The sequence below is a fragment of the Pseudomonas sp. IT-P2 genome (assembly GCF_949767575.1).
Lineage (GTDB): Bacteria > Pseudomonadota > Gammaproteobacteria > Pseudomonadales > Pseudomonadaceae > Aquipseudomonas > Aquipseudomonas pharyngis.
Window position 1 is genome coordinate 109,878 of record NZ_CATKQA010000047.1, and the last position, 56,044, is coordinate 165,921.

Annotated in this window: 54 protein-coding genes (2 of these 54 only partly in view); 31 read left to right on the forward strand and 23 right to left on the reverse strand. The window is 62.0% G+C overall.

The features are described 5' to 3' along the window. A protein-coding gene (locus ACM6JM_RS26325) for a DNA-3-methyladenine glycosylase (RefSeq protein WP_074691587.1) crosses the window boundary here: on the reverse strand, positions 1–457 show its 5' portion. The gene continues 239 nt to the left of window position 1, outside the view; only the first 457 of its 696 coding nucleotides appear in the window; it begins with the start codon at positions 455–457; its stop codon lies beyond the left edge, outside the window. A 177-nt stretch (positions 458–634) separates the two neighbouring features. On the opposite strand from ACM6JM_RS26325, the gene ACM6JM_RS26330 reads away from it, so the two are divergent. The 13 genes from ACM6JM_RS26330 to ACM6JM_RS26390 all read left to right on the forward strand — a co-directional run bounded on the left by ACM6JM_RS26330 (position 635) and on the right by ACM6JM_RS26390 (position 13,352). After that, the gene (locus ACM6JM_RS26330) at positions 635–1,906 is read left to right on the forward strand and encodes a glutamate-5-semialdehyde dehydrogenase (protein ID WP_414882759.1); all 1,272 of its coding nucleotides are present in this window, start codon (positions 635–637) and stop codon (positions 1,904–1,906) included. Further along, entirely contained in the window at positions 1,875–2,597 is a 723-nt protein-coding gene (gene nadD, locus ACM6JM_RS26335; protein ID WP_007958652.1) for a nicotinate-nucleotide adenylyltransferase, read from the forward strand. The genes ACM6JM_RS26330 and nadD overlap by 32 nt, the downstream gene beginning before the upstream one ends. A gap of 72 nt (positions 2,598–2,669) precedes the next feature. Then, positions 2,670–3,164: a ribosome silencing factor gene (rsfS, locus tag ACM6JM_RS26340; RefSeq protein ID WP_064382180.1), complete on the forward strand. Its 495-nt coding sequence runs from the start codon at positions 2,670–2,672 to the stop codon at positions 3,162–3,164. Between the two features lie 9 nt (positions 3,165–3,173). After that, on the forward strand, positions 3,174–3,641 hold the full coding sequence (gene rlmH / locus ACM6JM_RS26345) for a 23S rRNA (pseudouridine(1915)-N(3))-methyltransferase RlmH (protein WP_009051038.1): 468 nt from the start codon (positions 3,174–3,176) through the stop codon (positions 3,639–3,641). A 9-nt stretch (positions 3,642–3,650) separates the two neighbouring features. Continuing rightward, positions 3,651–5,546: a penicillin-binding protein 2 gene (gene mrdA, locus ACM6JM_RS26350; RefSeq protein WP_039771860.1), complete on the forward strand. Its 1,896-nt coding sequence runs from the start codon at positions 3,651–3,653 to the stop codon at positions 5,544–5,546. Positions 5,547–5,577: 31 nt separating this feature from the next. Next, positions 5,578–6,681, forward strand: coding sequence for a rod shape-determining protein RodA (gene rodA / locus ACM6JM_RS26355; protein ID WP_050761190.1), 1,104 nt, complete (start codon positions 5,578–5,580; stop codon positions 6,679–6,681). A 17-nt stretch (positions 6,682–6,698) separates the two neighbouring features. Next, positions 6,699–7,709, forward strand: a complete 1,011-nt coding sequence (gene mltB / locus ACM6JM_RS26360) for a lytic murein transglycosylase B (RefSeq protein ID WP_007958658.1) — start codon at positions 6,699–6,701, stop codon at positions 7,707–7,709. Next, positions 7,709–8,716 (forward strand): septal ring lytic transglycosylase RlpA family protein, encoded by a 1,008-nt coding sequence (locus ACM6JM_RS26365; protein ID WP_011336096.1) that lies wholly within the window; start codon positions 7,709–7,711, stop codon positions 8,714–8,716. Before mltB ends, ACM6JM_RS26365 begins: the two co-directional genes overlap by 1 nt. Before the next feature lie 325 nt (positions 8,717–9,041). After that, a complete protein-coding gene (locus tag ACM6JM_RS26370) occupies positions 9,042–10,199 on the forward strand; it encodes a D-alanyl-D-alanine carboxypeptidase family protein (RefSeq protein WP_011336095.1) in 1,158 nt (385 codons plus the stop codon). Between the two features lie 84 nt (positions 10,200–10,283). Further along, positions 10,284–10,559, forward strand: a complete 276-nt coding sequence (locus ACM6JM_RS26375; protein ID WP_011336094.1) for a DUF493 domain-containing protein — start codon at positions 10,284–10,286, stop codon at positions 10,557–10,559. Next, the gene (gene lipB / locus ACM6JM_RS26380; protein ID WP_039771855.1) at positions 10,559–11,206 is read left to right on the forward strand and encodes a lipoyl(octanoyl) transferase LipB; all 648 of its coding nucleotides are present in this window, start codon (positions 10,559–10,561) and stop codon (positions 11,204–11,206) included. The genes ACM6JM_RS26375 and lipB overlap by 1 nt, the downstream gene beginning before the upstream one ends. Positions 11,207–11,231: 25 nt before the next feature. Continuing rightward, positions 11,232–12,230 (forward strand): lipoyl synthase, encoded by a 999-nt coding sequence (lipA, locus tag ACM6JM_RS26385; protein WP_162130488.1) that lies wholly within the window; start codon positions 11,232–11,234, stop codon positions 12,228–12,230. Positions 12,231–12,404: 174 nt separating this feature from the next. After that, positions 12,405–13,352, forward strand: a complete 948-nt coding sequence (locus tag ACM6JM_RS26390) for a S66 peptidase family protein (protein WP_074691579.1) — start codon at positions 12,405–12,407, stop codon at positions 13,350–13,352. 51 nt (positions 13,353–13,403) lie between these two features. On the opposite strand, the gene ACM6JM_RS26395 is transcribed toward ACM6JM_RS26390, so the two are convergent. From ACM6JM_RS26395 to leuS, 5 genes are all read right to left on the reverse strand, one after another. Further along, positions 13,404–14,726 (reverse strand): lytic murein transglycosylase, encoded by a 1,323-nt coding sequence (locus tag ACM6JM_RS26395; RefSeq protein ID WP_039771851.1) that lies wholly within the window; start codon positions 14,724–14,726, stop codon positions 13,404–13,406. Positions 14,727–14,787: 61 nt separating this feature from the next. After that, entirely contained in the window at positions 14,788–14,952 is a 165-nt protein-coding gene (gene arfA, locus ACM6JM_RS26400) for an alternative ribosome rescue factor ArfA (RefSeq protein WP_007958672.1), read from the reverse strand. Between the two features lie 141 nt (positions 14,953–15,093). Beyond that, positions 15,094–16,131, reverse strand: a complete 1,038-nt coding sequence (holA, locus tag ACM6JM_RS26405) for a DNA polymerase III subunit delta (protein WP_039771848.1) — start codon at positions 16,129–16,131, stop codon at positions 15,094–15,096. Positions 16,132–16,170: 39 nt separating this feature from the next. After that, positions 16,171–16,776, reverse strand: coding sequence for an LPS assembly lipoprotein LptE (lptE, locus tag ACM6JM_RS26410; protein ID WP_039771846.1), 606 nt, complete (start codon positions 16,774–16,776; stop codon positions 16,171–16,173). 87 nt (positions 16,777–16,863) lie between these two features. Next, entirely contained in the window at positions 16,864–19,470 is a 2,607-nt protein-coding gene (gene leuS / locus ACM6JM_RS26415) for a leucine--tRNA ligase (RefSeq protein ID WP_085668078.1), read from the reverse strand. A gap of 254 nt (positions 19,471–19,724) precedes the next feature. Here leuS and ACM6JM_RS26420 point away from each other — a divergent pair, with 254 nt between their 5' ends. Continuing rightward, entirely contained in the window at positions 19,725–20,048 is a 324-nt protein-coding gene (locus ACM6JM_RS26420) for a hypothetical protein (RefSeq protein ID WP_039771843.1), read from the forward strand. Positions 20,049–20,153: 105 nt separating this feature from the next. Continuing rightward, complete coding sequence (locus ACM6JM_RS26425; protein ID WP_414882760.1) at positions 20,154–20,933, forward strand: YdcF family protein; 780 nt, start codon at positions 20,154–20,156, stop codon at positions 20,931–20,933. A 35-nt stretch (positions 20,934–20,968) separates the two neighbouring features. On the opposite strand, the gene lnt is transcribed toward ACM6JM_RS26425, so the two are convergent. From lnt to miaB, 5 genes are all read right to left on the reverse strand, one after another. Beyond that, positions 20,969–22,492 carry an apolipoprotein N-acyltransferase gene (lnt, locus tag ACM6JM_RS26430; protein WP_414882761.1) on the reverse strand — a complete coding sequence of 508 codons (1,524 nt, stop codon included), beginning with the start codon at positions 22,490–22,492 and terminating at the stop codon, positions 20,969–20,971. Between the two features lie 14 nt (positions 22,493–22,506). Then, positions 22,507–23,346 carry an HlyC/CorC family transporter gene (locus ACM6JM_RS26435; RefSeq protein ID WP_007909641.1) on the reverse strand — a complete coding sequence of 280 codons (840 nt, stop codon included), beginning with the start codon at positions 23,344–23,346 and terminating at the stop codon, positions 22,507–22,509. A gap of 5 nt (positions 23,347–23,351) precedes the next feature. Beyond that, positions 23,352–23,846, reverse strand: coding sequence for an rRNA maturation RNase YbeY (gene ybeY / locus ACM6JM_RS26440; protein ID WP_207864654.1), 495 nt, complete (start codon positions 23,844–23,846; stop codon positions 23,352–23,354). Beyond that, positions 23,839–24,843, reverse strand: a complete 1,005-nt coding sequence (locus ACM6JM_RS26445; protein WP_064382170.1) for a PhoH family protein — start codon at positions 24,841–24,843, stop codon at positions 23,839–23,841. The genes ybeY and ACM6JM_RS26445 overlap by 8 nt, the downstream gene beginning before the upstream one ends. A 123-nt stretch (positions 24,844–24,966) precedes the next feature. Further along, a complete protein-coding gene (miaB, locus tag ACM6JM_RS26450) occupies positions 24,967–26,295 on the reverse strand; it encodes a tRNA (N6-isopentenyl adenosine(37)-C2)-methylthiotransferase MiaB (protein WP_011336083.1) in 1,329 nt (442 codons plus the stop codon). A gap of 132 nt (positions 26,296–26,427) precedes the next feature. Here miaB and ACM6JM_RS26455 point away from each other — a divergent pair, with 132 nt between their 5' ends. After that, positions 26,428–26,757, forward strand: a complete 330-nt coding sequence (locus ACM6JM_RS26455; protein ID WP_027617776.1) for a DUF1820 family protein — start codon at positions 26,428–26,430, stop codon at positions 26,755–26,757. Positions 26,758–26,855: 98 nt separating this feature from the next. Here the strand turns inward: ACM6JM_RS26455 and ACM6JM_RS26460 are convergent, their stop codons facing one another. The 4 genes from ACM6JM_RS26460 to ACM6JM_RS26475 form a co-directional block, all read right to left on the reverse strand. Further along, a complete protein-coding gene (locus ACM6JM_RS26460) occupies positions 26,856–27,410 on the reverse strand; it encodes a tetratricopeptide repeat protein (RefSeq protein WP_039771834.1) in 555 nt (184 codons plus the stop codon). A 226-nt stretch (positions 27,411–27,636) separates the two neighbouring features. Continuing rightward, a complete protein-coding gene (gene hemL / locus ACM6JM_RS26465; protein ID WP_007958695.1) occupies positions 27,637–28,920 on the reverse strand; it encodes a glutamate-1-semialdehyde 2,1-aminomutase in 1,284 nt (427 codons plus the stop codon). A 10-nt stretch (positions 28,921–28,930) separates the two neighbouring features. Then, positions 28,931–29,554 carry a thiamine phosphate synthase gene (thiE, locus tag ACM6JM_RS26470; RefSeq protein ID WP_103385486.1) on the reverse strand — a complete coding sequence of 208 codons (624 nt, stop codon included), beginning with the start codon at positions 29,552–29,554 and terminating at the stop codon, positions 28,931–28,933. Positions 29,555–29,578: 24 nt separating this feature from the next. Continuing rightward, positions 29,579–30,376, reverse strand: coding sequence for a hydroxymethylpyrimidine/phosphomethylpyrimidine kinase (locus ACM6JM_RS26475; protein ID WP_039771996.1), 798 nt, complete (start codon positions 30,374–30,376; stop codon positions 29,579–29,581). 304 nt (positions 30,377–30,680) lie between these two features. Here ACM6JM_RS26475 and ACM6JM_RS26480 point away from each other — a divergent pair, with 304 nt between their 5' ends. The 4 genes from ACM6JM_RS26480 (at position 30,681) to ACM6JM_RS26495 (ending at position 37,041) form a co-directional block, all read left to right on the forward strand. Then, positions 30,681–33,029, forward strand: a complete 2,349-nt coding sequence (locus ACM6JM_RS26480; protein WP_414882762.1) for a 7TM diverse intracellular signaling domain-containing protein — start codon at positions 30,681–30,683, stop codon at positions 33,027–33,029. A 95-nt stretch (positions 33,030–33,124) separates the two neighbouring features. After that, the gene (locus ACM6JM_RS26485) at positions 33,125–34,774 is read left to right on the forward strand and encodes an acyl-CoA dehydrogenase family protein (protein WP_414882763.1); all 1,650 of its coding nucleotides are present in this window, start codon (positions 33,125–33,127) and stop codon (positions 34,772–34,774) included. A gap of 59 nt (positions 34,775–34,833) precedes the next feature. Next, on the forward strand, positions 34,834–36,333 hold the full coding sequence (gene amn / locus ACM6JM_RS26490; protein WP_011336076.1) for an AMP nucleosidase: 1,500 nt from the start codon (positions 34,834–34,836) through the stop codon (positions 36,331–36,333). Positions 36,334–36,405: 72 nt separating this feature from the next. Then, on the forward strand, positions 36,406–37,041 hold the full coding sequence (locus ACM6JM_RS26495; RefSeq protein WP_039771829.1) for a pseudouridine synthase: 636 nt from the start codon (positions 36,406–36,408) through the stop codon (positions 37,039–37,041). Here the strand turns inward: ACM6JM_RS26495 and ACM6JM_RS26500 are convergent. Beyond that, positions 37,036–37,245 (reverse strand): DUF2788 domain-containing protein, encoded by a 210-nt coding sequence (locus tag ACM6JM_RS26500; RefSeq protein WP_003228500.1) that lies wholly within the window; start codon positions 37,243–37,245, stop codon positions 37,036–37,038. The genes ACM6JM_RS26495 and ACM6JM_RS26500 overlap by 6 nt on opposite strands. A gap of 106 nt (positions 37,246–37,351) precedes the next feature. Beyond that, positions 37,352–37,831, reverse strand: a complete 480-nt coding sequence (locus ACM6JM_RS26505; RefSeq protein ID WP_007909658.1) for an Lrp/AsnC family transcriptional regulator — start codon at positions 37,829–37,831, stop codon at positions 37,352–37,354. A gap of 455 nt (positions 37,832–38,286) precedes the next feature. On the opposite strand from ACM6JM_RS26505, the gene ACM6JM_RS26510 reads away from it, so the two are divergent. Then, complete coding sequence (locus ACM6JM_RS26510) at positions 38,287–39,321, forward strand: DUF6515 family protein (RefSeq protein ID WP_085668075.1); 1,035 nt, start codon at positions 38,287–38,289, stop codon at positions 39,319–39,321. Here the strand turns inward: ACM6JM_RS26510 and ACM6JM_RS26515 are convergent. Both ACM6JM_RS26515 and ACM6JM_RS26520 read right to left on the reverse strand, forming a co-directional pair. Beyond that, positions 39,315–40,211, reverse strand: coding sequence for a cation diffusion facilitator family transporter (locus ACM6JM_RS26515; protein WP_074691557.1), 897 nt, complete (start codon positions 40,209–40,211; stop codon positions 39,315–39,317). The two genes, ACM6JM_RS26510 and ACM6JM_RS26515, sit on opposite strands and share 7 nt — an antisense overlap. A gap of 15 nt (positions 40,212–40,226) precedes the next feature. Beyond that, complete coding sequence (locus tag ACM6JM_RS26520; protein WP_039771823.1) at positions 40,227–40,646, reverse strand: hypothetical protein; 420 nt, start codon at positions 40,644–40,646, stop codon at positions 40,227–40,229. Between the two features lie 108 nt (positions 40,647–40,754). Between ACM6JM_RS26520 and hrpB the strand changes: the two genes are divergently transcribed. Then, positions 40,755–43,274 (forward strand): ATP-dependent helicase HrpB, encoded by a 2,520-nt coding sequence (hrpB, locus tag ACM6JM_RS26525; RefSeq protein WP_210710564.1) that lies wholly within the window; start codon positions 40,755–40,757, stop codon positions 43,272–43,274. 92 nt (positions 43,275–43,366) lie between these two features. Further along, the gene (locus ACM6JM_RS26530) at positions 43,367–44,515 is read left to right on the forward strand and encodes a hypothetical protein (RefSeq protein ID WP_039771819.1); all 1,149 of its coding nucleotides are present in this window, start codon (positions 43,367–43,369) and stop codon (positions 44,513–44,515) included. Positions 44,516–44,605: 90 nt separating this feature from the next. Here the strand turns inward: ACM6JM_RS26530 and ACM6JM_RS26535 are convergent, their stop codons facing one another. Then, complete coding sequence (locus ACM6JM_RS26535) at positions 44,606–45,520, reverse strand: LysR family transcriptional regulator (RefSeq protein ID WP_085668071.1); 915 nt, start codon at positions 45,518–45,520, stop codon at positions 44,606–44,608. A 239-nt stretch (positions 45,521–45,759) separates the two neighbouring features. Here ACM6JM_RS26535 and ACM6JM_RS26540 point away from each other — a divergent pair, with 239 nt between their 5' ends. The 5 genes from ACM6JM_RS26540 to ACM6JM_RS26560 all read left to right on the forward strand — a co-directional run bounded on the left by ACM6JM_RS26540 (position 45,760) and on the right by ACM6JM_RS26560 (position 51,687). After that, entirely contained in the window at positions 45,760–47,253 is a 1,494-nt protein-coding gene (locus ACM6JM_RS26540) for an aldehyde dehydrogenase (RefSeq protein WP_414882764.1), read from the forward strand. 32 nt (positions 47,254–47,285) lie between these two features. Then, a complete protein-coding gene (locus ACM6JM_RS26545) occupies positions 47,286–48,656 on the forward strand; it encodes an aspartate aminotransferase family protein (protein WP_039771816.1) in 1,371 nt (456 codons plus the stop codon). A gap of 415 nt (positions 48,657–49,071) precedes the next feature. After that, positions 49,072–50,049: an ABC transporter substrate-binding protein gene (locus ACM6JM_RS26550; RefSeq protein ID WP_085668069.1), complete on the forward strand. Its 978-nt coding sequence runs from the start codon at positions 49,072–49,074 to the stop codon at positions 50,047–50,049. A gap of 10 nt (positions 50,050–50,059) precedes the next feature. Further along, positions 50,060–50,863: an ABC transporter permease gene (locus tag ACM6JM_RS26555; RefSeq protein WP_085648700.1), complete on the forward strand. Its 804-nt coding sequence runs from the start codon at positions 50,060–50,062 to the stop codon at positions 50,861–50,863. After that, entirely contained in the window at positions 50,851–51,687 is an 837-nt protein-coding gene (locus ACM6JM_RS26560; protein ID WP_074691545.1) for an ABC transporter ATP-binding protein, read from the forward strand. Before ACM6JM_RS26555 ends, ACM6JM_RS26560 begins: the two co-directional genes overlap by 13 nt. A gap of 2 nt (positions 51,688–51,689) precedes the next feature. Here the strand turns inward: ACM6JM_RS26560 and ACM6JM_RS26565 are convergent, their stop codons facing one another. Beyond that, positions 51,690–52,766: an endonuclease/exonuclease/phosphatase family protein gene (locus tag ACM6JM_RS26565; protein ID WP_134333470.1), complete on the reverse strand. Its 1,077-nt coding sequence runs from the start codon at positions 52,764–52,766 to the stop codon at positions 51,690–51,692. A 74-nt stretch (positions 52,767–52,840) separates the two neighbouring features. Next, complete coding sequence (locus ACM6JM_RS26570) at positions 52,841–53,515, reverse strand: YciC family protein (RefSeq protein WP_218188769.1); 675 nt, start codon at positions 53,513–53,515, stop codon at positions 52,841–52,843. A gap of 178 nt (positions 53,516–53,693) precedes the next feature. Here ACM6JM_RS26570 and ACM6JM_RS26575 point away from each other — a divergent pair, with 178 nt between their 5' ends. From ACM6JM_RS26575 to ACM6JM_RS26585, 3 genes are all read left to right on the forward strand, one after another. Then, positions 53,694–54,452, forward strand: coding sequence for a DUF2076 domain-containing protein (locus ACM6JM_RS26575; RefSeq protein ID WP_210710566.1), 759 nt, complete (start codon positions 53,694–53,696; stop codon positions 54,450–54,452). A 137-nt stretch (positions 54,453–54,589) separates the two neighbouring features. After that, complete coding sequence (locus tag ACM6JM_RS26580) at positions 54,590–55,069, forward strand: NYN domain-containing protein (RefSeq protein ID WP_007958730.1); 480 nt, start codon at positions 54,590–54,592, stop codon at positions 55,067–55,069. A gap of 17 nt (positions 55,070–55,086) precedes the next feature. Next, the gene (locus tag ACM6JM_RS26585) at positions 55,087–55,692 is read left to right on the forward strand and encodes a PolC-type DNA polymerase III (RefSeq protein WP_039771802.1); all 606 of its coding nucleotides are present in this window, start codon (positions 55,087–55,089) and stop codon (positions 55,690–55,692) included. A gap of 97 nt (positions 55,693–55,789) precedes the next feature. Here the strand turns inward: ACM6JM_RS26585 and ACM6JM_RS26590 are convergent, their stop codons facing one another. Then, positions 55,790–56,044 carry the 3' portion of an Lrp/AsnC family transcriptional regulator gene (locus ACM6JM_RS26590; protein WP_039771800.1) on the reverse strand. The gene runs 198 nt beyond the window's last position, so only the last 255 of its 453 coding nucleotides appear in the window; its start codon lies off the right edge, out of view; it ends in the stop codon at positions 55,790–55,792.

A 56,044-nucleotide genomic window follows, 5' to 3' on the forward strand; every position in this document is an offset into this window, starting at 1 on the left:
TGCACAGCAGCGTCTGCCCGGCACAGAGTTTCTGTGACGGGCGCGGGCGGCCCTGAGCATCGGGGTTGTTCAGCAGCATCTGCGCCAGGCTGGCCGGGCCGCTGATCTCGTCGACCCACGGATAGGCCGATTTGATCAGCACTGCATTGCCCGGACCCTGCGCACTGAAGTTCAGCGAATCGCCGCCACGGGCGTAGTACATATAGATGTGGCCGCCGTCCAGAAACAAAGCCTTACGCTTTTCTGTGTAGCCGAGGGACGCGTGGCTGCCTTTTTCCTCGCGGTAATAGGCCTCGGTTTCGATGATTCGGGCACTGAGCCACAAGTCACCGACCCGATGGCGAATGACTTTGCCGAGCAGATCCTTGGCCAGCGTCTGGGCGTCACGGTCAAAAAAGGCGTCCGCAAGGCCGACAGGCTGGCGCGCGGAGGTGGCGCGAACGGTCAGGTTGGACATGGCAAACAGTGTTTATCCAGGCGGAGGAGGTCGTGATGATAACAATTCAAGGCTTAATCCCGGCTGAACGTCGGCAAATCGCCGTCCATTTCGACCATCCGCCCGTCACCGCTGTTAGTCCCGGGACGCGACAGCTATAATCTGCCGCTTTCCTCTTTGCCAAGACCCCAGCAGACCATGACTGAGTCCGTTCTTGACTACATGACCCGATTGGGTCGCGCCGCCCGCGAAGCTTCCCGCGTCATCGGCCGTGCCAGCACCGCGCAGAAAAACCGCGCCCTGCTGGCTGCCGCCAATGCCCTGGATGCCGCCCGCGCCGAGCTTGCGGCAGCCAATGAACAGGATCTGGCCGCCGGTCGCGCCAACGGTCTGGAACCGGCATTGCTGGAACGTCTGGAGCTGACCCCGGCACGCATCGACGGCATGATCGTCGGTCTGCGTCAGGTCGCAGCACTGCCGGATCCGGTCGGTGCGATCCGTGACATGAGCTTCCGTCCGTCGGGCATTCAGGTCGGCAAGATGCGTGTCCCGCTGGGCGTGATCGGGATCATCTACGAATCCCGTCCCAACGTGACCATTGATGCCGCCAGTCTGTGCCTGAAGTCCGGCAACGCGACGATCCTGCGCGGCGGTTCCGAAGCGATTCATTCCAACCGCGCGATTGCCGCTTGCATCCAGCGCGGTCTGGCCGAAGCCGAACTGCCGGCCGCCGTGGTGCAAGTGGTGGAAACCACCGACCGCGCCGCCGTCGGCGCGCTGATCACCATGCCTGAATACGTCGACGTGATCGTGCCGCGCGGTGGCCGTGGCCTGATCGAGCGCATCAGCCGTGACGCCCGGGTGCCGGTCATCAAGCATCTGGACGGCATCTGCCACGTCTATGTCAACGAACATGCCGACCTGGCGAAAGCCCAGCGCATCGCCTTCAATGCCAAGACCTATCGCTATGGCATCTGCGGTGCGATGGAGACCTTGCTGGTCGATCAACGTGTTGCGAAGGATTTCCTGCCGTCGATGGCTGCCCAGTTCCGCGAAAAAGGCGTCGAACTGCGTGGTTGCGAACGCACCCGGGCGATCATCGAAGCCGTAGCGGCGACCGAAGAAGACTGGAGCACCGAGTACCTGGCGCCGATCCTGTCGATCCGCGTGGTGGATGGTCTGGATCAGGCCATCGAACACATCAACCATTTCGGCTCCCACCACACCGACTCGATCGTCAGCGAAAACCTCGCCGACACCCGCCAGTTCGTGGCTCAGGTCGACTCGGCGTCGGTGATGATCAACACCCCGACCTGCTTCGCCGACGGATTCGAATACGGATTGGGTGCCGAGATCGGCATTTCTACTGATAAGCTGCACGCCCGTGGCCCGGTGGGCCTGGAAGGACTGACCTGCGAGAAGTACATCGTGGTCGGTGATGGCCAGCTGCGCGGCCAGGCGACGGTCTGACTTGTCCGACCTCGACCTGAAAGCGCCGAAACCCGGCAAGAAATCTCGTCCTCGGCGCATTGGCGTACTGGGCGGGACGTTCGATCCGGTGCACGTCGGCCATTTGCGTGGCGCGCTGGAAGTCGCCGAAGCGCTGGGGCTCGATGAGCTGCGCATGATGCCCAGCGCGCGGCCGCCGCACCGCGATACGCCGCAGGTGTCGGCGCAGGATCGGCTGGCAATGGTTGAATGTGCGGTGGCCGGTGTGCCGCCGCTGGTGGTGGACGCCCGCGAATTGCAGCGGGACAAACCGTCCTGGACCATCGATACCCTGGAGTCGCTGCGTGCCGAAATGGCCGCCGAGACCCAGGTTTTTCTGCTTCTGGGCTGGGACGCGTTTTGCGGCCTGCCCACTTGGCACCGCTGGGAAGAGTTGCTCCAGCATTGCCACATCCTGGTGCTACAGCGCCCGGACGCCGACAGCGAACCGCCGGATGCCTTGCGCAACCTGCTGGCAGCGCGTTCGGTGAGCGACCCGCTGGCCCTGAAGGGGCCGAGCGGACAGATTGCATTCGTCTGGCAGACACCGCTCGCGGTTTCCGCCACCCAGATCCGTCAACTGCTGGCCAGCGGTAAGTCGGTACGTTTCCTGGTGCCCGACGCGGTCCTGGCCTACATCGATGCGCACGGTCTGTACCGTGCGTCGAACTGAACAAGGCGTGCTTCACTGATACGAATCCACGTGTCGCCAAGCCGCCGAAAATATGAGCAAAACGAGTTTTATATGACTGACAAAGACCAAACCAAAGTAAAGCGCAAAGGCACATTCAAGAGCGCCCCGCTGCCAGAACCGGTCAACACCAACGAACCGCTGAAGGGCGACGAACTGGTCAAGGTGGCCGTTGCAGCCCTGGAAGACGTGAAGGCCCAGGACATCCAGATCATTGATGTGCGCGACAAGCAGAGCATCACCGACTACATGATCATCGCCACCGGTACCTCCAACCGCCAGATCAACGCGATGCTGGACAAGGTTCGCGAAGAAGTGAAAAAGCAGGGCGCCAGGCCGCTGGGCGAAGAAGGCAAGGGCGACAGCGACTGGGTGCTGCTGGACCTGGACCTGGTGATCGTGCACATGATGACTGCCTCGGCACGTCAGTTCTACGACCTGGAACGCCTGTGGGCCGGTGCCGAGCAAAGCCGTGCGGCGGACGCCAAGCACCACAGCCCGGAAAACACCCACGAGCATTTCACCAAGCTCAACAAAGACCAGCTGTAAGGGATTGCTGTGCGACTGCGACTGATCGCCGTCGGTTCACGCATGCCCAAGTGGGTGGAAGAAGGCTGGCATGAGTATGCCAAGCGTCTTCCATCCGAGCTGGCGCTGGAACTGGTGGAAATTCCGCTCAATACCCGTGGCAAGAACGCCGACGTGGCCCGCTTCATCCGTCAGGAAGGCGAAGCCATGCTGGCCAAGGTCGGGCAGAACGAGCGGATCGTCACCCTCGAGGTTCATGGCAAGCCGTGGAGCACCGAGCAACTGGCGGTCGAACTCGATCGCTGGCGCCTGGACTCGCGCACGGTCAATTTCATGGTCGGTGGCCCGGAAGGGTTGGCACCGGAAGTCTGTGCCCGCGCGGATCAGCGCTGGTCGTTGTCGCCGCTGACGCTGCCGCACCCGCTGGTGCGCATCCTCATCGGCGAGCAGTTGTATCGTGCCTGGACCGTGCTGTCCGGCCACCCTTACCACAAGTAATCCGCCCTCATGTCTCAGCCGATCCGCATCAAGGACCACGAAAAAGACGCCCGTCTGGTGCGTGGTCGCGTCGTGTTCGGCGCAATTGCGGTGGTGGCACTGATTTGCGTGCTGATCGCGCGCCTGTATTACCTGCAGGTGATTCAGTACGAATATCACTCGACCCTGTCGGAAAACAATCGGGTTCACGTTCAGCCGATCCCGCCGACCCGTGGCCTGATTTTCGACCGCAACGGCGTGGTGGTGGCGGACAACCGTCCGAGCTTCAGCCTGAGCATGACCCGCGAGCGCTCCGGCGACTGGCAGCAGGTGCTCGACGTGATCGTCGAGGTGCTGGAGCTGACGCCGGAAGACCGGGTGATCTTCGAGAAACGCATGCGTCAGGGCCGCCGGCCGTTCGAGCCGGTGCCGATCCTGTTCGAACTGACCGAAGAGCAGATCGCCCGGATCGCGGTGAACCAGTTCCGTCTGCCGGGCGTCGAGGTGGTCGCGCAGTTGGTGCGTCACTACCCGCAGGGCGCGCATTTCGCGCACTCGGTGGGTTACATGGGGCGGATCAACGAGAAAGAGCTGAAGACCCTCGATCCGGTCAACTACAGCGGCACCCACCACATCGGCAAGACCGGCATCGAGCGCTTTTACGAAGCCGAACTGCACGGCCAGGTGGGTTACGAAGAGGTCGAGACCAACGCCCGTGGCCGCGTTCTGCGCGTGCTCAAGCGGACCGATCCGGTGCCGGGCAAGGACATTGTCCTGAGCCTCGACATCAAATTGCAGGAAGCCGCCGAGGCTGCGCTGGGCGGCCGGCGTGGCGCGGTGGTGGCGCTCGACCCGAAAACCGGCGAAGTGCTGGCGATGGTCAGTCAGCCGAGCTTCGACCCGAACCTGTTCGTCACCGGCATCAGCTTCAAGGCTTACGCCGAGCTGCGTGATTCCATCGACCGGCCGCTGTTCAACCGTGTATTGCGCGGTCTGTACCCGCCGGGCTCGACGATCAAGCCGGCGGTGGCGATTGCCGGTCTCGATGCGGGCGTGGTGACGGCGTCGAGCCGGGTGTTCGACCCCGGTTACTACATGCTGCCCAACTACGATCACAAGTACCGCAACTGGAACCGCACCGGGGACGGCTTCGTCGACCTCGATACGGCGATCATGCGGTCCAACGACACCTACTTCTATGATCTGGCGCACAAGCTGGGCATCGATCGGTTGTCGGCCTATATGAACAAGTTCGGCATCGGCCAGAAGGTCTCGCTGGACATGTTCGAAGAGTCCCCCGGCCTGATGCCGTCCCGCGAGTGGAAACGCGCGACCCGGCGTCAGGCGTGGTTCCCCGGCGAAACCCTGATTCTCGGGATCGGCCAGGGCTACATGCAATCGACCCCGCTGCAACTGGCCCAGGCCACGGCGCTGGTGGCCAACAAGGGTGTGTGGAACCGCCCGCACCTCGCCAGGACCATCGAAGGCGAGAAGCCCAAGGATGAAAATCCGATGCCGGACATCATCCTTCGCGATCCGTCGGACTGGAACAAGGTCAACCACGGCATGCAGCAGGTGATGCACGGTGCCCGTGGCACCGCGCGCAAGGCCTCGATCGGCGCGCAATACCGGATCGCCGGCAAGTCGGGTACGGCACAGGTCGTGGCGATCAAGCAAGGCGAGAAGTACGACCGCTCCAAGGTTCAGGAGCGCCACCGTGACCATGCCCTGTTCGTCGGTTTCGCGCCGGCGGATGACCCGAAAATCGTGGTGTCAGTGATGGTCGAGAACGGTGAGTCCGGTTCCGGCGTCGCGGCACCGGTGGTGCGCCAGGTCATGGATGCCTGGCTGCTGGATCAGGACGGACGGTTGAAGGCCGAATACGCCAGCCCTATCAGTGCGGAGGCTACGGCCCGTGATGAATAATTTCGATCGCATGCTCTCCAGCGAGGATGTGATGCGTCGCCGGGCGACGCTGCTGCAACGTTTGCATATCGACGGCCCGTTGCTGGTGCTGTTGTTGATCCTGGCCGCCGGCAGCCTGTTCGTACTGTATTCGGCCAGCGGCAAGAGCTGGGACCTGTTGGCCAAACAGGCCACGTCGTTCGGTATCGGCCTGGTGTCGATGATCGTCATCGCCCAGTTCGAGCCAAGGTTCATGGCGCGCTGGGTGCCGCTCGGCTACGTGATCGGGGTGGTACTGCTGATGGTGGTGGACATCATGGGCCACAACGCCATGGGCGCGACCCGCTGGATCAACATCCCCGGGGTGATCCGCTTCCAGCCCTCGGAATTCATGAAGATCCTGATGCCGGCGACCATCGCCTGGTACCTGTCCAAGCGCACGCTGCCGCCGCAGCTCAAGCACGTCGGCATCAGTCTGCTGCTGATCGGCGTGCCGTTCGCCCTGATCGTGCGTCAGCCGGATCTGGGCACTTCGCTGCTGATTCTGGCCGGTGGCGCCTTCGTCTTGTTCATGGGCGGGCTGCGCTGGCGCTGGATTCTCAGCGTACTGGCGGCGGCGATTCCGGTGTCGGTTGCGATGTGGTTCTTCATCATGCACGACTACCAGAAGCAGCGGATCCTGACGTTCCTCGACCCGGAAAGCGATCCGCTGGGTACCGGCTGGAACATCATTCAGTCGAAAGCCGCCATCGGTTCCGGCGGCGTGTTCGGCAAGGGCTGGCTGCTGGGCACCCAGTCGCACCTGGACTTCCTGCCGGAAAGCCACACCGACTTCATCATCGCGGTACTCGGCGAAGAATTCGGCCTGGTGGGCATTTGCGCGCTGTTGCTGATCTATCTGTTGCTGATCGGTCGCGGCCTGGTGATTACCGCCCAGGCGCAGACGCTGTTCGGCAAATTGCTGGCCGGCGCTCTGACCATGACGTTTTTTGTTTACGTTTTCGTCAACATCGGTATGGTCAGTGGCCTGTTGCCGGTGGTGGGGGTGCCGTTGCCGTTCATTAGCTACGGCGGAACTTCGCTGGTGACGCTGCTGTCAGCGTTTGGGGTTTTGATGTCGATCCATACCCATCGCAAGTGGATCGCACAGGTTTGAATAAGGTGAAGAGTTCAATGCAAGTAATGCGTGACTGGGCGACACGATACGCACCGTGGCTCGGCCTGGTAGGCATCCTTGGCAGCGCGCAGGAAGCGTTGGCCGGCGATTACGAAGGCTCGCCCCAGGTGGCCGAATTCGTCGGTGAAATGACCCGCGACTACGGTTTTGCCGGCGAACAGCTGATGGCTGTGTTCCGCGAGGCCCAGCGCAAACAGGCGATTCTCGACGCCATTTCCAAACCGGCCGAACGGGTCAAGCAGTGGAAAGAATACCGGCCGATGTTCATCACCGACGCGCGCATCGCCCGCGGTGTGGACTTCTGGCGCCAGCACGAGGCCACCCTGGCCCGCGCCGAGCAGGAATACGGCGTTCCGGCCCAGGTGATCGTGTCGATCATCGGCGTTGAGACCTTTTTCGGACGTAATACCGGCAATTACCGGGTGATCGATGCCTTGTCCACGCTGGGTTTCGACTATCCTCCCCGTGCCGAATTTTTCCGCAAGGAGCTGCGTGAGTTCCTGCTGCTGGCCCGGGAAGAGCAGGTCGACCCGCTGACCCTCAAGGGTTCCTATGCCGGGGCGATGGGTTTGCCGCAGTTCATGCCGAGCAGCTTTCGCGCCTACGCGGTGGATTTCGACGGCGACGGCCACATCAATATCTGGAACAACCCGGATGATGCGATCGGCAGCGTCGCCAGCTATTTCAAGCGTCACGGCTGGGTCGCCGGTGAGCCGGTAGTCAGCCGCGCGGATGTCCGTGGCGAGCAGGTGGATGAAGGCCTGACCACTGGCATCGAACCGACGAAAACCGTCGGGGAGTTGCGAGCGCTGGGCTGGTCGAGTCATGATGCGCTGCGCGATGACATGCCGGTCACCGCATTCCGCCTGGAAGGCGACAACGGCCCGGAATACTGGATGGGCTTGAAGAATTTCTACGCGATCACGCGTTATAACCGCAGCGTGATGTACGCCATGGCCGTACATCAACTGTCTGAACAGCTGGTACAAGCACGGGGCGTCAAGTAATGCGGGCATTGCCTATCAATAAACCCCTGAAGCTGGTGGCTTTCGCTGCGTTGGCGGTGCTGGTCGCCAGTTGCTCGACCAGCCGTTCGCCGAGCCAGAAGCCGACCACCGCCGTACGTTCGCAGCCGGGCCTGGACATCAACCGGGCCCACAAGGATGGCGCGCCGTGGTGGGATGTCGATGTGTCGCGTATCCCGGACGCCACGCCGACCCTGCACACCGGCCCGTACAAGGCCAACCCGTACACCGTGCTGGGCAAGACCTACTTCCCGTTGCAGGAATCCAAGACTTACGTGGCCTCCGGCACTGCGTCCTGGTACGGCACCAAGTTCCACGGTCAGAACACCGCCAACGGCGAGGTCTACGATCTGTACGGCATGAGTGCCGCCCACAAGACATTACCGCTGCCGAGTTACGTTCGGGTGACCAACCTGGACAACAACAAGAGCGTGATCCTGCGGGTCAATGACCGCGGGCCGTTCTACTCGGACCGGATCATTGACCTGTCCTACGCCGCCGCCAAGAAACTCGGTTATGCCGAAATCGGCACCGCGCGGGTCAAGGTCGAAGGCATCGACCCGCAGCAATGGTGGGCCGCCAAGGGCCGTCCGGCGCCTTTGATGCTCAACGAGCCGCAAGTCGCGCAGAATAGCGCCCCGGTGATCACGGCCTCGGCCGGCACCGTCGAGCAATGGACTCCGCCGCCGCAGCAGCACGCCGCGGCCGTCGTGCCAGTCCAGCTCGATGCAAAAAAAAACGCTTCTGCACCAGCGTCTGGCCAGTATCTGCAGGTGGGCGCGTTCGCCAACCCGGACGCTGCAGAACTCCTGAGGTCGAAGCTCAGCGGGATGGTGAGCGCTCCGGTGTTCATCAGCTCGATCGTGCGCAATCAGCAGACCCTGCACCGGGTTCGCCTGGGACCGATCGGTTCGCCGGGTGAAATTGCCCAGGTACAGAACAGCGTGCGCCTGGCCAACCTCGGTTCGCCAAGTGTGGTCACCGAGTAAACGTAGGACTTGATTGACGGTTCACCAGCGATTGGGGGGTGAACCAGGTTGTTGGCTCGTCGAAGAACAAAAGCCCGGCAAGGGTGACTGGAGTGAGCAACTGAACACGCGATGCTCGTAGGGTTTGCTCGAAAGCTCGCCGAGCGGCGATCAGGCAAGGCAAAAACAGGTGAGGAAGCGGAGTGTAGGGGACCTACATGAGCATTCCGAATCTGTTTTTAACGCAGCATGATCGTCGCGCAGGCAGGTTTCGGGCAAAGCCTGAAAGACATCTGATTAAATTTTGTCCGCTAGGACAGTTTCCATTAGCGATTTCGAGAGACGGATGAACATCACCACCTTTGCCAAACGCCTGTGTCTGCTAGTCCCGCTGCTCCTCTCGCCAGCCGCCTTCGCGGCCGAGATGATGCCGTCGCCACCACAACTGGCCGCCAAATCCTACGTGCTCATGGATGCCAACAGCGGCAACGTGCTGGTGGAGAACAACGGTGACCAGCGTCTGCCGCCGGCCAGCCTGACCAAACTGATGACCGCGTACATCGCCACGCTGGAAATCCGTCGCGGCCAGATCGGTGAAAACGACCCGGTGACCGTCAGCGAAAACGCCTGGCGCACCGGCGGTTCGCGGATGTTCATCAAGGTCGGCTCGCAGGTCACTGTCAGCGACCTGCTGCACGGCATCATCATCCAGTCCGGCAACGACGCCAGCGTCGCGGTGGCTGAACACATCGCCGGCAGCGAAGACGCCTTCGCCGACCTGATGAACAAGACCGTCGCCGATCTGGGCATGACCAATACCCACTTCATGAACCCGACCGGTCTGCCGAACCCCGAGCACTACTCGTCGGCTCACGACATGGCGATCCTGGCGCGCGCGATCATCCACGAAGACCCGGCTCACTACGCGATCTACTCGCAGAAAGAATTCTTCTGGAACGGCATCAAACAGCCTAACCGCAACCTGCTGCTGTGGCGCGACAAGACCGTCGACGGTCTGAAAACCGGTCACACCGACGAAGCCGGCTACTGCATGGTGTCCTCGGCCGTACGTGACGGCATGCGCCTGATCGCCGTGGTGTTCGGCACCAACAGTGAAGTGGCTCGTGCCGCCGAGACCCAGAAGCTGCTGACCTACGGTTTCCGCTTCTTCGAAACCCAGACCTTCTACCAGAAGGGCACCGAACTGGCTCAGGCCCCGGTGTGGAAAGGCACTACCAGCCAGGTCAAGGCCGGTCTGGCTCAGGACCTGACCATGACCCTGCCGAAAGGCCAGCTGAAGAAGCTCGCTGCCAGCATGACCATGAACCCGCAACTGACCGCGCCAATCGCCAAGGGCGACGTGATCGGTAAAGTCGAAGTGAAACTGGACGACAAGGTGGTGCACAGCGCCGACCTGATCGCCCTGGACGCTGTCGAGGAGGGTGGTATCTTCCGCCGCATGTGGGATAGCATCCGTCTATTCTTCTACGGCTTGTTCAACTGATTTGAGTTGACCTGCATGGCCCCGTTCCGATCCGGAGCGGGGCCTTGTTCGTTACCGGGCTTACGCTTACGAGGCCGTTACGCCATGACCGATACCGAAGTAAAGGCGCCAAAGATCGAATTTCCCCAGGTTGATTATCCGGTTAAGGTGATCAGCGATACGGGCGTCGGCAACAAAGACAAGATCATCGACATCGTCAAGAAACACGCCAGGATCAACGATGAGCGTGTCGACGAGCGTCAAAGCAGCAACGGCAAGTACACCACCATCCAGTTGCACATCGTCGCGACCGATCAGGATCAGCTGTACAACATCAACAGCGAACTGCGGGCTACCGGTTTCGTGCACATGGTGCTGTGATGCCCGGCACGCTGGGCTTTCGCGAGCTTGGCCAGATGGCTTACGAGCCGGTCTGGCAGGCCATGCAGCGTTTTACCAACGAGCGTGGCACCACGGCCCCGGACGAAATCTGGCTGGTGGAACACCCGCCGGTGTTCACCCAGGGTCAGGCCGGCAAGGCCGAGCACCTGTTGCTGCCGGGAGACATTCCGGTGGTGCAGGTCGACCGCGGCGGTCAGGTGACCTACCATGGCCCAGGCCAGTTGGTAGCCTATCTGCTGCTGGATGTGCGCCGACTCGGTTTCGGCGTGCGCGATCTGGTCAGCCGCATGGAGCGCTGCCTGATCGAACTGCTGGCCAGCTACGGCGTGACCGCCGTGGCCAAGCCGGATGCTCCCGGCGTCTACGTCGACGGAGCGAAGATCGCTTCTCTGGGTTTGCGGATTCGCCACGGTTGTTCCTTTCATGGCCTGGCCCTGAACGTGGACATGAACCTGGAACCGTTTCGACGGATTAATCCCTGCGGCTATGCCGGGCTGGCGATGACCCAGCTGAGCGAGCACGCAGGATCGATTGAATTTGCCGAGGTAAGTGCCCGGCTGCGCGCGCAGCTCGTCAAACACCTCGACTATGCTGAGCAGACGACCCTGACGGGCGGAATCGACTGATATGACTACTGATGCAGTGCAAACCATGATCCCGACGCTCGACGTGACCGAGCGCCCGGCCCCGCGTCCCAAGGTTGAAGCCGGCGTCAAGCTGCGCGGCGCCGAGAAGGTTGCACGCATCCCGGTGAAGATCATTCCGACCACCGAACTGCCGAAGAAACCCGACTGGATCCGCGTGCGCATCCCGGTTTCGCCGGAAGTCGACCGCATCAAGAGCCTGCTGCGCAAACACAAGCTGCACAGCGTCTGCGAAGAAGCATCCTGCCCGAACCTGGGCGAGTGCTTCTCCGGCGGCACCGCGACCTTCATGATCATGGGTGACATCTGCACCCGTCGCTGCCCGTTCTGTGACGTTGGCCACGGCCGTCCGAAGCCACTGGACGTCAACGAGCCGGAAAGCCTGGCCATCGCCATCGCCGACCTGAAACTCAAGTACGTGGTGATCACCTCGGTTGACCGCGACGACCTGCGTGACGGCGGTGCCCAGCACTTTGCCGACTGCATCCGCGAAATCCGCAAACTGTCACCGAACGTACAGCTTGAGACCCTGGTCCCGGACTACCGTGGCCGCATGGACATCGCCCTGGAAATCACCGCCGCCGAGCCGCCGGATGTGTTCAACCACAACCTGGAAACCGTACCGCGCCTGTACAAGGCTGCGCGTCCGGGTTCGGACTACCAGTGGTCGCTGACCCTGCTGCAACGCTTCAAGCAGATGATGCCGCACATCCCGACCAAATCCGGCCTGATGCTCGGCTTGGGCGAGACCGACGACGAAGTCATCGAAGTCATGAAGCGCATGCGCGAACACGACATCGACATGCTGACCCTGGGCCAGTATCTGCAACCGTCCCGCAGCCACTTGCCGGTGCAGCGTTTCGTGCACCCGGACACCTTCGCCTGGTTCGCCGAGGAAGGTTACAAGATGGGCTTCAAGAACGTCGCGTCCGGCCCGTTGGTGCGTTCTTCGTACCACGCTGACGAGCAAGCGAAACTGGTCAAGGCCGAGCTGCTCGGTTCCTGATTAAGCGCTGAATGAAAGAATGCCCGCCGGGGTTTATCGCCCGGCGGGCATTTTTTTGCCCGGCCTACACGCGTTACTGACTTTTCCTGCAATCTGCGGCGCAGCCGAGCCTCTTCTGTTTGTCGCCGTTCCTGACTACTGTGTGAGCATGACTTCACACAGGGAGATCCATGGATGACCGTTCGACCGACCCACACCCTTTTTCCGCACAAGTCTGTGCCCGCACTGCCGTCGGAAGGGCTGATCGGCGTCATTGCGCCCGCCGGCCCCGGCACGCTGGATACCGAAAAGGCCGTTCAGTGGATGCGCGCCCGGGGTTACGGCTTACGGGTGTTCCCGGGCGTCTATGAAAAGGACGGTTATCTGGCCGGCAGCGACGAGGTGCGGCTCAACGATCTGCACGCGGCGTTCGCTGACGAAGAGGTCGATGCGATCATTTGCCTGCGCGGTGGTTACGGCACGCCGAGGTTGTTGGACCGCATCGATTACGACCTGCTGAGCCGTCATGCCAAGCCCTTCGTCGGTTACAGCGACATCACCGCACTGCACCTGGCCATCAGTCGCTACGCCGGGTTCGTGACCTTTCATGGGCCGTTGTTGAATGCCGATCTGCTGGGGGACAAGGAACCGCCGACGGTGACCTCGTTCTTCGCCATGCTGCGCGGTCAGTTGAAGGCCGGCAGTGTACTGAGTCATCCAGCGGCTTATCCGTTGACCACCGTGGAGCCCGGCATTGCCCACGGGCGTTTGCAGGGCGGTAATCTGGCAATGATCGCCTCGACTCTTGGCACGCCTTACGAAATCGATGTCGAAGGGGTGATTCTGCTCATCGAGGACATCAACGAGCCGCTGTACCGGATCGACCGCTTGCTGACCCAGATGCGTCTGGCGGGCAAGTTGGCCAGATTGCGCGGCGTGTTGGTCGGGGATATTGCGGGGGTGGATGTCGATGCGCTGAATCGCCTGCTCAAGCAGACCTTCGAACCGCTGCGGATTCCGGTGCTGTCAGGATGGCGTAGCGGGCACTGTAATCCGAACCTGACGCTGCCGTTGGGGGCGCTGGTTCGACTGGACGCAGGGAAGAAGGAGTTGATGCTGGAACAGGATGTGGTGATTCGCTGATCGAGCCGCAAAAAAAGACCGCCGCCTGAAGAGGCGGCGGTCTTTTTGTTTTTACTGGTTGCGCAGGCTTTCCAGCAGCTTGTGCGTCGGATAACCATCCGCCGGCCAGCCAAATGACTGCTGCGCAGCGCGAATCGCCTTGCGCGTATTGGCACCGATGATCCCGTCGGCGGTGCCTGCGTCGTAGTTTCGCGCGGTCAGCAGGTTTTGCAGTTCGATCCGCTCGGTGCGGCTCAACGGCAGGTCGTCTTTTGGCCAGGTGCCATTGATGAGGCCGGCGCCGTTGAAGCGCTCGGACAACAGGCTGACGGCCAGTGCGTAGGACGACGAGTTGTTGTACTTGAGGATCGCCCGGAAGTTATCGAGGATCAGGAACGCCGGGCCACGGTAGCCAGCCGGCAGCAGCAGGGCGGCGGACAGTTGCTCGGAGCCGGCCGGCACCTGGCCGCCGTTCGGCAGGATCACGCCCAGTTGCCGCCATTCAGCGACGCTCTTGCGAATCGCGCCATCGGCCAGGGTGTAGTTGAAACTGCTCGGCAGTTGCACTTCGAAGCCCCACGGCTGGCCACGCTGCCAGCCGGAGCTTTGCAGGTAATGCGCGGTGGAGGCCAGGGCGTCAGCCGGGCTGCCCCAGATGTCGCGGCGACCGTCACCGTCGAAGTCCACGGCGTGGGTGTTGTAGGTGGTCGGGATGAACTGGGTCTGGCCCATTGCGCCGGCCCAGGAGCCGAGCATTTTCTCCGGGGTGATGTCGCCCTGTTGCAGGATCTGCAGCGCCGCAATCAGCTGCGCATGGGCAAAGCCCGGACGGCGACCTTCATAGGCCAGGGTCGCCAGCGAGTTGATCACCGACTTGCTGCCCTGGAACTGGCCGAAGTTGCTTTCCATCCCCCACACCGACACCAGCGCCTGGCGATCGACGCCATAACGCTGCTCGATGCTTTGCAGAATGTCGGCGTACTGGCTGATCAGTGCCTGGCCTTTGCGCACGCGCAACGGCGACAGTGCGCCATCCAGGTATTCCCAGACCGGCCGGGCGAATTCCGGCTGGCTGCGGTCGGCGCGAATTACGCTGGCATCGAAGCTGACATTGGCGAATGCGCGGTCGAACAGGTCGGCACGAATGCCGGCGGCCAGAGCGTCCTTGCGGAAACCAGCCTGCCATTCGGCAAAGGTCTGGGTCGGTTGCAGGTCGAGATCGTCACCGGACGGCACTACCGGCGGGATGACCGCTGGGGCTGTGGCAACGGGGACGGTCTGAAGCGGTTGAGCGTCAGCGGCGGTGGGTTTTTCCGCGCAGGCGACGAGCAGTACGAAGCTGGAGGCAGCGATCAGTTGGCGGAAGGGCCAACGACGGGAAAGACTGAGGGGCATGCACGGGTCCAGGGAATACGAATCAGGTGCAGACCTTAACATGAGGAAGGGGTGCTGCGCTTTAAGCGGCCAGAAAGTAAGAAGCCTCCCAGCTGTCAGACTGGAAGGCTTCGCGGCGGTAGCTGCCTTTACCCTTGGTTGGTCGTTCCTGGCGGCTGCGGAACAGGGGTTGGGCGACGATGGATTTGGCCTTGTTGTGGCCATGTTTCGATGGCTTTTTACTCATGATGATTCTCTCGATTGAGTGAGGTTTTGCGCGGCAGATAATCTGCCGATCCAGAGCGTCTGTCTATAGGACCGACGGTGGGATGTTCTGTAGGAAATGGACTCGGTAAAAAAACGGGATCACAGCGCGCGATCCCGGATTTCATTCGGCAGGCAACGTCAGGCGCTGACCAGCCATCAGCAGCGCCAACCGGCTCAGGCTCATCCACGGCGAGCCCGCCGCCTGGCCCTTGATCTGTGCATCGATGCGCTGGGCTTCGAGCAGCAACTGCGCCCAGCGTTGCGCCGAGTAGCGTTGCAAGGCCTTGCTCATCAGCGGTTTGCGCTTGTCCCAGACCGGCGGCTTGGCCTGACTGAAGCATTTGTCCAGCGGTGTGCCCTGGCTGTATTGCAACGAGATGTTGGCCAGCAGCCGTAACTCCCGAGCCAGGGCCCAGAGGATCACCGGCGGCTCGACCCCTTCACCGCGCAGCCCTTCGAGCATGCGCAGGGCGTGGGCCGGTTCGCCGTTGAGCACTGCATCGGTCAGGCCGAACACGTCGAAGCGCGCACTGTCGGCCACGGCCGCCTGTACGGTTTCGATGGTGATCTGCCCGCCCTCGGCCATCAGCTTGAGCTTTTCGATCTCTTGCGCAGCGGCCAGCAGATTGCCTTCGACCCGCGCGGCAATCAGTTCGACCGCGTCCTGACTGGCCGACAAGCCGGCCTGGGACAGGCGCTGGCGAATCCAGCTCGGCAACTGGTTGGCGTCCACCGGCCAGATCTGCACGAACTGGGTCTGCTGACCTTCGACCAGCGCCTTGCCCCACTTGGTTTTCTGTGCGCTACCGTCCAGCTTCGGCAGGCTGATCAACAGCACCGTGTCTTCAGCCGGGCGCGAGCAGTATTCGATGAGTGCGGCAGCGCCCTTGTCACCGGGCTTGCCCGAAGGCAGGCGCAGTTCCAGCAGGCGTTTTTCGGCGAACAGCGACATGCTGGCGCCGGCCTGCAGCAACGTCCCCCAATCGAAATTGGCGTCGGCGGCAAAGACCTGGCGTTCATCGAATCCTTGCTGGCGGGCAGCGGAGCGAATGGCGTCGGCGGCTTCCTGACACAGCAGCGGGTCATCGCCGCTGATGATGTAGACCGGCGCAAGAGCGCCTTGCAGGTGTTTGCCGAGTTGGGCGGGAGCGAGCTTCATAAGAGAGGGCGAACGGGGCGCCTGAGCGCCCCGAACGTCTTACTGCTGCGGCAGTTCGAGCGGCGACTGACGCGGGGTTTCCGCTTCAGCCTTCTGTGCCGCTTCGAGGGCGTCGGCCTCTGCCTTGGCACGGGCATTGGCGGTTTGCTGCAGAGCGTCCAGCTGTGCCGGCGTCAGCTGTTGCAGACGCAGCATCATGCGCTGTACCAGCTCGCGGCGGGTTTCACGGCGTGCATCGTTGGCTTCCTGGTCGGAACCCACCAGGTTGTTGCCGTCGTGGATGAACACTTTCTGCACTTCAAGCTTGTCGCTTTTGAGCAACAGGTCCTTTTCGCCGCGGATATCGTAGGTCAGCACGGTGCTCACCTGATATTCGCCAGTACGACCGGCGCCCGCGTAGCTGAGGATGCGCTGGCTTTCCTGCTCATCGGACAGGTAAAGCTTGTACGGCGCACCGGAAACGACCTTGACGCCGCTGGCCTCCAGCACCTGACGCAGTTGCGTCACGGTTTCGCCGTAGGCGTTGCGGGCGCTCAGATCGAGCTCCTTGATCGACAGTTCGTTGGTGCCGGTACCACGCAGCTGGAAACCGCAGGCGCTCAACAGGACGGCGAGGCCCATCACCAGCAGATTGCGTTTGATCATTGTGTTGCTCCCCTTGAAACCATGTGGGCCGACTCTGTGGCCCGAAAGGTTTTACTGGGCGTCAGGCACACCTGACGCCCGATCCAATTAGCTGGCGACGATATTGACCAGTTTCCCGGGCACTACGATCACTTTGCGAATCGTCAGGCCGTCAACGAAACGCAGTACGTTCTCGTTGGCACGGGCTGCCGCTTCGACTTCTTCACGGGTGGCGGCGGCCGGCATTTCGATCTGGCCACGCAGCTTGCCGTTGACCTGGATCACCAGGGTCAGGCTGTCCTGAACGAGTGCGCTTTCATCCACCACTGGCCAGCCGGCGTCGATCACAGGGTCGGCGTGGCCCAGTTGATTCCACAGTTCGTGGCAAATGTGCGGGGTGATCGGAGCCAGCAACAGCGTAACGGCTTCCAGACCTTCCTGAACCAGCGCGCGATCCTGTTCGGTGGATTGTGCTGCTTTTTCCAGCACGTTCATCAGCGTCATCACCTGGGCGATGGCGGTGTTGAATTTGTGGTTCTGGCCAACATCGTGGCTGGCCTGCTTGATGGCCTGGTGAATCGCGCGACGAACGGCTTTCTGCTCGTCGTTCAGGCCGGCGATGTCCAGTTTGCCCGGCAGGCCCTGAGTGACGTGGGCCTGAGCCAGACGCCAGACGCGCTTGAGGAAGCGGTGCGAACCTTCAACGCCGGAGTCGGACCACGCGGCGCTCATGTCGGGCGGCGAGGCGAACATCATGAACAGGCGGCAGGTGTCCGCGCCGAACTGGTCGATCATCGATTGAGGGTCGACGCCGTTGTTCTTCGACTTGGCCATTTTCTCGGTGCCGCCGATTTCCACCGGCAGACCGTCGGTTTTCAGTCTGGCACTGGTGACGTTGCCCTTGCCGTCGCGTTCGAGATCGACGTCCGCCGGGTTGAACCAGGTGTAGGCGCCGTTGGCTTCGCGGCGATAGTAAGTCTCGGCAATCACCATGCCTTGAGTCAGCAGGTTCTTGAACGGCTCGTTGGAGCTCACCAGGCCTTCGTCGCGCATCAGCTTGTGGAAGAAGCGCGCGTAGAGCAGGTGAAGAATGGCGTGTTCGATACCGCCGATGTACTGATCCACCGGCAACCAGTGGTCGGCCGCGGATCTTTCCACCAGACCGCCTTCGAAGTGCGGCGAGGCGTAACGGGCGTAGTACCAGGACGACTCGACGAAAGTGTCCATGGTGTCGGTTTCACGCTTGGCAGGCTGACCGCATTTCGGGCAGCTGCACTCGTAGAACTCGGGCATGCGCGCCAGCGGCGAACCGGCGCCGTCCGGCACCACGTCTTCCGGCAGGACGACAGGCAATTGATCTTCCGGCACCGGCACGTCACCGCAGGCATCGCAGTGGATGATCGGGATCGGGCAGCCCCAGTAGCGCTGGCGGCTGATGCCCCAGTCGCGCAGGCGGAACTGGGTGCGCGAGGCGCCCAACTCTTTCTTGATCAGGGCGACTTCCATGGCGTCGAACGCGCCAGCGAAGTCCAGGCCGTCGAACTCGCCGGAGTTGATCAGCGTGCCGTGCTCGCCGTAGGCGTCTTGCCATGGCGCCGGGTTGGTTTCACCGGAGCTGGTGCGAACCACCGATTTGACCGGCAGGTTGTACTTGTGGGCGAACTCGAAGTCGCGCTCGTCGTGCGCCGGCACAGCCATGACCGCGCCGTCGCCGTAGTGCATCAGTACATAGTTGGCGACCCACACCGGCAGTTTTTCGCCGGTCAGCGGGTGCTCGACGAACAGCCCGGTCGGCAGGCCTTTCTTCTCTTGAGTGGCGACGTCGGCTTCGGCGACGCTGCCGCCCTTGCATTCGGCGATGAACGCTTGCAGCTCAGGGTTGTTCTTCGCGGCGAGAGCGGCCAGGTGGTGCTCGGCAGCCACGGCGACATAAGTCGCGCCCATCAAGGTGTCCGGACGGGTGGTGAAGACTTTCAGGGTGCCGGTTTCGCCGATCGAGTCAACGTTGTACGGGAACTGCACTTCCATCCCGCGCGACTTGCCGATCCAGTTGCGCTGCATGGTCTTGACCTGCTCGGGCCAGCCGGTCAGTTCGTCGAGGCTCTCCAGCAGCTCATCCGCGTAGGCGGTGATCTTGAAGTAGTACATCGGAATTTCGCGCTTTTCGATCAGCGCGCCGGAACGCCAGCCGCGACCGTCGATCACCTGTTCGTTGGCCAGAACGGTCTGGTCGATCGGGTCCCAGTTCACGGTGCCGTTCTTGCGATAGATCACGCCTTTTTCGAACAGGCGAGTGAACAGCCATTGTTCCCAGCGGTAGTAATCCGGTTTGCAGGTGGTGACTTCGCGCGACCAGTCCACCGCCAGGCCCAGGCTGCGCAGCTGGGATTTCATGTAGGCGATGTTTTCGTAGGTCCACTTGGCCGGGGCCACGTTGTTCTTCATCGCGGCGTTTTCCGCCGGCATGCCGAAGGCGTCCCAACCCATCGGTTGCAGAACGTTCTTGCCGAGCATGCGCTGGTAGCGGGAGATCACGTCGCCGATGGTGTAGTTGCGCACGTGCCCCATGTGTAGCTTGCCGCTGGGGTAAGGGAACATCGACAGGCAGTAGTAGGTTTCCTTGCCTGGCTGTTCACTGACTTCAAAGGACTTTTGCTCGTCCCAGAACGATTGGGCGGCGGCTTCGATTTCACGGGGCTGATATTGTTCGTGCATGGCTACTTTTGTACTGGATAGGGGTGGCCTAATCCTCTTCAATGCGACGTCCCGGGCATGTCGGACGAGCTGGAAGTGGAGTTACAGGAAGCGCCGTAGCATACATGACCGCGCTTGGCCTAGGGAAACCCTGATTGCAGCCGTTTGACCGGCCGAAATTGCGGCGAGGGCCGTTGGTCGCGGCACGCAGCCGGTTTGTGCAGCGAAGCTAAGCTCTAACTGGGGAGTGAGTCTTATCTTCAATGAGGTGAGGGATGGTGGAGTCACAGCAAAAAAACGTTACCAAACCCGAGTTGTACGAGCGGTTGATCGATCGTCTTGGGATGGCCCTGGACGCGGCAAAAACCGCTGGAAGGCTGCGCGACGAGCGCCCCCTGGAGCTGGAATTGCGTGGCTTGAGTCCCGCCGAGTTCAAACTGGTCAAGGCCTATCTGGATCGCAGTGAGCGTGAAACCCACGGATACCTGTCACAAGCAGTGAAACAGCTCGATGCTGCCCATTCGGCCAAGGTCATCTGGCTCAAGGACAAGGCACCCGGCAGAGACGCCGTCAAAGTGCGGACTCTGCAGGCCAAGTAAACGCATGGCAGGTCAAAAAGCGGATCTTTTTCAACGGGATCCGACCCTACTGGTTGTCGCGCTGTATCAACCCACTTAGGCTTCGGGCATCTCTGGAGATGCTCGATGCCTTTTCGTTATTTCATTAAACAACTTCTATTGCCGCCAGGCCTTCTTTTGCTGCTGTTGCTGGCGGCCTGGTGGCTGCGTCGCTCACGGCCACGGCTGGCCGGGCTGTGCTTTGCCCTGGGTTTTGGCGGCTTCTTGCTGATGAGTCTGCCGGTGGTCGTGCAGTGGGGCGCCAAAGCTCTGGAACGTGAGCCGCCGCTGGCCCGGGAAGCATGGGCAAGCCTGGCGCAGCGCGCCGATGCGATTGTGGTGCTGGGCTCAGGACGCGAGCGCGGCGATCTGGCCTGGGGCGAAGATCAGCCGACCGGTGTTGGACTGGAGCGCCAACGTTACGCGGCGCGACTGGCCAAGGCGTCGGGGTTACCGATTCTGACCAGTGGTGGCCTGCATTACGGTACGCCGCCGACCGAGGCGAAGCTGATGGCGGATTCGCTACGCGATGACTTCGGCGTGACCGTGCGCTGGCAGGAAGGGGAAAGCCGAACCACGTGGGAAAACGCCGAATTCAGCGCCAAAGTGCTGTTGCCGGAAGGCGTCAAACGCATCGTGCTGGTGACCCAGGCCTGGCACATGCCGCGAGCGGTGTGGAGTTATCAACAGGCTGGATTTGAAGTGGTGCCGGCGCCGGTCGGTTTCCTCGGCACGGACAATGCACGGCCGTTCGGCGGCTGGCTGCCGGAATTCAAGTCGATCTGGCAGAGCGGGCAATTGATGAACGAGGCGGTGGGGCAAATCGGCTATTCGCTGTTCTATCGAAGGGATGACAGCGCCGAATGATCACTCCCGCGCAAGACGCGGGAGTGAACAGGTTTTCAGAGCGTCTTGGACATCCGGTTGGTCATCAGCGCCCAGCCGAACAGCACCACGCACAGGATGATCAGCGGCCACGAGCGCCATTGCAGATACGGCGTCAGGTTGTGCATCGGCACCACTTCGCCGTAGAGCACGCCCTGCTCGAACTGCGGAATTCGCTCGGTGATCTGCCCGAACGGATTGATCAGCCCGGTCACGCCGTTGTTGGTCGCGCGAATCATCCAGCGTCCGGCTTCAAGCGCACGCATCTGCGCCATTTGCAGATGCTGCAACGGGCCGATGGACGTACCGAACCAGGTGTCGTTGCTGATCGTCAGCAGCAGATCGCTGCGTGCCGCCAGGCCTGCGGCGAATTCCGGATACACCACTTCGTAGCAGATGAACGGCGCGATCTGGTAGCCCTTCGCTTGCAACAGCGCCTGATCGGCAGGGCCGCGGGCGAAGTCGGACATCGGCAGGTCGAAGAACGCGATCAGCCCGCGCAGGATGTCCTGCAACGGTACGTATTCGCCGAACGGCACCAGTTTCTGCTTCAGATAAGTGCCATCGCCTTCGCCGACTACGGTGATGCCGTTGAAGAAGCGTTTTTCGTGACGGACCACTTCGCGGATCGGCACGCCAGTGATCAGCGCTGATTTACGCTCGGCGGCGAAGTTGCCCATCATGGTCAGGTAGCCCTCGGCGGACTCCTTGAGCACCGGCACTGCGGTTTCCGGCCAGATCAACAGGTCGACCGGTTTGGAGCGGAAACTCAGGTCGCGGTACAGCGCCAGCTGCGCATTGAGCTCGGCCGGGTCCCATTTCATGCTTTGCGCGACGTTGCCCTGAATCGCAGCAACGGTCAGCGGCGCGCCGGCCGGGCTGGTCCAGGCATGACCCTTGAGTGCAATGCCCGCTGCCCATGGTCCTATCAGCAATACCAGCCCAGCAGCGATGAACGCTTTGCGGCGGGTTTGCAACAGACGCGGTGCGTTGTAGATCAGTGCAGCGGTCAGCGCCAGGACAAACGACACCAGCCACATGCCACCTACTGGCGCGAGCCCTGCCAGCGGGCCGTCGAGCTGGCTGTAACCGGAATACAGCCACGGAAAACCGGTGAGGAACCAGCCGCGGAAAGCTTCCTGGCCTACCCATAGCGCCGCAAATGCAAGGGCGTCGGCCACCGGCGCTTCGTTACGCCGCAACCAGCGCGCCCACAGCCAGGCGGGAAGGGCGAAGAACCAGGCAATGGCCGCCGTGAAGATCAGCATCAGGAAACCGGCCAGCAGCACCGAAGCGCCGCCGAAGTGGTGGATGCTGTAATAGATCCAGCTGGTGCCGGCGCCAAACAGGCCGAAACCGAAGCACCAGCCACGACCCAGTGCCTGACGCGGGCTCAGCTCGCGCAGGCCCGCGTAGAACAGGCCGACCGCCAGCAACGCCAGCGGCCAGAGATCGAACGGTGCGAGAGCGAAGGTGGTGATTGCACCGGCCGCCACGGCCAGCAGGTTACCGGGCCAGCCGGGGCGGGTTGTCCAGCGCATTTCAGTCCTTAAATTTACCGGGCGATTGGCGTGAGTCGCAGTAAGTGAATCCGACGGCTGTCGGCGTTCAGGATGCGGAAACGATAGGCGCCGATTTCAGTGATTTCGTTGCGTTTTGGCAAGTGTCCGAACGCGCTCATCACCAGCCCGCCGACGGTGTCGAACTCGTCGTCGGAGAATTCGCTGTCGAAGAACTCGTTGAAGTTCTCGATCGGCGTCAGGGCCTTGATCAGGAAATCACCGCTGGGCAGCGGCTTGATGTAGCTGTCTTCTTCGACGTCGTGCTCGTCTTCGATGTCGCCGACGATTTGCTCGAGCACGTCTTCGATGGTCACCAGACCGGCCACACCGCCGTATTCGTCGATGACGATGGCCATGTGGTTGTGGTTGGCGCGGAATTCACGCAGCAACACGTTCAGGCGCTTGGACTCCGGCACGAAGGTGGCCGGGCGCAGCAGGTCCTTGATGTTGAAGCTGTCGCCGTTCTCCTTGAGGATCAGTGGCAGCAGATCCTTGGCCAGCAGCACGCCCATCACGTCGTCATGGCTTTCGCCGATGACCGGGTAGCGCGAGTGGGCCGAGTCGACCACGGCGGGGAGGAATTCGCGGGGTGTCTGGGTCGCCTTGATGCTGATCATCTGCGAGCGCGGCACCATGATGTCGCGAACCTGCAGGTCAGCCACCTGGATGGCGCCTTCGACGATGGCCAGCGCTTCGCTGTCCAGCAGTTTGTTCTGATGTGCATCGCGCAGCAGCTCAAGCAGCTCCTGGCGGTTCTTCGGCTCGTGGGCAAAAGCCTGGGTCAGTTTACCCAGCCATGACTTTTGCCCGTTGCTCGATCGATCTTCGCTCATAGCGATTACTCTGAATCCTTTGTTGTAACAGTAGGGGATGTTTCGGTTTCGTCGTCCGCGTACGGATCGGAATAACCCAGTTCGGCAAGCAACTCGCGTTCCAGTGCTTCCATTTCCTCGGCTTCCTCGTCATCTATATGGTCGTAACCAAGCAGATGCAAGCAGCCGTGAATGACCAGATGTGCCCAGTGGGCCTTTAGTTCCTTGCCCTGTTCGGCGGCTTCGCGCTCGACCACGGCCACGCAGATCACCAGATCGCCCAGCAATGGAATGTCGAGAAACTCGTCGGGCACTTCAGCGGGAAAGGACAGGACGTTGGTCGCGTAGTCCTTGTGGCGCCAGGTGTGATTCAGTTCGCGACCTTCTTCCTCGTCGACCAGACGAATGGTCATTTCCGAGTCAGCGGTGCGCTGGCGCAGGGCCAGTTCGCACCATTGGCGGAACTCGGCTTCGGTCGGCGCAGACGCTTCGGTCGCGATTTGCAGGTCAAGCTCAAGCATCGTGGCGGGTGTCCTTTGGCGCTTCGTCGGCCAAGCGCGTCTCGAAGCGCTCGTAGGCTTCGACGATGCGTTGCACCAACGGGTGGCGCACCACGTCTTTGGGCTGGAAGTGCGTGAAGCTGATACCCGGCACATCTTTCAGGACTTCGATGACGTGATGAAGTCCGGACTTGGTGCCGCGCGGCAGGTCGACCTGGGTGATGTCGCCGGTAATCACGGCAGTGGAGCCGAAACCGATCCGGGTCAGGAACATCTTCATCTGCTCGACGGTGGTGTTCTGGCTCTCATCGAGAATGATGAAGCTGTTGTTCAGCGTGCGACCGCGCATGTAGGCCAGTGGCGCGACTTCGATCACTTGGCGCTCGATCAGCTTGGCCACATATTCGAAGCCGAGCATTTCGTAGAGCGCGTCGTAGAGCGGGCGCAAGTACGGGTCGATCTTCTGCGACAGATCGCCGGGCAGGAAGCCGAGTTTCTCACCCGCTTCGACCGCCGGACGCACCAGCAGGATGCGACGGATCTGTTCACGCTCCAGCGCATCGACGGCGCAGGCGACAGCCAGATAGGTCTTGCCGGTACCGGCCGGGCCGATGCCGAAGTTGATGTCGTTGCCGAGGATTTCCTTCACGTAGCGCAGCTGATTCAAGCCGCGTGGGCGAATCATGCCTTTCTTGGTGCGCAGGGCGACGGAGGCTTCGGCGGGGGCGGGGTTGTCCAGTTGCTCGACGGCCGATTCCTGGAGGAACAGGTGCACCGTATCCGGCGACAGCTCTGAACCCTTTGTTTCCCGGTACAGGCGGCGAATCAGGTTTTCCGCGGAAGTGGTGTGCTTGGGTTCGCCGATCAGCTCGAACTGATTGCCGCGGTTGCGGATCTCGATGGCCAGGCGCTGTTCGATCAGCCGCAAGTGCTCGTCGAACTGCCCGCACAGATTGGCGAAGCGGCGAGCCTCAAAGGGCTCGAGGATGAAACGATGTGGTTCGATGGGTGCGTTCAAGGTCGTATTTAGCCGCCCTGGGGCAATTGGGATGAATTGAAGGATAACGCCAGCGGCGTGGGTGCGAAAGCTCTTAAAAAGCCTTGCATCGATTCAGCCGTCTGGCGGGGTCTCCTTGCGGTGTTACTGGATCAGCGAGCCGCGCAGCGAGTGCGGTTGCGCCGCGTCGATGTGCACGTCGGCGAACTGGCCGATCAGGGTCGGATTATCGCAGCGGAAGTTGACGATACGGTTATTCTCGGTGCGCCCTTGCAGCTCGCCCGGGTCTTTCTTCGAATAATCGGTCACCAGAATCCGCTGGACCGAACCGACCATTTGTCGGCTGATCTCGAACCCTTGCTGGTTCAAACGATGCTGCAATGCGTTCAGGCGTTCTTTCTTCAGTTCTTCCGGGGTGTCGTCGGCCAGATCGGCGGCTGGAGTGCCCGGGCGCTGGCTATAGACGAACGAGTAGGAAAAATCGAAACCGACGTCGGCAATCAGCTTCATGGTCTGTTCGAAGTCTTTCTCGGTTTCCCCCGGGAAGCCGACGATGAAGTCCGAGCTGATGCAGATCCCCGGTACGGCGGCGCGCAATTTGCGCAGCTTGGATTTGTACTCCAGCGCCGTGTGGTTGCGCTTCATCGCGGCCAGGATCCGGTCCGAACCCGACTGCACCGGCAAGTGCAGGTGCTTGACCAGTTCCGGCACTTCGGCGTGGGCCTGGATCAGGCTGTCGGAGAACTCCAGCGGGTGCGAGGTGGTGTAGCGGATGCGGTCGATGCCGTCGACCGCCGCGACCACGCGGATCAGTTCGGCCAGATCCGCCAGGCGACCGTCGTGGGTCAGCCCGCGATAACCGTTGACGTTCTGCCCCAGCAGGGTCACTTCACGCACACCGTTCTCGGCCAGGTGAATGATCTCGGCGATCACGTCGTCGAACGGCCGGCTGACTTCTTCGCCGCGGGTGTAAGGCACCACGCAGAAGGTGCAGTACTTGCTGCAGCCTTCCATCACTGACACATAGGCGCTCGGGCCGTCGATGCGCGGCTCGGGCAGATGGTCGAATTTTTCGATTTCCGGGAACGAGACGTCGACTTGCGGCAGCTTGCTGATGCGCGCGGCGTCGATCATTTCCGGCAGACGGTGCAGGGTCTGCGGGCCGAACACCACGTCGACGTACGGCGCGCGATCACGGATCGCCGCGCCTTCCTGGCTGGCCACGCAACCGCCGACGGCGATCACCATGTCCGGGTTGGCCAGTTTCAGTTCGCGCCAGCGGCCGAGCTGGGAATACACCCGGTCCTGGGCGCGTTCGCGGATCGAGCAGGTGTTGAGCAGAATCACGTCGGCATCTTCGGCGCGCGCCGTGACTTCCAGGGCCTGGTGTTCGCCCAGCAGATCGACCATGCGCGAGCTGTCGTACTCGTTCATCTGGCAACCGTGGGTTTCGATGTAAAGCTTCTTGGCCATGGAATAGGGTCGTCACGTGGTTCAAATAACCGCGCATTATAGGGAACATGTCCCCAGGTTCCTACCGCTGTGCGTCCGGTGGCTATGCTATAGTTCGCGCCCTCATTTTTACCCCGATGCTGTCTGCCCGCCATGACCAAACGCGAAGCTCCAATCTACAAGGTGATTTTCCTCAACCAGGGCCAGGTGTTCGAAATGTACGCCAAGCAGATCTATCAAAGTGATCTGTGGGGCTTTCTGGAAGTGGAAGAGTTCGTCTTTGGCGAGCGCACGCAAGTGGTCGTCGACCCGAGCGAAGAAAAGCTCAAGGCGCAGTTCGAAGGCGTGGTGCGCAGCTTTGTGCCGATGCACTCGATCGTGCGCATCGATGAAGTCGAGCGACTGGGGACGCCGAAGATCAGCGAAGCCCGTGGCGGCGTTGGCAACGTGATGCCGTTTCCGATGCCGATGCCCGAGAAGTAAAACCGGACTTTATGGAAGTGATCGTTCCCATGCTCTGCGTGGGAATGCCGCCTTCGACGCTCCGCGTCGGTTACGCAAAGCGCGAGAACTATCGTTAGTCAGGGCAGGGGCGAAAACGGCGTACGCCCGTCGGCGCTCTGCAGTTCCATCAGGTATTTACGGAAAATTTGCCCGAGCACCTGGGTCGCGGTTTCGAGATCTTCGCGGGGCATTTTTTCGGCCACTTCGTCAGCCGTGTCCAATGCCTCTTCAGCACCGTTGACCGCCGCCATCTTCAGCACGATGTAGGCCTGAATGTTGTTGGCCTGCACGCCTTCACCGTGGAAGAACATGGTGCCGAGCTTGAATTGCGCCTGGGCGTGGCCTTGCAGCGAGGCCTTTTCGAAATAGCTCAGGGCTTGATTGAGGTCGCGCGGCGCATTCTTGCCGTCGTAGTAGAACTCACCCAACTCGTATTGCGCTTGCGCATCCCCCTCGTCCGCCGCTTTCTGGCAGGCGGCCAGTGCCTGCGTGACATCTTGCGGCTGAGTATTGAGGGTGCAGCGACCCATCGCCGGGATCAACAACGAGTTGCCGCCTGCTTGTGCATGTGCGAGCAGCGGCTGAAGGAGCAACAGGCAGCCCAAGGCAAGGGTGCGGCCGGTGCGGTTCATGGGAATCGACTTACCTCTGAAGGGCGCGCGGACCCGTCGAGGGATCCAATAAGCGCGCATTATGAAATAAGCAGGGCCATCCTTACAAAGTCTTTACTCGATTTTCTGCTGCGCGGGAAATATATCGCCCACTTTATGGGAGATTTTTGGCAGGCGTGTCGGAAAAGGCGTGCGGGTGTAGGAGAACGCTGACGCTGGCAATGGCCAACGTCAGCGGCGGGGCGTTTTACTTCAACCTGGCGAAGGCGCGCTCGGCGGCGTCGAGGGTCAGTTTCAGCTCGGCTTCGCCATGGGCGATCGAGGTGAAACCGGCTTCGAAGGCGCTCGGTGCCAGGTACACGCCACCTTCCAGCATCAGGTGGAAGAAGCGGCCGAACAGCGCTGCATCGCTGGCCATCACGTCTTCAAACGTAACAATGTCGTCGGCACCGCTGAAGTACAGACCGAACATGCCACCCGCCTGGGTGGTCACGAACGGAATGCCGGCGGCATCGGCGCGCTGTTGCAGGCCGTCGAGCAGGCGCGTGGTGTAGTCGGTCAGCTCGGCGTGGAAACCCGGACGGCTGATCAGGCGCAGGGTGGTCAGGCCGGCGGCCATTGCCAACGGGTTACCCGACAGGGTGCCTGCCTGATAGACCGGGCCCAGCGGCGCGATGCGCTCCATGATCGAGCGTTTGCCGCCGAAGCAGCCGACCGGCATGCCGCCGCCGATGATCTTGCCGAAGGTGGTCAGGTCCGGGGTTACGCCGTAGTAAGCCTGGGCACCGCCGAGGGCGACGCGGAAACCGGTCATCACTTCGTCGAAAATCAGCACCACGCCGTGCTTGTCGCACAGGCTGCGCAGGCCTTCGAGGAAACCCGGCGCCGGCGGTACGCAATTCATGTTGCCGGCCACTGGCTCGACGATGATGCAGGCGACGTCCTGTCCGACTTCGGCGAGCATTTTTTCAACCGCGTCGATGTCGTTGAACGGCAGGGTCAGGGTGTGTTTGGCGAATGCCGCCGGTACGCCGGCCGAGCTTGGTACGCCCTGGGTCAGTGCGCCGGAACCGGCCTTGACCAGCAGACTGTCGGAGTGGCCGTGGTAGCAGCCTTCGAACTTGATGATGCTGTCACGGCCGGTGAAACCACGGGCCAGACGGATCGCACTCATGGTCGCTTCGGTGCCGGAGCTGACCATGCGCACCATCTCCATCGATGGCACCAGCGAGCAGACCAGATCGGCCATCTCGGTTTCCATCGCGGTCGGCGCGCCGTAGGACAGGCCGTGCTGCAACTGGTTGCGCACCGCATCCAGCACGTCCGGGTGGCTGTGGCCGAGGATCATCGGACCCCAGGAGCCGACGTAATCCACATAACGCTTGTCGTCTTCGTCAGTGACGTAGGCGCCTTCGGCGTGCTTGAAGAACAGCGGCGTGCCGCCAACGCTCTTGAACGCGCGAACCGGCGAGTTCACGCCACCGGGAATGTGTTTCTGGGCGTTGGCAAACAGGGTTTCGGAACGAGACATGATCGGGCTCTCAGACTTTTAGTAATTCATTGAAGGCGCGGGCGCGGCGGGTCACTTCGGCGCTGCTGTCGGCGCCGAACAGGCCATGGACCACGGCCAGCAGATCGACACCGTGGGCCACCAGTGGCGCAGCGTTGTCGAGGGTGATGCCGCCGATCGCGCAGATCGGCAGGTGCAGGGTGCGTTTGGCCTCGTCGAGCAGATCGAGGCTGCAACTCGGTGCACCGGGTTTGGTACTGGAATTGAAGAAGCGACCGAAGGCGACGTAACTCGCGCCCTCTTTGGCGGCCTGTTCGGCCAGTTCCAACTGCGCGTGGCAGGTCGAACCGATGATCGCCTTGGAACCGAGCAGGGCGCGGGTCGGCGACAGCGGGCCGTCGGTCTGGCCCAGGTGCACGCCGACGTTCAGGCGCGCGGCCAGTTCGGCATCATCGTTGATGATCAGTTGCGTCTTGTAGCGCTCGCACAGATCGCGCAGGGCTTCGGCCTCACGCAGACGGCGGGCCTCATCGCTGCTCTTGTCGCGGTATTGCAGCAGGGTGACGCCGCCTTCCAGCGCCGCCTCCACGTAGGACAGAAACTTGCCGGCCAGCAACTGGCTGTCGGTGATGGCATACAGGCCACGTAGTTTCATCGCGCAGACCTCAGGCTCGAAACATCAGGAACAGAAATCCAGCGGCAGACGACGCGGCACGAACTGGCCTTTGCCCAGTTGTTCGGCATCGCGCAGGGTGCGCCAGGTGTAATCCAGCGCGGTACGCACGGCGCTGGCAAGGTTTTCGCCCAGTGCCAGGCGGCCGGCGAGGGTGCTGGCCAGAGTGCAGCCGGAACCGTGATAGCTGCCCGGCAGGCGCTGGCACTTGAAGGTTTCGCGCAGGCCGTCGCGGCTGTACAGGCGATTGTGGATTTCGGTTTCGTCGCCGTGACCGCCGGTGATCAGCAGGTTCTTGATGAACGGCAGGAGTTTTTCAGCGCACTCGTCCGCGGTGCCTTCCGGCAGTTCGGCAAGGATCCGGGCTTCGGGAAGGTTGGGGGTGGCGATGATCGACAGCGGCAGCAGGCGTTCGCGCATGGCGTAGCCGACTTCGTCCTTGCCCAGGCGTCCGCCGCCGCCGGCACGCAGCACCGGGTCGCAGACCACTGGCAAGTGCGGATGCGCCTGGAGCAGTTCGACGACGGTGTCGACCATTTCCAGGGAACCGAGCATGCCCAGTTTCACCGCCGCGACTTCGGAGTCGTTGAGCACGGCATTGGCCTGGGCCAGTACCCACTCACGGTCGAGGACGCGAAAGTCAGTGACGTTGACCGTGTCTTGCACGGTCAGGGCTGTGACGGCCGGAGCCGCATGGCAACCCTGAGCGAGCAGGGCTTCGATATCTGCCTGCAGGCCGGCGCCACCACTGGGGTCGTGGCCGGAGAGACAGAGGACAACGGGGCGTGAGCTGTAGATATTCATGGTGCGCGAGCTTACCACCAAACCTGTTTTCCGGGTGTTGTGGCGCAGTGCGCGGCCGATAACACGGGTAGCGAGATCCACAGCGCTTGTCACAATCTGACCGAGCCAACAGCTCTAGTCCGGTGTTTTGCTCTGGAACGCCCGTTCTAGAGCCTTTGTAGGAAAAATTTCCATGGTGCTCAATGGCCATCAACGGCTATGCTAGAGTGGATCCAAACCAATAACAGGTAATACCGGTTTTACGTCATCTCAAAGGGAATGGGGGGCTTCCTGACACAACCGGCCAAGCCACGCTGGGGCTTCAATGCGCTATTTGTTGATGTTGCTGTTCTGCTTGCCCCTCCTGGCAAGCGCCGTCGAGTTCGACGAGTTCACCCAGAGCCTCCCGCTGGGTCGATCCCTGCAAGTGTTCGAAGACCCGAGCGGTCAGGCGAGCATTGCCGACGTCCGCGCGCAAGCCGCCGCCGGAAACTTCAAACCCCATGACAAAGCCACGCTCAATGCCGGTTATTCGCGCTCGGCGTTCTGGCTGAAGATCGACCTGCATTACCGCCCGACCAACCCGTCGGCGCAACGCAGCTGGCTGCTGGAACTGGCGTATCCGCCGCTCGATCATCTCGATCTGTATCTGCCCGATGCGGCCGGTGACTACCGTCTGGTGCGGCAGACCGGGGACGCCTTGCCGTTCGCCAGTCGCGAGATCCGTCAGAACAATTACCTGTTCGACCTGGCGTTCAAGCCGGATCAGCAACGAACCGTTTATCTGCGGTTGTCCAGCGAAGGTTCGATCCAGGCGCCGGTGACGTTGTGGTCGAGCACCGCGTACCTCGAAGACCAGCCGGTGCGCCTGTACGTGCTGGGGATCATTTATGGCGTGCTGCTGGGGATGCTGGTCTACAACCTGTTTATCTACCTCAGCGTGCGCGACACCAGTTACCTCTATTACATCTTCTATATCGCCTCGTTCGGCCTTTATCAGCTCTCGGTCAACGGCGCGGCAGTCGAGTATTTCTGGCCGGACAACCCGTGGTGGGCCAACGCCGCCACGCCGTTCTTCATCGGATGTGCGGGGTTGTTCGGCAGCCAGTTCGCCCGCAGTTTCCTGCAAACGAAGAACCACAGCCGCTGGCTCGATCGCCTGCTGATCGCCCTGATTGTTTTTGGCGCCGTGGTGATCGGTCTGTCGTTGATGACCAGTTATGGCCTGGCCCTGCGTCTGGCGACGACCCTGGCCCTGACCTTCACCGTGGTGATCTTCGCCGCCGGGATCCTGGCCTGGTGGCGTGGCCTGCGGGTGGCGCGTTATTTCATCATTGCCTGGTCGGCATTCCTGATCGGCGGCATCGTCAACACCATGATGGTGCTGGGCCTGCTGCCAAATGTGTTCCTGACCATGTACGCCAGCCAGATCGGTTCAGCCATCGAAGTGGCGCTGCTGTCGCTGGCGCTGGCCGACCGCATCAACGCCATGCGCGAACAACAGGCGCAGACCCTGTTCGACGCCGGCCAGAAACTTGAAGTGCTGAACCAGCAACTGGCCCACAGCAACAAGCTCAAGGATGAATTCCTCGCGACTCTGACCCACGAACTGCGCACGCCGATGAACGGGGTGATCGGTTCGCTGGAGCTGATGCAGACCGTCGAACTCGATCCGGAACTGGAGCAATACCAGCAGACCGCCGCCGGTTCGGCGCGGGACATGATGCGCATGGTCAACGGCATCCTGACCCTGACCGAATTGCAGGCCGGCAAGCTCAAGGCCACGCCTGGCAGTTTCAGCCTGCGCGGGGTGGTCGAGGCGTTGCGGATGCAGTTCGATAGCAACGCTTCGAGCAAGTCGCTGGACTTCAAGGTCGACGTGCTGCCGACCCTGCCGGATCGCCTGCATGGCGACAGCGCCAAACTCGCGCAATGCCTGGAGTGCCTGCTGGATAACGCGATCAAATTCACCCGCGTCGGCGGTCTGGCGTTGCGGGTCACCGGCAAGCCATCGACGGACAATCGCCTGGCGTTGTCCTTTGCGGTGATCGACACCGGCATCGGTTTTACCGATCTGGGCGAGGCGACGATGTATCAGCGGTTCTTCCAGCTCGACGGTTCGATGACCCGCGAATACGGCGGGCTGGGCGTCGGTCTGGCGATCTGCCGTCAATTGGTGGAATTGCTCGGTGGCAAGCTCACACACCGCTCCGAGCCGGGGCGCGGCAGCCGTTTTCAACTGGATGTCGAGTTTGAGTTGCCGGAAGTGGAAGCCGTGCCCGCGTTCAGCCGTGACACTGTGCGCGCGCCGCAGGATTGCACCGTGCTGCTGGTGGACGACAACAGCGTCAACCAACTGGTGATGCGCGGCATGTTGCTCAAGCTCGGGTTTCGGGTGCGCACTGCCGACCACGGCGCGGCGGCGCTCGACTGTTTGCAGCGCGAGCGCTTCGATGCGGTGCTGATCGACTGCCAGTTACCGCCGCTCGACGGGGCATCGCTGTGTTGCCAGATCCGTGACCTGCCGGGATGCGCCCATTTGCCGGTGTTCATGATCGCGCTGGGGGCGGATCGCGAGCATTGCGCGTCGGGCGGCTCGATCGACTACCTGAGCAAACCGGTGAAATTCGAGGATCTGCAGGTGGCGATGCAGCGGCGGGTGTTGAGCTGCTGACAGGGTGAAAGCGCCGGTATTTAGGCCGATATGACACTTTGATCGGTTCCGGGGCGGTGCTTAACTGAAGCTCTGGCCGATCAAGGAGCCCCGTCATGTACCTGCATCAGTTCGCCGAAACCCACGAAGTCACCAACCAGCCACCGTCGCTGGACGGCACCAACCTCTACCGCATCGACCTGCCGTTGCAGGAGTGGTCGCGGCGGTTCGGCGCCGGCTGGGCCGAGTCGCGGATCGACGCTTACGGCGCCTTGGCCGGCGGCCCGTTGATGGAGGCCGGGTTCCTCGCCAACCAGAACAAACCGGTGTTCGCCAGCCATGACCGCTACGGTCATCGCATCGACCTGGTGGAGTTTCATCCGGCGTATCACGAGCTGATGCGCACGGCCATCGAACATGGCTTGACGTCGTTGCCCTGGGCTCATCCACAGGACGGCGCCCATGTTGCCCGCGCCTCCATGACCTATTTGCACAGCCAGGCCGAGGCCGGCAGCGGTTGCCCGCTGACCATGACCTTCGCCAGTGTGCCGGCGATGCGTTTGCAGCCGAATCTGGCTGAGCAATGGCTGCCGAAAATCCTCGCCACCGAATACGACCCGCGCAATGTGGGCATGGCCCACAAGGCTGGCGTGACCATCGGCATGGCGATGACCGAGAAACAGGGCGGCACCGACGTGCGCGCCAACACCACCAAGGCTTATCCGGTCGGCGCCAGTGGCCCGGGCCAGGCTTATGAACTGGTGGGGCACAAGTGGTTCTGTTCGGCGCCGATGTGTGATGCGTTTCTGACGCTGGCGCAAACCGACAAGGGCCTGAGCTGTTTCCTGCTGCCGCGCCATCGCCCGGACGACACGCGCAATCAGTTCTATATCCAGCGCCTGAAAAACAAACTCGGCAACCAGTCCAATGCCTCCAGCGAAGTGGAGTTCCGTGGCGCACTGGCGTGGATGGTCGGCGAAGAAGGGCGCGGCGTGCCGACCATCATCGAGATGGTGGCCATGACCCGTTTCGACTGCATGGTCGGCTCCAGTTCGCTGATGCGTCAGGCGCTGACCCAGGCCAGCCATCACTGCGCCCATCGCAAGGTCGGCGGCAAACTGCTCAGCGAACAACCGCTGATGCAGAACGTGCTGGCCGATCTGGCGCTGGAAAGCGAAGCCGCGCTGGCTCTGAGCCTGCGCATGGGCAAGGCGCTGGATCATCTGGACGACCGCCATGAAGCGCAGTTCGCCCGATTGGTGACGGCGGTGGGTAAATACTGGATCTGCAAACGTGCGCCGGGAATGATCAACGAAGCCGCCGAGTGCATGGGCGGCGCCGGGTATGTCGAAGACAGCATCCTGCCGCGGCTGTACCGCGAAGCGCCGGTGAACTCGACGTGGGAAGGCTCTGGCAACGTGCAATGCCTCGATGTGTTGCGCGCCTTGTCGAAAGAGCCGGGTGTGCTTGACGTGTTGTTCAGCGAGTTGGGCGACGGCCATGGCGACAAGCGACTGGCCACGCACATCCAGCAATTGCAGGCGCAGTTCAAGGACACAAGCGACATTCAGTACCGCGCTCGGCAATTGACCGAAGACATCGCTTTGGGACTGCAAGCCAAGCTGCTGCTGGAGGCCGGGAATTCGGCGGTCAGCGATGCTTTTATCGCCAGTCGCCTGAGCGGTGGCGGTCGGGCCTACGGCGCTTTACCGCGTGGGCTGGATGTCGAGGCAATCGTCGCTCGCTCGACACCGCAAGGTTTCTGAAGGGGGATCGCGACAAAGCCACAACGCCACTGTTTCCGTGACGCCACGATGCAGGCAAGATGAAGCTCTGCAAGTCAGAACACAGGAAGCTGATCGTGACCGAAGCGTTTATTGTCGTTCAAACCGCCGAACAGGCCGTGGATCGTCTGGCCGAGCTGCATGAGCGGGCCACCACGGCGCTGAACTCGGCGCTCAAGCGTTATCTCAAGGATCGCGTCGAGCCCGACGCCGAGCAACGTGCCCTGTTCCGTTATCCCGAACTGCGTCTGACCTACCACTGCCAGGGTGAAGTCCCGCAGACCACCCGCGCCTACGCCAAGGTGCAGTTGCCGGGCACCTACAGCGTGACCGTTACCCATCCGAAGGCGTTTCGCAAATACCTGCTCGAGCAGCTCACGCCGCTGATGCACGACTTCACCGTGACTGTCGAAGTCGGAGTCAGCGGGCAGAACATTCCGTACCCGTACGTGGTCGAGCAGGGCGATGAACTGGCCGGCTCCGGTGTCACTGCCGCCGTGCTGGCGCGAGTGTTCCCGAGTACTGACCTGTCCGCCGCCACCGATGGCATCGCCGACGGCCTCTACGACTGGGAAAACACCGATCCACTGCCATTGGCGCTGTTCGATGCGGCCCGCGTCGACTTCTCGCTGCGTCGTCTGGTGCATTACACCGGCAGCGACTGGCGCCATGTGCAGCCGTGGATTCTGCTGACCAACTACCACCGTTATGTCGACCAGTTCATCGTCCATGGTCTGGAGCAACTGCGCCGCGACCCGCGCTTCGTGCGCATGGTGCTGCCGGGCAACGTGATCATCGAAAAAGGCATGGATCACGGCGAAGCCTCGGCGATTGCCGCCGGCGTGGTCTGGCACCGCTACCAGATGCCGGCCTATCACCTGATCGCCAGCGATGGCCACGGCGTGACCCTGGTGAACATCGGCGTCGGCCCGTCCAACGCCAAGAACATCACTGACCACCTGGCCGTGTTGCGTCCGCATTGCTGGCTGATGATCGGTCACTGCGGCGGCCTGCGTCAGTCGCAGACCATCGGCGACTACGTGCTGGCTCACGCTTATATGCGTCGCGACGGGATTCTCGACCGGGTGGTGCCACCGAATATTCCGATTCCGGCGCTGGCCGAAGTGCAACTGGCGCTGCAACAAGCGGCAGCCAATATCACCGGCGAGAAGGGCGAAGAGCTGAAGAAGCGCCTGCGCACCGGCACCGTGCTGACCTACGACGACCGTAACTGGGAACTGCGTTGGGCCCAGGAGCGACCGCTGATCAACCTGTCCCGCGCCGTGGCGGTGGACATGGAAAGCGGCACCATCGCCGCCCAGGGTTATCGCCTGCGAGTGCCGTACGGCACGTTGCTGTGCGTTTCGGACAAACCGCTGCACAGTGAAATCAAGCTGCCGGGTTCGGCCAACGCGTTTTACGAACGTGCGGTCAGTCAGCACTTGAAGATCGGCATCGAAGCGGTGGATCTGCTGCGCACCGAACTCAATTCGCTGCACTCGCGCAAACTGCGCAGCTTCGACGAGCCGCCGTTCCGCTAAAGGTTTGTCGTGGTCATTTGGCGGTCGGGGCACTAGCATTGTCAGCCCAGATCGCCAGATGTTGTTTTGCCCATGTCCCGTCCCCAACGTCCACCTTCTCGCCGCCCCGGCGTGAAGCCATCCTCTTCAGCCCCGCGCCGTGTCGCCAAGGCACCACCGGCCGAGCCGAAGCTGATCCTGTTCAACAAACCGTTCGATGTGCTGACGCAATTCAGCGACGGTGAAGGGCGGGCGACGCTCAAGGATTACATCGACATTCCGGGCATCTACCCGGCCGGGCGGCTGGACCGCGACAGCGAAGGTTTACTGCTGCTGACCAACGACGGCCAGTTGCAGGCGCGGATCGCCGACCCCAAGCACAAGCTGGCGAAAACCTATTGGGTGCAGGTCGAAGGCGTGCCGACAGCCGAGCAGTTGCAGCGTCTGCGTGACGGCGTCGAGCTGAATGACGGCATGACCTTGCCCGCGCAAGCGCGGCAACTGGATGAGCCCGAGCTGTGGCCGCGCAATCCGCCGGTACGCTTTCGCGCAACGATTCCGACAACCTGGCTGGAGCTGGTGATTCGCGAAGGGCGCAACCGCCAGGTGCGGCGGATGACAGCGGCGGTGGGGCTGCCGACGTTGCGGCTGGTGCGGGTCAGGATTGGTGACTGGACGATCGAAGGGCTCGATCAGGGCCAGTGGAAAGAAGTGCCGGCGCGTTTATAAGGCGCCGGATTCGATCAGGCCGATCACCACGCTCTTGATGATGAACGCGGCCACGCCCAGGCCCAGCACGAAGAACAGAATGAACGAGCCGAAGCGCCCGGCCTTGGACTTCTTCGCCAGATCCCAGACGATGAAACCCATGAAAATGATCAGGATGCTGACAAGGCCAGTCATCATCCACTCTTCAAATACTGCTGGATCCATCGGGCATCTCCGGCGCTGCGCGGCTGAAAGGGCGGCCGGGAGTATACGCCAGCGGTGAACGACGCAGCATTGACCTGCGTCGGTGTGCCGCAGTCATTCGTCGATTTCAGCTGCGCAGATGAGTCAGCGGCAGTTCGGTGCTGTTGAGCACCTGATTCAGCACAAAACTCGAGCGCACGCTGGTTACGCCTTCGATCCGGGTCAGATGCCCCAGCAGCAGCTTCTGATAGTGATCCATGTCCGGCACCACCACTTTCAGTTGGTAGTCGGCATCCACGCCAGTCACCAGGCTGCATTCCAGCACTTGCGGCAAGGTGCGGATTGCGGCTTCGAAGTTCTCGAAACGCTCCGGCGTGTGGCGGTCCATGCCGATCAGCACGTAGGCGGTCAGGCTCAGGCCGAGCATCTTGCGATCGAGCAGGGCGACTTGACGGGAGATGTAGCCGTCATCCTCCAGTTGCTTGACCCGGCGCGAGCACGGGGAGGGCGACAGACCGATGCGCTCGGCCAGTTCCTGGTTGGAGATGCGGGCGTCGCGCTGCAATTCCGCCAAAATACTCAGGTCGTAACGGTCGAGTTTGCTCATCAAACGGTCCTTTGTCTTAACTATTGCGGCGGATTATCTATCCAGGGTTAAAAATTGCGCAAGTGATGTTTATTTGAGCAATCTTCGCAATCATCTGTCGCAGCGCCGGGCCTATTCTTATCACCAGAATCACTGCTCGGTAACACAGTCCACTGCGGCCCGCCCAATCCGGCCCGCCGCGGCCGCCACCCCCACCGGGGTTGTGCCGGCCCCCGAGCTGCACACTGTCCAGAAGACGGCGTGAGGTGAGCCGACGTCAAAAGCGTCGAGCCAGGACGAAGTTCTCTAGAAGGGAGGCCGACGGGTCTCCCTTTTTTCTTGCCCGCGATTTGGCCCATCTCGCTCAATAAATAAATGACGTGACTGATAACCTGTAGCAGAACCCGGTGTGTCCATCTCCGGTCTTAGCTACACGCCCTCTTAATTTCAGGCTCAAGTCCGCAGTGAGGAATTCCATGAAGTCGCGCATCTGGCGTCTGGCCAGTGTTGGTTTGCTGTGTGTGAGTGTCGGTGCGCAAGCGCTGGCGGATGAGCCGCAGAATCGCGGCCCCGACGGCGGCGGACGCGGGCCGGAGCATCAGGGCAACAATCAGGGGCATGGCGGCGGTGATCAGCAGCGCGGCCAGAACAGTCCGCAGCGGCAGAACAACGACATCATTCGTGGCGACAATAGCCGCCAGTTCGAGCACAACGGTCAGCAGAACCACGGCCAGTGGCAGAACCAGAACCAGCCACGTCCGGCGTACAACCCCAACCCGGTGCGCCAGCCGCCACCGCCGCCGCAATTGCCGGCCAACGATCTGCCGATCCAGCCGCGCCCCGACACCGTGCGCCAGACCCAGGAACCGCGTCAGGGTTACTACCGCGACGAGCGCCCGCAGAACGGTTATCACCAGAACTGGCAGACCGGCAACCGCCCCAACGACAACCGCTGGCCGGGTCGACCCGATGGGCATGGCAACGGCTGGGGCCCCGGTCCGCAATACCGGCCGGGTCATGTGATCGACCGTTTCCCGGATCGGGATTACCGCGTGCCGTATCGCGGCCAGGACTATTTCTACTCCGGCGGCTACTGGTATCGCCCGCAAGGCCCGCGCTACATCGTGGTTCAGCCGCCGCGCGGGATTCGCATCCAGTACCTGCCGGATTACGCTCGGGAAGTGTGGATCGGCGGCTCGCTGCTGTTCCTTGCCGCCGGCTCGTACTACGCCTATCAGGAAGCGACCCAGGATTACGTGGTGGTCGAACCGCCGGCGCAGCAGCCAACGCAGCCGACCGGCAATGGTTATGACGTGGAGGCGTATCCGGCCAACGGCCAGTCACCGGAGCAGGTTCAGCGCGACGGCTATGAGTGCTATCAGTACGCGGTGCAGCAGAGCGGCTTCAATCCGCGCACCGCGACTTACCAACCGGCACCCGAAGTGGTGCAGGCCTACCGCCAGGCCCAGGGCAATTGCCTGAGCAGTCGCGGTTATCAGGTCAACTACTGAGCCCGGGCGGCTTTGACCACTTCCTGCGGGTCGGCGTGCACCAGCACTTCTGCCCGTGGGTAGGCTTTGTGAATGGCATCCGCCGCCTGATCGCTGATGCCGTGAGCAACTGACAGCGTCAGCTCCCCCGGCAATTCCAGGTGCAATTGCACGAACCAGTGATTGCCGGAAATCCGCGTGCGCAAATCATGCGCGCCCAATACCCCCGGTACACCGCACGCCAGTTCGAGCATGTGCTGACTGACATCCGCCGGCAGCTCTTCATCCATCAGCACCGAAAAACTTTCCCGGGCGATCTGGATTGCGCTCCATAAGATGTAGGCAGCGATCCCCAGACCGAACCACGCATCCAGCTGATCGAAACCCAAACCGGCCAACACCAGCGCAATCAGAATGCTGCCGTTAAGCAACAGGTCCGAACGGTAATGCAGCGAGTCCGCCCGCACGGCGTTGGAGCCGGTCTGCTTGATGACCCGATGCTGCAGCATCAACAGTGCGACAGTCAGCAGCAGGGAAAATACGATCACACCAATGCTCAGCCACGGCGCGCCGAGTGGCTCGGGATGTTTCAGGCGCTCATAAGCCTGAAACGCGATCAGCACCGCACTGCCGCCAATGAACAGCGCCTGCGCCATGCCCGCCAGCGACTCGGCCTTGCCGTGGCCATAACGGTGATCGTCGTCCGCCGGACGCAGCGCGTAATGCACCGCCAGCAGATTGAGCAACGAAGTGACGCCATCGAGGGCCGAGTCGGTGAGGCCGGCGAGCATGCTCACCGAACCGCTCAGCCACCAGGCGATGGCTTTGGCGATAATCAGCGTACAGGCCACCGCCACCGAGGCGCGGGTCGCCAGCCGCAGCAGGCGGGCGTGTTCGGTGCTTGTGGTCATGGGTGCGTCAATTCCTTATGCGGCAGGTTGCAGGCCGAACATCGCCAGTTGCTGGGTGCTGCCCTTGTGCTGGATCAGGCGCGGGTCGTCCAGCGGCAGATTGCGGCCCAGCTCCGTTTCGAGAATAGCCTGCAACTTCAAGTTATCGACCTGACCGTCCGGGCCGATGGCTTGCTTGAGCTTGGCCGGATCGACCTGCGCCGTGTGGCCCGGTTCGAAGTAGATCGCGCCGGTGGCGAAGTCCACGGCAAACGCGATCACGCCGGGAAGGATATAGAACAGCAGGCCCACGGCATCGAGCACGGCAATCGCCGGGTCGATCTTGCCGTCGATCTGGCCGCGCCGGTCTGGGTAGAAAATCGAACCGCACGCGGTGATCTGAGTGAGCAGGGTGGCAACCAGTACACCGCCGATCAGGCGAAAAGGTAAGCGCATGGGAATCTCCTGAGTCATCTGTTAACGAAGCGTCATCGTGTGAAGTTAAGACCCTGACGAACGCCTGGCAGTTCGCCGTTATACTCGCCGCTCTGTTTTGGAGCCAGTATGAATTCGTTGCCGATCGATGACGTTTTACCCGCCCTGCGTGAAGCCCTCGCGACACGTCACGAAGCCGTGCTCGAAGCACCGCCCGGCGCCGGTAAAACCACCCGCGTGCCCTTGGCCCTGCTCAATGAAGCGTGGCTGAACGGGCAGACCATTCTCATGCTCGAACCGCGTCGGCTGGCCGCCCGCGCAGCCGCAGAACGGTTGGCCAGCGAGCTGGGCGAGAAGGTTGGTGAAACCGTCGGTTATCGCATCCGCCTCGACAGCAAAGTCGGCCCCAACACCCGCATCGAGGTGGTCACCGAAGGCATCCTCACCCGGCGCTTGCAGGACGACCCGGCGCTGGAAGGCGTGGGCCTGCTGATCTTCGACGAATTTCACGAACGCAGCCTCGACGCCGATCTGGCGCTGGCCCTCAGTCTGAACGGTCGCGAGCTGTTTCGAGCTGAACAACCGCTGAAGATTCTGCTGATGTCCGCCACCCTCGAAGGCGAACGTCTGGCCGGCTTGCTCGACGACGCACCGATCCTGCGCAGCGAAGGCCGGATGTTCCCGGTGACGATGCGCTGGGGCCGACCGTTCCAGCCCGGCGAGTACATTGATCAACGCGTCACGCAAACGGTGCTCGAAGCGCTGCACGATGAAACCGGCAGCCTGTTGGTGTTTCTGCCGGGGCAGGCGGAAATCCGGCGGGTTCATCAGCAACTGGCGGACGCCATCGGTGAGCGCAGCGACGTCTTGCTCTGCCCGTTGCACGGCGAACTCGACCTGAATGCACAACGCGCCGCCATCGACCCGGCCCCGGCGGGCCAGCGCAAAGTGGTGCTGGCCACCAACATCGCCGAGACCAGCCTGACCATCAACGGCGTGCGCGTGGTGATCGACGCCGGGCTGGCGCGGGTGCCGCGTTTCGATCCGGGCAGCGGCATGACTCGCCTCGACACACAGCGCATCTCCAAAGCCAGCGCCACTCAGCGCGCGGGCCGGGCCGGGCGTCTGGAACCGGGCGTGTGTTATCGCCTGTGGTCGCAGGACCAGCATGAGCAACTGGCGGCTTATGGCAGCGCGGAAATCCTCTCGGCGGATCTCGCCGGGCTGGCCTTGCAACTCGGTCGCTGGGGCGTGGCGCCGAGTGATCTGATCTGGCTGGACGTGCCACCGGCCGCCGCTTATGCACAGGCTCAAGACCTGTTGCAGCGCCTCGGTGCACTGGACGGTGAAAGCCTCAACCGCCACGGTCAGGCCATGGCCGAATTGCCGGCCCATCCGCGCATCGCTCATTTGCTTTTGCGCGGTCAGGCACTGGGTCTGGCGAACATGGCATGCGACGTCGCCGCGTTGCTCGGCGAGCGGGACATTTTGCGCGGCGCCGGGGCGGATCTGCACAGTCGTCTGGTGCTGCTGTCCGGCGAAGAGCGCGCGGCGCGCGGTGCCCAGGGCGGCGTGCAGCGTGCCCGGCAACTGGCGCGGCAATATCGCGGCTACCTGCGTGGGCAACCGAGCGAGCCGGTCGCCGATCCGGATCACCCACGCTGGCTCGGCGCCTTGCTGGCGCTGGCCTACCCGGATCGCGTCGCCCAGCAGCGACGGGCCGGTGGCGCCGAATATCGTCTGGCCAACGGCCGCGCGGCGCTGTTCGCCGAAGCCGACAGCCTGATGAAGGAACCGTGGATCGTGATCGCCGACCTCGGCAGCCGCCAAGGCCAGCGTGAAGAGCGGATTTATCTGGCGGCGGATTTCGATCCGGCGCTGTTCGATTCGGTGCTCGCCGAACAAGTGCACAACGTCGATCAACTGGACTGGGACGAACGCGAAGGCGTATTGCGCGCCGAGCGTCAGCGCAAGGTGGGCGAACTGATCCTCAGCCGCGAACCACTGACCGGCCTCGACGAAAACGCCCGCAGTCAGGCGCTGGTCAATCTGGTGCGGCGCAAAGGTCTCGAGCTGCTGCCGTGGACTCCGGAACTGCGCCAGTGGCAGGCGCGAGTCGCGTTGCTGCGCCAGCTCGACCTGGACGCCAAGGGCGACAGCCAATGGCCGGATGTCAGCGACGCCACACTGCTGAAAACCCTCGAAGACTGGCTGATGCCTTATCTGGGCAAGGTCTCGCGCCTCAGCCATTTCGCCAACCTCGACCTGTCGAGCATCGTGCGCAATCTGCTGCCGTGGCCGCTGCCGCAACAGCTCGACGAGCAGGCGCCGCATCACCTGAGCGTGCCGTCGGGCTCGTCGATTCGACTCGACTACAGCGAGCAACCGCCGATTCTCGCGGTGCGCTTACAGGAGCTGTTCGGCCTCGCCGACACACCACGCATCGCCGGCGGCCGGCAAGTGGTCAAACTGCACCTGCTGTCGCCCGCACGGCGCCCGGTGCAGGTGACGCAGGATCTGGCCAACTTCTGGCGCAGCACCTATGCCGAAGTGAAGAAGGATCTGAAGGGGCGGTATCCGAAGCACTATTGGCCGGATGATCCATTGGTGGCTGAAGCCACTGCTCGGGCAAAACCACGGGGTACGTAACAGACGGCATTCAGGTAGGCCTTCCATCTTCCTCAATTATGCGTAATTATTTCTTTATTCATAAATTATGTATTTTGACATAAAGGCTCATAATGACTCCGGAAACCAAGGACTCGCTGCTCTTCCCTCGCACCAACCTGGCTGAAGGAATCCTGGTCACTTTCGAGTCACGCCTGCAGAACGCCGCGACGATATTCGCGCCTCGGCGCAAGGGCAAAACCACCTTTCTGATCAACGATCTGATACCGATTGCCAAGGCACACGGCTTTATTGTTGCAACAGCAGACCTGTGGTTTGACAAGGCGCATCCTGAGCGGGTGATCGCGGGTGCGTTGTATGAGGCCATCCACGGTACAGGGTTCTTGCGACGCAACTGGCTGAAGCTCATGCGACCGGGGTCTCTGGTCCAGTCGGTGGAGGCCGGCGCCAGTACCGACGGCGTAACAGTGAAGGCCGAGCTGGCGAAGGAGGGCGGACTGAACCTGATCGAGCTCTTCGAGCGCTTCCGGATACTCGGTAACGGCAAGGCGCTGCTGATCATCGATGAGGTTCAGCATCTGGCGAGCCGGAAAGAATTCGAAGACTTGACTGCTACGCTCCGTTCGCTACTGCAGCACGCGCACGGTGAAGTCTTTGCAGTGTTTACAGGTTCCTCCCAGGATGGCCTGCATCGAATGTTTCGTCGTACCAAAGCACCGTTCTATCAGTTCAGCCACGAGATCCAGTTTCCTAATCTTGGCCTGGAATTTGTCCAGCATCTGGGCCAGCGGTTCCAGGAAATCACCGGAAGGGAGTGGGAGGTAAACGCCGCTTTCGAGCGTTTTGCTGCCCGGGGATACATGCCCAAGTACATTCGCGATGTATTTCTGCTGTGTCTCACTGAGGGGCTCAGCGTGCGAGATGCAGATCATCGAGCCTGGGGCACCATGACGGACGAAGGCAACTTCGAGAACCTGATTCTGGAGATGGCTCCTCTGGATTTCACTGTACTTATCGGGCTGGTGAGGGGGCTTCCCATTTTTTCTACCGAAGGACGCGAGTGGATTGGCAGCGAGATGCCCGGTGGCCACGTGCCCAGCGCGGCGACGGTTCAGACTGCCTTGAAGCGCCTGCAACGCCGCGACCTGGTCGGCAACCTCGGGCATGGTGAGTGGGCGATTGAAGACATTGCCATGGAAGGTTACTTGCGTCGGAACTTCGTTGAAATTGACCCTCAACTCGGTACGGAAAACGATCAATAGGTTTTTTGGGGGTTGGCATCGGCTTTCCGGCGACAGCCTGAGTTTTATAAAGCTGGTATCAAAAGATCGCAGCCTGCGATCTTTTGATTTTCATCGGCTGGCCTTCGCCGTCAGCTGCTCCCGACAATAATCGGCAAACAGCTGCGCCGGTTTGGTCAGTTGTCCGCGTTTGAGCCACGCCGCCACCAGGCCTGACCCGGTGACGTTTTCGACGATGTCCACGCACACGACTTTCTTGCCGTCGTAGGTGCATTCCGAATGCGGGCGGGTGACCAGGATCGAGAAGCCGAAACCTTGGCCGACCATGCCGCGCACCATTTCGATTGATGGCGAACTGAACTCGATGCGTGGCGACAGGCCGAGTTCTTCGAACAGGCTGACGAAGTAGGTGCGGCTCGGTTGTACGTCGAGCAGGATCATCGGTTCCAGGCACAAGTCGCGCAGCGAAACCTGCTTGAGCTGGGCGAAGCGGTGATCGGCCGGGAGCAGGGCGTAAGGTCGTTGGGCCGGCATCAGCGGTTCGGTTTCGATGGTGGCGTCGAGGTCGTGCTTGTACAGGATTGCCAGATCGAAGGTGCCCGAGGTCAGGCCTTGCACCAGTTCCTGTTGTTCGCCATCGCGGATGCGGATCTTCACCCCCGGATACAGCGCCGAGAAGCCGGCAATCAGTTGCGGCAGGTACAGCGGTGCCACCGTTTCAAAACAGCCGATATCGATCTGCCCGGCCACCACGTCGTTGTCGGCGAGGGCGTTCTGTTCGAACTCCTTGGCCATGCGCAGCAGTTCCTGAGCCTTGCGGAAGAACCGCGCACCGCTCGGCGTCAGGGACACGCCCTGGGCGTGATGGCGGATCAGCAGTTGCACGCCGAAGCTGTCTTCCAGCCCCTTGATCGCTGTGGAAATCGCCGGTTGCGCGATGTACAGCTTGCGCGACGCTTCGGCGACGCTGCCGCATTCGACGGTGGTGATGAAGTATTTCAACTGACGCAGGTTGTAAGCGGCCACGGTGAACCTCAAAGCGAACGGATTTCACATCCAAGCAATTTGTAAGCCGCCGGCCTCCGTTCTGTCGGCGGTTTTTTTGTCCCTGAACAATAGCCCCATACGCGCGCGAAGGGGCCATCGGCTGGTTACCTTTTTTATTGTCTGCGAAGACATTTTTACTGGTTTTAGCGCGCACGGGCCTGAGCGACTATCGACCCCGCACTGTTCTCAAAAGAATAAAAGTCCAAGGAGCAACCACCGTGTTCGAGCTTGCAGACTGGCAGCGCAAGGCCGCTGAATTGAGCTATCCGTACCAGGCCGTGATCGACGGCAAACTGCGTGCGGCGCAGTCGGGGCAGACCTTTGCCGCGATCAACCCGGCCACCGGCCAGCTGCTGGCAAACGTCGCCGCGTGTGGTGAAGAGGATGTTGACGCGGCGGTGCAGAATGCGCGACAGGTGTTCGAGGCCGGCACCTGGGCCGGGCGTTCACCGACTGAGCGCAAGCAAGTGCTGCTGCGGCTGGCGGATCTGATTCTGGCCAATCGCGAAGAACTGGCGCTGCTCGATTCGCTGAACATGGGCAAACCGGTGATGGACGCTTACAACATCGACGTGCCGGGCGCCGCCGGGGTGTTCCGCTGGTACGCCGAAAGCCTCGACAAGCTCTACGATCAGGTCGCGCCGAGCGCCTCGAACGTGCTGGCGACCATCACCCGCGAAGCGCTGGGCGTGGTCGCGGCTGTGGTGCCGTGGAACTTCCCGCTGGACATGGCCGCGTGGAAACTCGCCCCGGCGCTGGCGGCGGGCAATTCGGTGATTCTCAAACCCGCCGAACAATCGCCGTTTTCCGCGTTGCGTCTGGCCGAGCTGGCGCTGGAAGCCGGGCTGCCGGCCGGTGTGCTGAACGTGCTGCCGGGGCTCGGCGAACAGGCCGGCAAAGCCTTGGGCCTGCACCCGGATGTCGATTGTCTGGTGTTCACCGGCTCGACGCAGGTCGGCAAATATTTCATGCAGTACTCCGCGCAGTCGAACCTCAAACAGGTGTGGCTGGAGTGCGGCGGCAAGAGCGCCAATCTGGTGTTCGCCGACTGCAAGGATCTGGATCTGGCGGCGCAGAAAGCCGCGTTCGGGATCTTCTTCAATCAGGGCGAAGTCTGCTCGGCCAACTCGCGGTTGCTGGTGGAGCGCTCGATTCATGATGAGTTCGTCGAACGACTGAAGGCCCAGGCCGAACGCTGGCAGCCGGGCGATCCGCTGGACCCGGCGAGTGCGGCCGGGGCGATTGTCGACACCCGTCAGACCGAAAGCGTTCTGCGCTTCATCCATCAGGCCGAACGCGAAGGCGCGACCCGCGTCTGTGGCGGCCGTCAATTGAGTTTCAACGGCTCGGACAACTTCGTTCAGCCGACGATTTTCACCGACGTGCAGCCGCACATGACCCTGTTTCGTGAAGAAGTGTTCGGCCCGGTGCTGGCGGTGATGCCGTTCGATGACGAGGCCCACGCCTTGCGACTGGCCAACGACAGCGTCTACGGTCTGGCGGCGTCGCTGTGGACCGATGATCTGCACCGCGCGCACCGGGTGGCGCGGCAATTGCGAGCCGGTACGGTGTCGGTCAACAGCGTCGATGCGCTGGACGTGACCGTGCCGTTCGGCGGCGGCAGACAATCCGGTTTCGGCCGCGATCTGTCGCTGCACTCGTTCGACAAATACACCCAGTTGAAAACCACCTGGTTTCAACTGCGCTCATGACAGCCGCTCACAACAAGAAAGGAGATCCGGCGATGACCACCTCACGTGAAACCCGCGACTACCAGGCCGCCGATGCAGCGCACCACATTCATGCATTCGTCGACCAGAAGGCCCTCAACGACGAAGGCCCACGGGTGATGGTGCGCGGGGAACGCCTGCACCTGTGGGACAACGACGGTCGGCGTTACCTCGACGGCATGTCCGGGCTGTGGTGCACCAACCTCGGTTACGGGCGCAAGGATCTGAACGCCGCGGCGAGTCGGCAACTGGAGCAGTTGCCGTACTACAACATGTTTTTCCACACCACCCACCCGCAGGTGATCGAGCTCTCCGAGTTGCTGTTCAGCCTGCTGCCGGGCCACTACAGCCACGCGATCTACACCAACTCCGGCTCCGAGGCCAACGAGGTGCTGATCCGTACCGTCCGCCGTTACTGGCAGGTGCTGGGCAAGCCCGAGAAGAAAATCATGATCGGCCGCTGGAACGGTTACCACGGTTCGACCCTGGCCGCGACGGCCCTTGGCGGCATGAAGTTCATGCATGAAATGGGCGGGATGATTCCCGACATCGCGCACATCGACGAGCCGTACTTCTTCGCCCACGAAGGCAACCTGACCCCGGCTGAATTCGGCCTGCGGGCGGCGCAGCAACTGGAAGCGAAGATCCTCGAACTGGGCGCCGACAAGGTCGCCGGATTCATCGCCGAACCGTTCCAGGGCGCGGGCGGGATGATCTTCCCGCCGGAAAGCTACTGGCCGGAAATCCAGCGCATCTGCCGCCAATACGACGTGCTGTTGTGCGCCGACGAGGTGATTGGAGGCTTTGGTCGCACCGGCGAATGGTTCGCCCACGAATACTTCGGTTTCGAGCCGGACACCCTGTCCATCGCCAAGGGTTTGACCTCCGGTTACATCCCGATGGGTGGCCTGATCCTGTCGAAGAAAATGGCCGACGTGCTGGTGGAGCAGGGCGGTGTGTTCGCCCATGGTCTGACCTATTCCGGGCACCCGGTGGCGGCGGCTGTGGCGATTGCCAACCTCAAGGCATTGCGCGATGAAGGCGTGGTGACGCGGGTCAAGGATGACATCGGGCCGTACCTGCAACAGTGCCTGCGCGAGGTGTTCGGCAATCACCCGTTGGTGGGCGATATCCAGGGCACGGGCATGGTTGCGGCGTTGCAACTGGCCGAAGACAAGGCCACGCGCAAGCGCTTTGCCAATGAGAACGACATCGCCTGGCGCTGCCGCACGATTGGTTTTGAGGAGGGGGTGATCATTCGCTCGACACTGGGGCGGATGATCATGGCGCCGGCGTTGATTGCCAGTCGTGAAGAGATTGACGAGCTGGTGGGTAAGACGTTGAAAGCGCTGGATCGTACGGCGCAGGAATACGGCCGGCTCTAACTCCCCCGATCGCTCGTTCCGTGTCCTGATCGTTCCCACGTCGAGGCGTCGAACCGTCTGCGTGGGAATGCCTCAAGGGACGCTCCGCGTTCCAGCTCTCGAATGGGACGCAGAGCGTCCCGGGCTGCATTCCCACGCAGAGCGTGGGAACGATCTCCGCCAGACTTTTTCCCATCTGCACCCACCTCGGGCACCCCCGCCCGACGCGCCCTTTCGCGGTGCGCACTACCCAGTTTTTTCATCGTTCGCGTCTAACTATTTCCTCGTTTTCCTGAGGCCAAGCCTGGGTCAACATCGATTTCGCCAGCCAAGGCATTGCCCGCCAGAGTCCAGCAGAGACCGCAGCGTGCAACCGCGAGACCACGGCTGGCTGTACTGCCCATGACAACTAAATCAACAGCGTTGGGAGTGCTCCATGAACAAGTCCTTGTTTACCCGTCTTGCAGGTCCTCTGGCGATTTCCGCCCTTTGCGTCACCGCCGCTCAGGCTGGCACCTTGTCGATCGGCCACACCACGTGGGTCGGTTACGGCACCCTGTATCTGGCTCAGGATCTGGGCTACTTCAAGGAAAACGGCCTGACCGTCGAATTGCCGGTGGTCGAAGAAGCGTCGATGTACATGGCCGCCCAGGCGTCCGGGCAATTGTCCGGCTCGGCCTCGACCATCGATGAAGTGCTCAAGTACCGCCCGCAGTTCTGCTTCAAGGCCGTGGCCGCGCTGGATGACAGCCATGGCGGCGACGGTGTGCTGGTCGGTAAAAACGTGAAGAGCCTGCAGGAACTCAAGGGCCAGGCCGTGGCCGTCAACGAAGGGTCGACCTCGCAGTTCTGGCTCTCGTACCTGCTGAAAAAGAACGGCATGAGCATGAGCGATATCACCGTGCAGAACATGACCGCCGACGATGCCGCCACCGCGTTCATCGCCGGTCGCGTGCCGGCCGCCGTGACCTGGGAGCCGCACCTGTCGATGGTGCGTGACAAGCAGCAGGGCAAGGTGCTGATCGACAGCAGCAGTACGCCGGGGGTGATCGTCGATGTGGTGGCGCTCAACTGCACGGTGATCGAGAAGCAGCCGGAAGACGTCAAGGCGCTGGTCGCCGGTCTCTACAAAGCGGTGCAGTACACCAAGGACCATCCACAGAAAGCCTACGAAATCATGGCCAAGGGCGTCGGTGGTTACCTGTCTGATCCGAAGGAACTGGCCGCCGCTGCGCAAGGCGTGCGCTTCTACGATCAGGCCATGAGCGAAAAACTCCTTGGCTCGCCGGGCAAGCCGGGTGACAGCGCACCGCTGATCAAACTGGCCAACGAAACCGCCAGTGAATTGCAGGGCAAGCCCTACAACGTCAGCAATGACGATCTGGTGGATAACCGTTTCGTCAGCCCGCTCTAGGAGACTGCTCATGTTCAAGCGCAATTCATGGCTGAGCCGCTGTATCACGCCGAAGACCGGGTTGCCGGTGCCGGTGGTGTGGAGCGCCAGCGGTCTGGCCTGGGTGTTGCTGGTCGGCCTGTGGGCCGGGTTGTCTTATGGCGGCATCGTGCCGGGGATGTTCCTGCCGACGCCCGGCGCAGTGGTCGAAGCCGCCGTGCGCCTGAGCCGCGACGGCACCCTCGGCCAGCATGTGTGGGCCAGTGTCGAAGTGGTGATGGTCGGTTTCATTGTTTCGTCGCTGGTGGCGGTGCCGCTGGGCTTGCTGATGGGCAGCTTTCGCATCGTTCAGGCGTTCCTCGAACCGCTGGTCAATTTCATTCGCTACCTGCCGGTGACCTCGTTCGTGCCGCTGTTCATCCTCTGGATCGGTATCGGTCTGGAGCAGCGGGTGTCGGTGATCATTTTCGGTGTGTTCTTCCAGCAACTGGTGATGATCGCCGACGTGTCCAAAGGCATCTCCAAAGACTTGATCAACGCCTCCTACACTCTCGGCTCCACCCGGCGTGACGCGGTGCTGCACGTGATCGCCCCGGCGTCGTTGCCCGGCGTGCTCGACACCTTGCGGGTGACCATGGGGTGGGCCTGGACCTATCTGGTGGTCGCCGAACTGGTCGCCGCATCGAGCGGCCTCGGTTACTTGAGCCTCAAGGCCATGCGCGGCTTTCAGGTCGATGTGATTTTTCTCGCCATCGCGATCATCGGCCTGCTCGGCCTGGTCACCGATCAACTGTTCCGCTTCTTGCGTTTGAGGATTGCCGCATGGGCTCAGTAACCGCTGCCAACCGTCGTTTCATCGAGCCGGTCGCCGCACCGGCACACGCCGCGCCAAGGTTGCAGGTGGACAAGGTCAGCCTGCGCTACAGCAAACCCGGCGGCGGTACATTCACTGCGCTGGAAGAAGTGTCGTTCGAAGTGCCGGATCAGCAGTTCGCGGTACTGGTCGGGCCGTCGGGTTGCGGCAAGTCGAGCCTGTTGTACCTCACTGCCGGCCTGGCCGAGCCGACCTCTGGCGAAATCTACGTCGGCGGCCAGCAAGTGCAGGGCCCCGGCGCGGATCGCGGGATGGTGTTCCAGAGCTACACGCTGTTCCCGTGGCTGACCGTGCGGCAGAACGTCGAGTTCGGCCTCAAGCGCCGGGGCATGCCGGCGGCGCGGCGCAAGGAAATTGTCGATCACTATGTGCACGAAGTCGGCCTGTCGGGATTTGCCGACAACTACGCCAAGCAGTTGTCCGGCGGCATGATGCAACGGGTGGCGATTGCCCGGGCATTGGCCAACGACCCGCAGATCCTGCTGATGGACGAACCCTTCGGCGCCCTCGACAGCCAGACCCGCCTGCAAATGCAGCAGCTGTTATTACGGGTGTGGGGCAACAGCAAGAAAACCGTGCTGTTCGTCACCCACGACATCGACGAGGCGATCCTGCTTGGCGACCGGGTGTACGTGATGGGCGCCAGGCCGGGGCGGATCAAGCAGATTCTCGATGTGCCGATCGAGCGCCCACGCACGCTGGACATGGTGATGGAGCGCTCATTCATCGACATGAAACGGCAGATCTTCGGGCTGTTGCACGATGATCTCGAAGAGACTCATTGAGGTCAGTTGGGCGGCAGGAGGAACTTGGCAATCACCGGCAAATGATCGGAAATGCGCAAGGTATCGTCCTGCCGCACCGTGGCTTCAACCCGTTTGATCTTCGGGCTGTAGAACAGGTAATCGACCGTGCGGTCCGGGCCGTTGAGGCCGGGGTCGTTGGGGTAATGGGTCAGCCACTTGGCGCGGTCGATGCCGCTGGCTTCGTTGTTGGTCGGGATCATCGGGTACTTGTCCCACAGCACATGCAGCGCACTGTCGGCGGTGTACGGCGTGCGCTGCTCGGTGGGCAGGCGCCGGTACTGGCCGAGCGGCAGCAGATTGAAGTCGCCGCCGATCAGCCACGGCGTGCCGTGGCTTTCGTGTTTGTCGAGGACCTTGGCCACCGCTGTCACCTGCGCCTGCAAGGTGTCGTCCGGTTGGGTGGCGCGATCCAGATGGGTGTTGAACACCACCAGTTGCCCGCCATCGCTGAGCGGCAAAGTGGTGGCGAGCAGCGCATCTTTCGGCTGGAACTGACGGCTGATGAGGTTCGCCGGCTGCACCGGCAATTGCAGGCGCTCGGCGTGTTCAATGCGGTAGCGGCTGAGGGTCGCGAGTTGCCGGCCGACGCTGCCGAAAATGTGCGGATCCGGGACGAAATCGGCCTTCCAGTCAAAGGCGTGGGCGCTGCACGGGTAGAGGTCGGTCAGGCGTTCCTGCAACAGTTTGAGCTGGTTCTGATAGTCGCTGGCCTTGGCGCCGTCATCCAGTTCCTGCAACAGCACCACGTCGGGCTGTTCGTCGCGGATCACCCGCGCCACTTCATCGAGGCTGAACGCCATGTCTTCCGGGGTCGGGGCTTCGTCGTCGCCTTGCGCCAGGTCATTCCAGAACACGTAACGCTTGCCGGCCAGGTATTGCACGTTCCAGGTCATGACTTTCAGGGCCTGGCCGGGCACCAGCGTCGGCGGTTGCCCGGTGCAGCTGACCGGCAGGGTTTCCCGGGCATCGGGGCGCCAGGTCAGGCTGTAGATCAGCGTGCCGATCAGGGCGAGGGCGAGCAGTACGGGCAACAGGATGTAGCGCAGTAGACGGGTCATGGCTCGGCTTATAGCGATACGGAAGTGGTCCCGAGCATACCCGAGACCCATCGATCAGCCCAAGCTCGGTGCAGTCAGACTAATCCGTCACGTTTGTCGGGCAATTCGCTGATCAGCATGAACAGGCGGAACAGCACCACGCTGGTGAACAGTTGCAGGAAGCTGTGACCGCTGTCGATCAGCACTGCAATCAACGGATTCTGCGGATCGGGATAGACCTGCAGGGTCAGGCCCTTGAGCAGCCACAGCGGCCCCATCACACACAGGATGCACGCCAGAATCCGCAGAAAATGCCCGCGGCTCAGGCGCAGGCTTTCCTTCATCGCCTGCAACGGACCGTAACCGCGCAGCACCAGCAGGTACTCACCGAAGGCCAGAGTGACCATCAGCCACAGGCCCGGCAGGAAATACAGCGACAGCCCGAGCAGAATCAACAGCGTGTTCAGCGCAGTCAGCAGGGCAAAGCGCGGCCACAGACGAGCGGCCATCGCCAGCAGATCGCGGGTTTGTGGGGATTCGCCGCGGGTGCGGGCATCGAGAAACAGAATCAGCGCTGCGGTGTACAGCGGATAGACCAGCAGGCCGACGATCACGCTGATGGCCGAGTAACCGTCCGGGTCGCTGGCATGGTCGACCACCTGTTGCAGCACGGCTTCGACAATCACCAGCGGCAGGCACAACTGGACGATCCGGCCCAGATTGCGTTTGAAGAAATACAGGGAGTCGCGCAGCACATCGAAGGCATTCATCAGTCGGTATCGCAGGTCAAAAACAGTGGCCCACTTTAACCGATGATCCGTTTCGCTGCGCAAACGTAAACGTTCGGTAAAGGTCATTGAAACATTCTGTTGCTGCCTCCATTACAGAGGTGCGCCTGCTCCGACGTGGAGGAGGGCAACGTTATCCCCGGCAATCTACGAGGTCGCCATGAACAGCGAAGAACAAACCCTGATCGATGGACTGTTTTCCCGGCTGCAACAGGCCGAAACGGAGGCAGCCCCGCGCGACGCCCAGGCCGAGGCGCGGATCAAGGAACACCTGACGCGCCAGCCGGCCGCAGGTTATTTCATGACCCAGGCGATTCTGGTGCAGGAGGCTGCCCTCAAGAGCCTCGACGAACAGAACAAACAACTGACTCAACAGGTCAAGCAATTGCAGGCCGAACTGCAATCGGCCAAGGCGCAGAGCGCGCCGCCGGCCTCCAGCGGTGGTGGCTTCCTGTCGAGCATCTTCGGTGGCAGCAGCTCGCGCCCGGCGCCGACCCAGAGCGCCCCGGCGTCCACCGGCGGCTGGCGTGAGCCGGCACCGCAGCAGAACTTCGGTGCGCCCGCGCCACAACAGAACTTCGGCGCGCCACCACCGGGTTATGGCCAGCAACAAGCGGCCCCGGCAGCCGGCAGCAGCTTCCTCGGCGGCGCCCTGAAAACGGCGGCCGGTGTGGCCGGTGGCGTGATGCTGGCGCAAGGCATCAGCAGCCTGTTCCATCACAACCAGCAGCCGGAAGAAATCGTCGAAGTCATCAAGGAAGAGCCGGCTCAGGTCAACGACCAGAGCAACAACGGCTGGGGCGATGACCAGCGCATGGCCAACAACGACTCCTACGGTAATGACCAGGGCGGCTTTACCGACACTGACTACAGCGAAGACAACTCATCGTTCTTCGATGACGACGATTCCTTCGTCTGATTCACCATTCGTCCGGGGCGCCTGAGCGCCCCGGGCCGATTATTCGCGGAACCTTCCTTCGGGCTGGCATACTGAGCGCCTTTTTCGGGCCTGGTGCCTGATCCGGCTCATGCGCGTCAGCGCTCACAGGAACTCCGGTGAAAAAAATCGCAGTGTTCGCCGATGTGCAGAACCTCTACTACACCGTGCGTCAGGCCTATGGTTGCCACTTCAATTACGCGGCGCTGTGGGCGGATGTCAGCCAGCACGGGCAGATCGTCGAGGCCTACGCCTATGCGATCGACCGGGGCGACAGCAAACAGCAGCAGTTCCAGCAGATCCTGCGCAACCTCGGTTTCACCGTGAAACTCAAACCCTACATCCAGCGCAGCGACGGCTCGGCCAAGGGCGACTGGGACGTGGGCATCACCCTCGACATCATGGACGCCGCCGACCACGTCGACGAAATCGTCCTGGCCTCCGGTGATGGCGATTTCGACATGCTGCTCGAACGCATCATCAACAAACACGGCGTGCAAGCGGTGGCCTACGGCGTTCCCGGCCTGACCGCCAACTCGCTGATCCGCGCCGCCAGCCGTTATGTGCCGATCGAAGGCGCACTGTTGCTCAAGAATTGAACGGAGTTGAACCCGGTTTGGAACGCATTGCAGTCATCGACTTTGAAACCACCGGCATCTCGCCGAGCAGCAGCTGCCGGGCCACGGAAATCGCCGTGGTCATGCTGGAAAACGGCCGCATCGTTGAGCGTTACCAGAGCCTGATGAACGCCGGCGTCCGCGTCCCGGCCTTCATCGAACAACTCACCGGCATCAGCAACGCCATGCTGCGCACCGCGCCTTCGGCCGAACAGGTGATGAACGAAGTCAACGAATTCGTCGGCTGCACGCCCCTGCTGGCACACAACGCAGCCTTCGACCAGAAGTTCTGGGACTTCGAACTGGGCCGGATCAAACGCACCCGTTTGCAGAACTTTGCCTGCTCGCTGCTGCTGGCCCGCCGTTTGATGCCGGCAGCGCCGAACCACAAGCTCGGTACGCTCACCACCTTCGCCCAGTTGCCGCATACCGGCCAGGCGCACAGGGCGATGGCGGATGCGGAGATGGCGGCGAATTTGCTGGCGCATCTGGCGGATGAGTTGCGGCGCAAGCATGGGGTGCGCGAGCTATCGCACGACTTGCTGTGCAAATTGCAGAAAGTCCCGGCCGCCAAGGTCGGTGAGCACTTGCAGCGCTATCGCTGAATTCCGGCCCCGGTTGATCGTTTGATCGTTCCCACGCTCCGCGTGGGAATGCAGCCCGGGACGCTCCGCGTCCCAGCTCTCGAGCGGGACGGGAAGGTTACTTGCCGTTGCCTTCGATATGCCCCAACGGCACCCGCTTCTCTATCGCACTCGATAACACGATCGACGTCTTGCTGAACCCGAATTTCGCCACCCGGTTGATCAGCTCTTCCAGCTCGGTCATCGAGCCCACGGCTGCCTGCATGATCACGCACGGGTCGCCGGTGACGCGGTGGCATTCGGTGAGTTGCGGAATTCTGATCAGTTCGTCGTACACCTTCGGGTTGCCGTGCTGGTTCAGGCGCAGTTCGAT

Bases quoted from the DNA above. Each gene is read 5' to 3' on its own strand.
- ACM6JM_RS26530 (WP_039771819.1), top strand. From the start codon at position 43,367: ATGACTCCGGAAACCAAGGACTCGCTGCTCTTCCCTCGCACCAACCTG.
- lptE (WP_039771846.1), bottom strand. From the start codon at position 16,776: ATGATCAAACGCAATCTGCTGGTGATGGGCCTCGCCGTCCTGTTGAGC.
- ACM6JM_RS26455 (WP_027617776.1), top strand. From the start codon at position 26,428: ATGACCAAACGCGAAGCTCCAATCTACAAGGTGATTTTCCTCAACCAG.
- ACM6JM_RS26500 (WP_003228500.1), bottom strand. From the start codon at position 37,245: ATGGATCCAGCAGTATTTGAAGAGTGGATGATGACTGGCCTTGTCAGC.
- ACM6JM_RS26515 (WP_074691557.1), bottom strand. From the start codon at position 40,211: ATGACCACAAGCACCGAACACGCCCGCCTGCTGCGGCTGGCGACCCGC.
- lipA (WP_162130488.1), top strand. From the start codon at position 11,232: ATGATCCCGACGCTCGACGTGACCGAGCGCCCGGCCCCGCGTCCCAAG.
- ACM6JM_RS26555 (WP_085648700.1), top strand. From the start codon at position 50,060: ATGTTCAAGCGCAATTCATGGCTGAGCCGCTGTATCACGCCGAAGACC.
- ACM6JM_RS26390 (WP_074691579.1), top strand. From the start codon at position 12,405: ATGACCGTTCGACCGACCCACACCCTTTTTCCGCACAAGTCTGTGCCC.
- ACM6JM_RS26485 (WP_414882763.1), top strand. From the start codon at position 33,125: ATGTACCTGCATCAGTTCGCCGAAACCCACGAAGTCACCAACCAGCCA.
- ybeY (WP_207864654.1), bottom strand. From the start codon at position 23,846: ATGCTTGAGCTTGACCTGCAAATCGCGACCGAAGCGTCTGCGCCGACC.
- ACM6JM_RS26460 (WP_039771834.1), bottom strand. From the start codon at position 27,410: ATGAACCGCACCGGCCGCACCCTTGCCTTGGGCTGCCTGTTGCTCCTT.
- mltB (WP_007958658.1), top strand. From the start codon at position 6,699: ATGCAAGTAATGCGTGACTGGGCGACACGATACGCACCGTGGCTCGGC.
- hemL (WP_007958695.1), bottom strand. From the start codon at position 28,920: ATGTCTCGTTCCGAAACCCTGTTTGCCAACGCCCAGAAACACATTCCC.
- rsfS (WP_064382180.1), top strand. From the start codon at position 2,670: ATGACTGACAAAGACCAAACCAAAGTAAAGCGCAAAGGCACATTCAAG.
- lipB (WP_039771855.1), top strand. From the start codon at position 10,559: ATGCCCGGCACGCTGGGCTTTCGCGAGCTTGGCCAGATGGCTTACGAG.
- holA (WP_039771848.1), bottom strand. From the start codon at position 16,131: ATGAAGCTCGCTCCCGCCCAACTCGGCAAACACCTGCAAGGCGCTCTT.
- leuS (WP_085668078.1), bottom strand. From the start codon at position 19,470: ATGCACGAACAATATCAGCCCCGTGAAATCGAAGCCGCCGCCCAATCG.
- ACM6JM_RS26435 (WP_007909641.1), bottom strand. From the start codon at position 23,346: ATGAGCGAAGATCGATCGAGCAACGGGCAAAAGTCATGGCTGGGTAAA.
- ACM6JM_RS26370 (WP_011336095.1), top strand. From the start codon at position 9,042: ATGAACATCACCACCTTTGCCAAACGCCTGTGTCTGCTAGTCCCGCTG.
- lnt (WP_414882761.1), bottom strand. From the start codon at position 22,492: ATGCGCTGGACAACCCGCCCCGGCTGGCCCGGTAACCTGCTGGCCGTG.
- ACM6JM_RS26570 (WP_218188769.1), bottom strand. From the start codon at position 53,515: ATGAATGCCTTCGATGTGCTGCGCGACTCCCTGTATTTCTTCAAACGC.
- ACM6JM_RS26495 (WP_039771829.1), top strand. From the start codon at position 36,406: ATGTCCCGTCCCCAACGTCCACCTTCTCGCCGCCCCGGCGTGAAGCCA.
- ACM6JM_RS26575 (WP_210710566.1), top strand. From the start codon at position 53,694: ATGAACAGCGAAGAACAAACCCTGATCGATGGACTGTTTTCCCGGCTG.
- ACM6JM_RS26550 (WP_085668069.1), top strand. From the start codon at position 49,072: ATGAACAAGTCCTTGTTTACCCGTCTTGCAGGTCCTCTGGCGATTTCC.
- ACM6JM_RS26330 (WP_414882759.1), top strand. From the start codon at position 635: ATGACTGAGTCCGTTCTTGACTACATGACCCGATTGGGTCGCGCCGCC.
- ACM6JM_RS26520 (WP_039771823.1), bottom strand. From the start codon at position 40,646: ATGCGCTTACCTTTTCGCCTGATCGGCGGTGTACTGGTTGCCACCCTG.
- miaB (WP_011336083.1), bottom strand. From the start codon at position 26,295: ATGGCCAAGAAGCTTTACATCGAAACCCACGGTTGCCAGATGAACGAG.
- ACM6JM_RS26375 (WP_011336094.1), top strand. From the start codon at position 10,284: ATGACCGATACCGAAGTAAAGGCGCCAAAGATCGAATTTCCCCAGGTT.
- ACM6JM_RS26365 (WP_011336096.1), top strand. From the start codon at position 7,709: ATGCGGGCATTGCCTATCAATAAACCCCTGAAGCTGGTGGCTTTCGCT.
- nadD (WP_007958652.1), top strand. From the start codon at position 1,875: ATGGCCAGCTGCGCGGCCAGGCGACGGTCTGACTTGTCCGACCTCGAC.
- ACM6JM_RS26505 (WP_007909658.1), bottom strand. From the start codon at position 37,831: ATGAGCAAACTCGACCGTTACGACCTGAGTATTTTGGCGGAATTGCAG.
- ACM6JM_RS26425 (WP_414882760.1), top strand. From the start codon at position 20,154: ATGCCTTTTCGTTATTTCATTAAACAACTTCTATTGCCGCCAGGCCTT.
- amn (WP_011336076.1), top strand. From the start codon at position 34,834: ATGAAGCTCTGCAAGTCAGAACACAGGAAGCTGATCGTGACCGAAGCG.
- ACM6JM_RS26395 (WP_039771851.1), bottom strand. From the start codon at position 14,726: ATGCCCCTCAGTCTTTCCCGTCGTTGGCCCTTCCGCCAACTGATCGCT.
- ACM6JM_RS26480 (WP_414882762.1), top strand. From the start codon at position 30,681: ATGCGCTATTTGTTGATGTTGCTGTTCTGCTTGCCCCTCCTGGCAAGC.
- ACM6JM_RS26560 (WP_074691545.1), top strand. From the start codon at position 50,851: ATGGGCTCAGTAACCGCTGCCAACCGTCGTTTCATCGAGCCGGTCGCC.
- rodA (WP_050761190.1), top strand. From the start codon at position 5,578: ATGCGTCGCCGGGCGACGCTGCTGCAACGTTTGCATATCGACGGCCCG.
- ACM6JM_RS26420 (WP_039771843.1), top strand. From the start codon at position 19,725: ATGGTGGAGTCACAGCAAAAAAACGTTACCAAACCCGAGTTGTACGAG.
- ACM6JM_RS26475 (WP_039771996.1), bottom strand. From the start codon at position 30,376: ATGAATATCTACAGCTCACGCCCCGTTGTCCTCTGTCTCTCCGGCCAC.
- arfA (WP_007958672.1), bottom strand. From the start codon at position 14,952: ATGAGTAAAAAGCCATCGAAACATGGCCACAACAAGGCCAAATCCATC.
- hrpB (WP_210710564.1), top strand. From the start codon at position 40,755: ATGAATTCGTTGCCGATCGATGACGTTTTACCCGCCCTGCGTGAAGCC.
- mrdA (WP_039771860.1), top strand. From the start codon at position 3,651: ATGTCTCAGCCGATCCGCATCAAGGACCACGAAAAAGACGCCCGTCTG.
- thiE (WP_103385486.1), bottom strand. From the start codon at position 29,554: ATGAAACTACGTGGCCTGTATGCCATCACCGACAGCCAGTTGCTGGCC.
- ACM6JM_RS26565 (WP_134333470.1), bottom strand. From the start codon at position 52,766: ATGACCCGTCTACTGCGCTACATCCTGTTGCCCGTACTGCTCGCCCTC.
- ACM6JM_RS26510 (WP_085668075.1), top strand. From the start codon at position 38,287: ATGAAGTCGCGCATCTGGCGTCTGGCCAGTGTTGGTTTGCTGTGTGTG.
- ACM6JM_RS26545 (WP_039771816.1), top strand. From the start codon at position 47,286: ATGACCACCTCACGTGAAACCCGCGACTACCAGGCCGCCGATGCAGCG.